The following is a 46,347-nucleotide window of genomic DNA, read 5'->3' as shown; positions in this document are numbered from 1 at the left end:
TTGCCTTTGAGCTGGCGCACGGCCTTGGCCGTCTGGTCGCGGGTGAGCTTCTCCTTCACCACGCGATTGGCGAGTGCCACCTGCTTCTTCGGGTCTTCCAGCTTCTGGATTTCGTAGGCGGTGCGGGCCGGAAGCGCCTCTTCGGCCACCATCTGCCGCACTTCCTCCGGCTGCTCCAGCAGGCTTAGGGCCTGGGTGACGGTCGAGGCAGAGATTTTGAGCGACTGGGCCAGTTCCTTCGCGTTCCAGCTGTTGAGCCGCATCAGCTCCTGAAAGGCGCTGGCCCGCTCCAGCGGCTTTAAGTCCTCGCGCAGGCAGTTTTCGATGAGCTGCGTGCGGCGGATGTCGCTTTCGGTGAGGTCGCCATCGAGCACCATGCAGTCGATGGTTTCCAGCTCGGCAAGCTGGCAGGCCCGGTAGCGGCGCTCGCCGCTGATGATGACGTACTGCTCAAGGCCCTCGTCCCAGCGGACGTTGATGGGCTGGAGCTGCCGCTCTTTGATGCTCTCGGCGAGATGTTGAAGCGCTTCCGGGTCAAATTCCTTCCGCGGCTGCTTCGGGTCCGGCGTGATGCGGTCGAGCCGGATGGCGGCCACATTGCTGAGCGCCCGGCGGCCTTCGAGCTTTCGCGGCGGCTTCTGCTGTTTGAGGAAGGACAGATCCCCCGAGCCGGCTTTGCGTGAGCCGAGCGACTCCAGCCGGTTGACCTGGCCCTGCTCGCGTGCGGTGGTCTTAACCTCATCCATGAGCGGTAACCCTTTCGGCGGGCGTTTCAGCCTCCCGGCTGGTGCGGGCGATGATTTCTTCCGCGAGTGCCTTCATGGCAAGCGCGGCTGCGGATTTCGGGCGGAAGAAGGAAACCGGCTTACGGTGCACGAGCGAAGCGGTGAAGGTGGCGGAATCCGGCACCATCTGCTCGAAGACGGCATTCGGGAAGGCTTCGCGCAGGTCCCCGGCATAGTCACGGTGGGTGGCCCGCCGCTTGTCGTACATCGTAATCAGGTAGCCGAGGATCTTCAGGTCGCCGTTATAGGTGACGGCTTCCTTCACGACGTGATTCACGTCAACGAGGCCCTGCACCCCGAAATCTTCCGTCTGCACCGGAACGATGGCGTAGTCGGCGGCAAGGAGCGCCGTCCAGCTGCAGAAATAGAGGTTGGGCGGCGAGTCGATGAGGATGAAGTCATAGCCGTCGGTGCCGGCAACGAAATGCCGGAGCGCTTCGAAGTCGTACGGGGCGGTGTGCGGCGGGTTGACGTTGTACGGGTCGTATTCCTGCGAGGTCGGCACGATGTCGATGTTTTTAAATTCGGTCTGGACGATGAGCGTCTCCGGCCCGGCCGGTATCGCGTCGTCGTAGAGCGCGGCAAGCGTCGCTTCCTTGGGCAGCGATTCGACCGCCTCGGTGCCGAAGAATCCGCGGCTAAGCGAGCCCTGCGGGTCGTTGTCGATGAGCAGGACGCGGTATTTCAGCTTCGCGAGGGCCCCGGCAAGGTGAAAACATGAGGATGTTTTTCCAACGCCCCCCTTCTTGTTCAGCATGGCGATTGTGGTAGCTGGCATAGCGATTGGCCGGGTCAATTTGTCTTAAATTTGTTGTTTACCATACACTTAGGGCGAAACTCCTGAAGTAAGGCTCGAACCATTCTTACCCCGCTTTCAGCTTTGCGTCCAGACCGAATATCACGGCAGCCGGCCCTGTTCTTTCAGGAGCTTAAGCGCATATTGCCGGTGGCGGTTGGTGCGGGCCAGCCGGGCGAGGGCGTGATTGCCGCGTTCGAGCGCGAGGTCCTCTTCCGGCGCTTCCTCGCGTGAGCGTGCGTCGTGGGCTTCGAGCTGCTCAGGAGAAAGCCCTTTCAGATAGGCGGTGACGGCGTCGCTCTCCGCCAGTTCACGCTCCCGGGTTTCCTGCCGGCGGCGCAGCTCCTCCTCGGCCTTGCGGGCCTGAAGCTTCTGCTTCTCCTCGATGCGGCGTCGCTCTTCCGGCGGCTGGTAGCCAGCCGGGGTGGCATAATTCCGCCGGATGGACTCCACGAGGTAGCCGCCCGGGCTTTTGGCGACGCGCTTGTCTTTGCGTTCGGTCAGCCAGCGGAGGATGTCGAGCTTGGCCTCGATGTGCTCCGCCGGATGCTGGCCTGCCAGTTCGCGTGCGGTGGCTTCGGTCACACCGCAGGCGATGAGTTCCTGAGCCAGCGGCGGAAGCGGATCGGCGGCCGGCGGCGGTGCAGGGGGGGGCTCGGCGGCGGGAGCGGCGAGCGGTTTGCCGCCCTGGTGGACGAAGCGGATGGTCCACTTGCCGCGGGCCTGCTTCTGGTAGCGCTGCTCGCGGGAAAGAGGCTTCAGGAAACCGATGGCTTCCAGCTCCGCGATGGCACCGGAGAGTTTCTCGCGGAGTTTGGAGGCGTCTTTGTAGTTCCGGCTCAGGCCCACCCGGTCGAAGGCGATTTCATGCAGGTCGAAGGTCCAGTCGGGCCGGAGGTAGAACCGCTTGCCGAGGAAGCGGTAGAGCCGCTTCGAAATCGAGCTGTTGAGCGCGAAATATTCATCGAGGTTCAGCTCGCGGAGGTTGCCTGCAAGGCAGCTCTCGAGGAAGATGCCGTTCCAGACGAAGAAGGAAAGCGGCAGCTCGGTCTGCCCCCTCGCCCGCGCTTTCTTGCGGGCGTCGTTATCGACGATGATAACGGATTCGAGAATGTGAATCTTGGCGCTGGTGTGGATGTTGTGCTGGCGGTCGTACCAGCAGCGATCGTAGAGCAGCTGCACGCCCTGCCAGCGGGTCAGGGATTCATCGAGCCGGCGGTAATAGGTCTTGGTGTCCGGCCAGCGGAGCAGCTTTAAGAGCTCGTAGCGGGTGAAATAGACTTTGATTTGCCGGGAGTTGTCGCCGTCGCGGCGGAAGCCGGTCTGCCGTTTGGTGAGATACATGAGCGCGACGATAACGTCGCTGTCGGCGGCGGTGGGCAGGCCGTAGGCGTCGCTGCCGGTGATGGTGAGCGTGCCGTTCTGGTCTTTGAAGACGAGGGTTTTCATGCCCTCGGGCGCACGGTCGGAAAGCAGCGTGATCGGGAATTCGGCAAGATTCATCTCGTCCCGTCCCATGAGGACGGGTGAGGTTTCCTGCTCTGTGGTCCGGATCGGCTTCATGCATGCAACCATGACTCATTGAAATTAAAAAGCAACTACTAACTGGATGGCCAGCAGCTTAGCAGGGAAATTCGGGTGCCGCCACCTAGTTGTAGTTTTCATAGTTTAGCTAAGTTTTATAGTTTCCGGCGGCCAAGGTGCTGAACCACAAAGGCTTTATGGCGGCAAACCTCCCCCGGATTACGGTAGTTCCACCCTCAGTTTACGGTACTCCCACCCTCAGATTACGGTACTTCACTCCCCCGTTTTACGGTAGTTTCCACCCTCAGATTACGGTAGCGCCGCTCCCGAAACCTCCCCCGTTTTACGGTAGTGGACGCGCAGGCGCTGCTGTTCAGAGATTCCCTTAATGGAACAGACGGTTAGCGCCCTGCTCCCGGCCGGAAGATGACCGGCTGCGGAAGACCCGGCGAAGCCAGCCGGAAGGGGGGTGGCAGAAACCACCCTCAGATTACGGTAGGGGGTGGGCAAAGCGGCGGTCACCCTGAGCTTCAGGCTCCCCTCGCCCGGTTAACATAGTGTTAAACAATTTGTGGCAGCATAGGGAGCGTGGGAGTCTGGCTCCAGTTTGGTGGGCTCAGTTCACCGGTTGACCAGAGTGTCTATGTAAACTTATTAACCAATTATTCCATAATACGAGTTCCGCGACGACGGGTGGAATTCGTCTGGTCAAGGGTCAGGATGAAATGGTCAGCCCGAAAACCGGCAGAAGCTTTACCAGTTTGCGGTACTCTGACCCAGCCAAACCGGCAGAGAGTTTGCCATCACCGCCGTTAGTCTGGGGGAACCGGAGGAACGGGGAAAACTTCTATAGTACGAGTTATGCAACTCCGTCCTCTGTCATCTCCATCCATATACTAAGAATTTTGTGAGCAAGTGCATCCGGCGCATGGGCACCCGGCTACATTCGCGCGTCACCTTCGAGGGTGATTCTACGTCGCAAGCCTTCGATGGCGAGCGAGGTGAAGGAGGTTCCCTGGTCATCGAGTTCGAGGATTTCCAGGTTGTGGACCGGCAGCCGGTTGCCGGTGGGGCGGAAGCCGAGCTTCAGGAGCCGTGCCCTGTTGACCGGGGTGCCGGCGAAGCTGAGGATGCGGATGGGGCATCCGAGGTAGGGCACCGGCGATTCAGGCAGGGAGAGCCTGGCCACCTGCAACAGCAGCGTATGGAGCTGCCGGCCTGTACGCTTGCGAATCTGGGGATAGTCTGCGTCCGAGCGCTCGGCTTCGGCTTCAAGGAGGAATGACCGCGAAGGGACCGCCAGGTCATCGGCCGTGAGTTCATAATCGAGCTGTCTTCCTGCCCGGACCGCCGCATAGGCATCGTCGGTAAGCGGGAGGACGCAGCTGCATCCGACCCGCTGACGGTTCACGACGGCGAAGGCCATGGACCAGTGTGCTTTCCGCCACCAGGCGACCGCCCGTTCGAGATAGGCATCGCGGCTGAGTCCGATGATGGCCTCGGCCGCGGTGATGGCTTCCGCATCCGCCAGGGCAGCGTCGCGGGTGACATGACGTCCGACCGTTGCGAAGATCATGGCGACGGCCGTGGCCACATCTTTCTCATCGCGGCAAAGCGTACCTTCCCGGACCAACTTGCCGACGAAGCGGCTGAAGACTTCGGCAATACCGACGATTCCTTTGTCGAAGATGTCTTCGCTCTCAGGCGGAGGGGCCGGCGCAGGCGTCAGGGGGCCGGCAATCCGCTCGATGATGTCATCGTCGGTCAGCGTTTCGATCCCGCCAAGACGCTTTGCCGTGAAGTAGGCGCTCAGGGTTGATTCATTCCGCATGAGGCCGACCAGAGCGCGGATGTATTTCTCAGGGACGGCTGCCCCTTCCTTCATGCGGGCAACGATTGCTTTGTCGCCGCCGCCCAGATCCTTCAGGGCTTTGGGGAACCGCTTCCCAGGCGGCCAGCCGAGACGTTCGGCAAAGAGCCGGAAGTCTTCAGTCAGTGCCCGGTACTGGGTTGGCGCTGGTGGCACAAGAGCCTCGGGTACGGAGCCGGCGGGCGCTGCCGGAGCCGGGAAAAACTGGCAAGAATGGGGAATGAAGGCAGAGAAAGGACTCGACTATAGGAATAGGAGCCCGGTAGCATCAACCGCACTTCCGGTCATTGGCCGCGAAACATCCGGTGATTGGGAGAGCACTCCCTCCGATCTATTCTTGGAGACGACGATGAATTGGGCACGGGTGTTCCATTGCGTGATTGCATCAATTTTCATGGTTTCTTTCGCCGGCTGTTCGAATGGAGGGTCGCCTCCGGAAGAAGCGCCGCCCCCCGATGCCATCACAATCGATGCACAGGAGTCCGCAGGCAGTGGCGAGATGTAAAAGATGCTAAGATTGTATCAGATGCTGATATTTTTTCCACTAGGCCAGCAAATGTCTCACCCGAGATATCAGCGATGCAAATATTTCGCCAATTCGTTCCTAACTTTGCCCTGATGGTTGTGATCATTATCACTGGGTTCTTCTGCATCGCTCACTCAGCGAATGCCGCTCTCCCCGTGGCGACTGCAGTCCAAACTAAAGACAGTATTGATAAAAACAGTATTGAATACAAATCGTGTTTTATGCTCTATTTCTTGGACCATATGTACAGAACTTGGCCTTCATCCGAAGCAGATGCGGTGGTACTCGAGGATTGGCTCAGGGGAAATTATAACTTGCTAGGTGGGATCATTGGTCACACCAGACCAATCGATAAATACGACAGAGAAATTATAACTTTATATAGCGAATGCGAAAGCCTCATTAACGAGTATTATGCATTTTTAGATATGGCAGGGATTATACATATTACCGGGCATAAACCAAACGATGGTACTTCAATTGCTATTGACGCAATTGGACGCGGCATGGAAGCAACTGCATTTATCAAAATGGCAGGAACTGTTGGTGTCGGCACCGCTGCGGTCTTTGGTATGACTGCAGTGGCAGCAGCGCCGGTCACTGCACTGGCACTTACGGGAGGAGTCATTGTAGGCGTTGCCTCTGGCTTGGCGGAATCAAACGCAAATCGTGTAGCCCTGGAGAAAATGGATGAAGAAAAACGCAGAACACTTCAAAACATGGCAAGGCGATTAAACAACAAATTTACTTCAAATTATATTCGAACTCAAGAGTCGACGAAAGTGCTGGCAGAGCAATTTGGCTGGGAGAAGATCACTGGTTATCAGGAACGCTTACATTTCTCCCCTAACTCGGAAATGCGGTGGGAGAACCCATTCGCATTGATGGCAGATGCTGGAGATCTGTCCAGAAGCGATGAAGATGAATCTGCATACCAGCGCATGCATCGAGCCTTACAGTGCGAACGTGCGGCCTCGCTTGTTCCGAGCGCAGAGGTATTCGACTCAGTTCGTGCAGGCTTCCTCGCCGTCGCAGCGTCCTATGCCTCCTCAGCGGCTAGCATTAGATTTCGCGAGGTGGGAACTCTTCAGAGAGATGGCATTCGCGATGATGCAATTAGGATTAATCGAGCGGCTCTTCAGGCACTCGTCGATTTGGATGATAACCCTTCTACTAACAAGCACTTGCCTGATGTAAGATTTGGACTCGCGTCTTGTTACTTGGCAGTCGATGACCACGCATCGGCACTTCGCTACGCCAACCAGGCACTCGAAGAAATGCGTAATGACAAATATTTCGCGTATTTTTACTCGTGTGTTATGTCCAGACGGGGAAACTTGGATAGCTCATTAAAATGGCTTCAGCACGCTTACAACCATGGGTTTGCCACCACATCTTGGGTGTTCGATGACCCAAGAATGCATGCAACCAGATATTGGAGGGTGATGGAATATTATCATATTGTTTATCCGAAGCATTCAATTGATGTTTCTCGCGCGATTCTTGGTGACGATACTGCAACCATCAAAAACAATAGCATGTACGATATACATGACATTGACATTATGTTTGAGTATAAATGTAACAGGAACGAGGGACAGGAAGATCCGTGCTTCAGCAAGTTGCTGTGGACTGATGGCATTCTCGCAGGCAGTCAAGTTGACTTCAAGGTCGGGCTCCCGTGTCCAGAGGTTGGAACGAGCAGCACTAGGCTCACCAAGTGCCGGGAGACGGACTACGATCACGATTTTGCTGCAGCATACTCTGAGGCACATCTTAATGATAATGAATGTTACAAAATAGGAAATTTTGAATTTAAATATCATTTATACAAAGTAGATGAACTTCATTTCGGAGAGCAAAGCAAAGATCTGAAGCGTCTCAGGGATGTAGCCGCCCACATTAGTGGCAAGTCCCATGCAGCCAATACCACCTACATAAGAAGCGAGCTTGCACAAGGGCAGACGGCCCTGATGCAAACACACGAAATAACCACAAATCGATACACTACCATGGCTGTCCATCGTGGATTGGATGGCGATTGGTATGTTTCGAGCGACATGATCGCTTGGAATCCGATGGATCGTCGCGAAGAATTCTACACAGGGGGTCCCAATCTCGCGGGCATCCTGACTTACGCTCAGGCGGTATTGCCAGGACACTGGGCAGATAATATTGATTCCGAGCGTCAAGCCATCCGTGAAGATAGTACTTTTTGTTACCGATTCCTAGCTTTCGAAAGTTATAGACCAATCGTTACTTCAATTCGTAGCGGGAGTCTTGCTGAAAGGCTTGGAATTGAACCCGGTGATTATATTAAAGAATACAATAAAAATAATTTGTACTGTTTGCATTATACTTGCGATTGTGTTGCCGACGCTGTGGAAAGTGGAAAAACCTCAAATACCGTCTCCCTTGTCATTGAACGCCAAGGGAAGATCAAGGAATTTACGATACCTGGAGGTTCATCCCTTGGAATCAGTTTTGAACGCATTTGGAATCCAGATGCTGTGCAACAGATCCAGCATCAACCTGCCGAGGGTCGTTCTCCAAGGCCGCTTAACCCTTTGCTGATCGATCCGCAGCTGCTTGACAATTTGAGGAGAACTGGTTAAGATTCAATTATGAATAATACTAAACATAACATGAGGGCTGAAGCTCTTGGATCCGCCGGTATGATGTTCGGGGCCGTAGTGGGAGGTATGGGCGCAGTTCTTACCCTTGGTATGCTCGGAATCGGCATTACTTCTTACCTCGCCTTGGCCATTGGCTTCGCTGGTTTTGCTGCGGGTGGTATTATTGGTAGTATTGCTGCTAGAAAACTTTTTGGTGGCAAAACTGATAATCATCCTGGATTCAGTAGCAATGACTCAAGTCGAGTCGAGCTTTCACCAGAAGAATCCTGCGGTGTTTCTCATCAGATTACAGATAGTATAGTTCCAAATGTGACTCCTCTCCCTAAAAGGGGAGCGGATCGACCATTGTGAACTTCAGCAATTTTGAATTTCGTTTAACATTTAAATATGTATTAATTTGATACAAGATGTCTCGCCCGAGCACTCGCTTCACCTGCACCTGATTCCACGGCATATCTCGCCGTGTCGTATACCCCTCACCGTTAAGCCACCCGGCGATCTGCCGCAGCGACAGCCCTTCCGCCCGTAGTTCCGCCAGCTTCGGAGCGAGGTTAAAATAGGCCTCCGCCGCCATTTGTCTGGACATTTCCCCTGCCCGCTTGGATGCCTCTGGATTGGCTCCGCCGGCTCCCGGCCTGGCTCGTCACGGGACAAGGCTACTTTCCCGCACATACGCATAAAGCGTCGGCTTGCTGATGCCGAGCATGGCACAGATTTCCTTAACCGCGTGTTTCTTTTCCTCGTAGAGCCTAACCGCCAGTTCCCGCTGCTTCGCGTCCTTCTTCTTCGGCCTGCCGCCCTGCCTGCCGCGTGCCCTTGCCGCTTCCAGCCCGGCCTTGGTCCGCTCCCGGATCAGGTTCCGCTCGAATTCCGCAAGCGCCCCGAAGATGTGGAAGATGAGTTTTCCCCCGGGAGTCGTGGTGTCAATCGCTTCGGTCACGCTCCTGAAACCGATCCCTTGTTCCTCCAGCTCGCTCATCAGCTCGATGAGGTGCTTGAGCGACCGGCCAAGCCGGTCGAGCCGCCAGACCACAAGCACATCCCCTTTGCGGAGCTGCTCCCTCACCTGCTCCAGGCCGGCGCGGTCGCGGCGGGTACCGCTCATCCTGTCGACGATGATCTTCTCGCACCCTGCCGCCTTCAGCGCATCCTGCTGGAGGTCGAGGTTCTGCTCCAGGGTCGAAACCCGTGCGTAGCCAATGTTCATAAACCAAATCCCATGTAATCGCGGCAAATCGATAAGAAACTCGTCGCAAGCTGCCGTAACTTTACCTTGATTTCCTGACTGACTTACTTTACACCAAAAGGCAAGGAAAATCGATCGGGCAGGGTGCCTCCGGCTTGCGGTAAAGAAAACCCTCGTTTTCTTTACCGAAAGGAGAAGGGGGTGCCGTGCTGCCGGGCAGGGGAGGGAACCCGACCATGAACGTCTTTGCCGCCACCCTCGAAGCGTGCGATCCGGCACGCGGCCGCTACCGTGCTTACCGGCTCGAAGCGGGCACCGACTTGTTCGGCACCTGGCTGGTTGACGTGACCTATGGCCGCATCGGGGCGAGGGGGCGCACCATCCGCTATCTGGCCCGGGATGAAGCGGAAGCGCGGAGGCTGGTGCGGCAGAGCCTCAGGCGGCGGGGTACCGCCCGGAAGCGTATCGGCGTCGGATACGAGTTGCGGGAGCTGGTGGACCCGGAGGGTTGGGTGGTAAAGCAATGTGACCTAGCTTCCTGGAATCTGCAGAAGACGCTTATGGCGGCATCCTCGATTGCACGGTATTATGGCTGAATAGAATCGCTATGAGTGCACGGGATTTAAAGTATGTCTGAAATTGGACTTCCGGAATTTTATGATAACTATGTGAAGTCTCTGACGGACGGAACTGCTGCGCTTTTCGCCGGAGCAGGGCTCTCGCGGCCGGCCGGTTTCGTCGATTGGAAAGGGTTGATGAGGGAGATTGCGAGCGATCTCCACCTCGACATCGATATTGAGTATGACCTTATAGCTATTGCTCAATATCACCTGAACAAACGCCGGACACGTGCGACTTTGAATCGCAAACTGGTTGAGGAATACACTGAGGATGTGCGGCAGACGGAGAACCACAAGCTGATCGCGAACCTTCCTATCCGCACGGTCTGGACGACGAATTACGATAAGCTTATCGAAAATGCCTACGAAGCCGCCAGAAAGCGAGTCGAGGTTAAAACCGACCCAAAAAACCTCGTTCCATTGAAGCGGCGCGTTGATGCGATGATCTACAAAATGCACGGAGATGTATCGTCGCCTGACAACGCCGTGCTCACAAAAGAGGATTACGAACTGTACAATGTGACCCGGCAAGCTTTCACACAAGTTCTTGAAAGTGATTTAATTTCGAAGACATTCCTGTTTCTTGGATTCAGTTTCACTGACCCTAATATTGATTACATTCTTAGTAGAATTCGTGTTTTGGTCGGTACCGGCAGGGACCACTACTGCATCATGCGTCGTGAGCCCAAAAGGAAAGGGCTCAGAGGAAAGCAACTCGCGGAATACGAATACGCTCAAAGAAAGCAGCAGCTTCGAATCGACGACCTGGGCCGGTACAATATCAGAACGATACTCGTGGATGAGTATGCAGAGGTTACCGGCATTCTCAAGGAGCTGAACCGGCGGGTGCATCTGAACGATATTTTCGTCTCAGGTAGCGCTTTCGACTATGCGCCACGCGGTCAGGAGGAAATCGAAAAGCTCTCTCGTCGAATAGGCGAAGAAATAATAAATAACGGTTATAATCTTATATCAGGGTTTGGATTGGGGATTGGCAGCTTCGTCATTGTCGGTTCCATGGAGGCCGTTTATCGGGACGACACGACTCACGCTGATGACCGGTTGGTGCTAAGGCCATTCCCACAAGGAAATGCTCCGGCCGGTATGACAGTCCAGGATTTCTGGGAGAAATACCGGCGTGACATGCTCTCGAAGGCTGGCTTTGCCATCTTCCTATGCGGTAACAAGCAGGATGGAGAGGGAAAGCCGGAGCTTGCGGGCGGTGTGATGCAGGAATTTGAAATTGCAAAGCAGTTGGGGGTCTATCCGATTCCCGTTGGTGCGACAGGGCATGCGTCCCGCGAAATCTGGAACATCGTAAACGATAACATCGACGACTATTATCCTGGGTTCAGCATCAAAACGAATTTCAAAGTATTAGGTAATGAAAAAAGTTCAAACGATGATATTATTGAAGCTATCTTCGCCATTATCAAACGGGTGAGGCGTTAACGTCCGGAACTTCATCAGGAGGGCCCTTCATGGCCAGAAAAGTATTCTTCAGCTTTCACTACGACCGTGACATCTGGCGTGCCAGTATCGTCCGGAACCACGGTAAGTCGAAAGCCGACATCGAGAACCGAGGCTATTGGGACAGGTCGCTCTGGGAGGAGGCCAAAAAGAAAGGCGATACGGCTATCAAAAGGATGATCGACGACGGGCTCGTTGGTACTTCCGTCACCGCCGTTCTCATTGGCTATGAGACATGGCAACGGCCCTGGGTAAAGTACGAGATCGAGAAGAGCTACGAACGTGGAAACGGCCTGTTCGGTATCTACGTTCATGAAATTAAGGGTCAGGACGGCCGCACAGATTACCAAGGCCAGAATCCCTTCGATCACATCAAGGTCAAGCAGGGAAGCATTCTTGTTCCTATGTCGCAATTATTTCCGACGTATCGGTGGGTTGCCGACAATGGCTTCCTGGGCTTTGGTGGATGGGTTGAAGCAGCCGCGAAGGCCGCGGGGAAGTAGACTCTGTCAGGGATACATGGTCGGGTCATCCACAGACATGCCTGATGCGGTGGCGGCTGCGTTGAGTTCCTGATCGGCAGAGATTAGCGTAAGCGTCGGCACTCGGGCGTGAACCTCGAGGGCAGCCGCCAGCTGTACGGCGTCGTAGCCGCGCAGGCCATGGGTTCGGGCAAGCTGTGCGGCCTGCACGATCAGGGCGGCGGTGATTTCCATTGGCAGGTATTGCCGGGCGAAGTCGAGCTGGAAATCAGCCAGAGCCATAGCGGCATCCGCAGGGGCGATGCTTCCGCCCCGTTCCCGTCGCGTGATCGCGGCGACCATCTCAGCGAGCGTGATGCGGGCCAGAAACAGCGTATGGCCTGCCGCAGGCTGGCAAAATGACTGCAACCATGCAGTTCCTGTTTCCTGAACGTATCGTTTGACCAGAGCACTGGTGTCCAGAAAGTAGAAAGCCACGTCAGCGGCGCTCGCGGATGACGGTTTCGGAGAGGGGCTCGCCCTGGATGGGGACGGCTCTCCGGCTGGCGTAGGGCGTGAGATCGGTAATGGGGAGCCGGATTTCGCTCAGCAATCCTGCTTCCTTCAGGCGGCGCTGGGCATCGAGGCTGGCCTTCTGGTCTTCCGTGAGCGGTGCTCCGCTCTCAGGCGATGATGCCTTGTCCTGCTCCTCAAGCAGCCGCAAGGCTCGCTCGATCACCTCCTCGGCGGACGAATAGCGGCCGCTCTGCACTTTGGAGCGGATGATGTTTTCCGAGTTTTCAGTAATATGAACATTCATGGCAATGGTCCTCTAACCTGCCTTCAGATTAACACAGCCGGTCTAAATTGCCAATACTGCCGGAGTTACGATGCAGGCTCATGCCGGGAGAATCCCGGAGGGCAGGCATTGTGGCTTACGATCCACGCATGGTTTGACCGCGGGAGAATCCGGCGGTATCATCGCAAATCCTGTCTGCTCAGGGGTTTGGCAGCGAACCCCGGGCCTGCTTTGTACGCTGCCGCGATGAATTCTATGCCCGTTAGCCTGAACCGATACCGCCCATGAGCACGACCGTCGAGCCGATTCGCACCTTCGTCGATTATGCCCGCACCCTGAGGGGCGATGAGAAAGGCGAGGCCCAGGTCTTCTGCGACCGGCTGTTTCAGGCGTTCGGACACGGCGGATACAAGGAAGCCGGAGCCACCCTCGAATTCCGCGTCAAGGCCCGGGGCAAGAGCACGAAATTCGCCGACCTGCTCTGGCGGCCGCGGCTGCTGATGGAGATGAAGAAACGCGGCGAGAAGCTCCAGCAGCACTACACGCAGGCGTTCGAATACTGGCTGGAGCTGGTGCCCCAGCGGCCCCGCTACGTCATCCTCTGCAACTTCGACGAATTCTGGATCTACGATTTCGATTCCCAGCTCAACGACCCGGTAGACCGGATTGCCCTCGAAGAGCTGCCGCACCGCTACACGGCGCTCAACTTCCTGTTTCCCGAGGACCGGAAGCCGCAATTCGGCAACAACCGCGTCGATGTCACGCGGGCGGCCGCTGACAAGGTGGCACGCGTCTTTAACTCGATGGTCGGCCGTGGCGAGGCGCGGGCGCGGGCCCAGCGCTTCGCCCTGCAATGCGTGGTCGCCATGTTCTCGGAGGATGCCGAGCTTCTGCCACGCGGGCTCTTCAGCGAGCTGCTCGCCGACTGCTTCGGCGGCGAGAGCAGCTACGACCTGATCGGGGGCCTGTTCCGGCAGATGAACAACCCTGAGCCGGCCCGGGGCGGCAAGTTCAAAAACGTCCGCTACTTCAACGGCGGCATCTTTCAGGTGGTCGAGCCGGTCGAGCTGGTGAACGACGAAATCACCCTGCTCCAGTCGGCGGCTGAAGAAAACTGGAGCAAAGTGCAGCCGCCCATCTTCGGCACGCTGTTCCAGAGCAGCATGGACAAGCAGGCCCGGCACGCCTTCGGGGCGCATTTCACCTCGGAAGCCGACATCCAGAAGGTTGTGCTGCCGACTATCGTGCGGCCGTGGCGGGAGCGCATCGAGAGCACGAAGACGCTGAAGGACCTGCGGCAGCTACTCGAAGAGCTGCGGGATTTCCGGGTGCTCGATCCGGCCTGCGGCAGCGGAAATTTCCTCTACGTCGCCTACCGGGAGCTGATTCGGCTGGAACTGAGCCTGATGGCGAAGATTCATGCCGAGTTCGGCCGCCGGGCTCAGCAGGCGGTGGGCACCCGCACGCAGGTGAGTACAAAGCAATTCTTCGGCATCGAGAAAGACGCCTTCGGCGTCGAGCTGGCCAAGGTGACGCTTATGCTCGCCAAGGAGCTGGCCATCGACGAAAGCCGTTCGTGGATCGACTCTGAACAGCTCGACCTGCCGATCGAATTCGATGCGGCCCTGCCGCTCGACAACCTCGACGCAAACATCATCTGCGAGGACGCACTGTTCTGCAAATGGCCGAAAGCCCAGGCCATCGTCGGGAATCCGCCCTATCAGTCGAAAAACAAAATGCAGCAGGAGTACGGCCACGAATATGTAGAAAAGGTGCGCGATCGTTATCCTGAGGTGCCGGGCCGGGCAGATTACTGCGTCTATTGGTTTCGCCGGGCGCATGACGAGCTGCCGAAGGGCGGGCACGCCGGCCTGGTCGGCACCAATACCATCCGGCAAAACTATTCGCGAGAGGGGGGGCTCGATTACATCGTCGGCCATGGCGGAACGATTACTGAGGCTGTCTCAAGTCAGGTATGGTCGGGCGATGCTGTCGTTCATGTGTCCATAGCAAATTGGGTGAAGGGCGATGCTGAGGGGAAAAAGAAGCTCTTTACGCAGATTGGCGATAACAGAGACAGCCCGTGGGAAGTGGTCGAGGTTGACCGGATTGGACCGGCTCTTTCCGCGTCGCATGATGTAACGCAGGCTGAAAGGCTGCAAGCCAACATTGACTCCGGAGCATGTTATCAGGGGCAGACGCACGGAAACGAAGGGTTCCTGCTGACGGAGGAAGCAGCGAAGGAGCTAACGAAAGACCCTGCCTCGAAGAATGTCATCCATCCTTACCTGACTGGCGATGATCTTCTGACGCATGGGGCACCCTCCCGCTATGCCATCGATCTTAACCATTGCGATGACCTGATTGGCGCAATGAAGCATGGCAAAGCGTTTGAGCACGTCAGAACATACGTCATGCCGACTATGAAAGAGAATGCCGAGAAAGAGCGGGAGGCGACAGGCAAAGATAAAGGGCCGCGACAAAACCATTATCAGCGTTGGTGGAAATACTGGAGAGGCCGCCCCGAGATGATTGATCGCCTGGCGACTCTTCCGCGTTACATAGGGTGCGCCAGGGTGACCAAGCGTCCGATATTTTCATTCATCGACGCGAGGATACACCCGAACGATGCCTTGCAGGTGTTTTCTCTGGCGGACGATTATTCATTCGGAATTCTTCAGTCGAACATCCATTGGGCGTGGTTTGTTGCCCGGTGTTCTACGCTGAAGGGCGATTTCCGATACACTTCGGATACCGTATTTGATACATTCCCATGGCCCCAATCCCCCTCGCTCACGCAGGTAAAGCAGGTGGCCGCTGCTTCCGTCGCACTGCGCCAGCTTCGGAGCCGCCTTATGGAAGAGAACGGCTGGAGCCTCCGGGAGCTGTATCGGACCCTCGACGTGCCCGGTCGTAACCCGCTGACAGCAGCACAAGACAAACTTGATGGCGCTGTCCGTGCTGCCTACGGCATGAAAGCCAAGGACGATCCGCTTGCCTTCCTGCTCAGCCTGAATGCTGAGCTGGCCGATTGCGAGGAGAGCATGCGGCCGGTGGTCGGGCCGGGGCTTCCGCCTTCGGTCAAGGATGCGGCGGCGTTCATCACCGAAGACTGCGTGAATGTGAGCTGATAATGTTCAAAATCATGGCAGATACTGATGTCTGGCTGAACATGGCGAAGGAGCCTCAGCAACAGCTATTGCTGAGCGTTCTGGAGGAGCTTGTGAAACGGCAAGAAGTCGGAATCCTTCTGCCTGCCGTTGTCATCGATGAATTTCAGAGAAACCGCCAGCGGATCATCGATGACAGCCGGAAAAGCCTCTCCAGCGTGTTCAAGCGGGTGAAAGACGCTGTGGACAAGTACGGCGATGCAAGCTCAAAGAGAGAGGTGCTGGAGCAACTCAACGACATTGACCACCGGCTTCCGACGCTAGGGGATGCCGTCGCCGAATCGATGACGAGAATTGAAAAACTATTCAAAACTGCGGCCATTTTAGAAGTAAGCGAGCCGGTGAAGTCTCGTGTTATTGACCGAGCGTTGCAGGTCAAAGCTCCATTCCACGGCAAAAAGAACAGCACCGGCGATGCCGTTATCATCGAAATCTATGGTGAATGCGTTCAAGGGCAGGAGTCGGCTGGGCATCGATTTGCCTTTGTGACCAACAATCACAACGATTTTAGTAATACATCAGTCAACAACAATGAAGCTCACCCTGACATCGCGGAATTCTTTTCCAAGAGAAATTCAAATTACTTTATTAACATTGGCGACGCATTGCGTATGGTGCGGCCTGATCTAGTTTCTGAGCTAATGGCGGAACTGGGCGAGTGGGAGCAGCCGCAACGATCGCTTTCTGAGCTAATCGAAGCCGAGGGCGAGCTATGCGATAAAGTCTGGTATAATCGTCATATGGTTCGTCGAGAAAAAATAGAATCAGGTGAAATTGAACTTGTTGAAAGAGAAACATTCCCTTCAATCGCTGGTAAAGAGCGGCCGATTCAACGTGATATTTGGGAAGGGGCATTGGAGTCAGCTCGAAAATTGGAAGCGAAATACGGATTGGAAAACCTCGGTCCTTGGGATAATTTTGAATGGGGAATGATAAATGGAAAGCTCTCCGCAATTCGCTGGATTTTGGGTGATGAATGGGATGAGCTTTACACTTAAACAGTGGCGGAAGTTGTGACAGAATTAATCTCTGCCCATGAAATCGCCAGCTTCGCCTACTGCCCGGAGCAATGGCGTCTGCAAGAGGGCCTGAGGCTTCCGCCGGCGAACCGGCGGGAGATGCAGGCCGGAACCCGGTACCATAAGCGGAAGGCCGCCGTCGAGGCGGTCGCCGGCTCGTCGATCGGCCTGGGCTGGGTGCTGGCTGGCTGTGCCCTGCTGCTGGCGGCCCTGGTGCTGCTCTGGACATTGTGGCGATGAGCTTTCCCCTCTGGCTCGGGCTTCTGCTTGCCCTCTGCCTGCTCGGTATTGGGCTTCTGCTGGTGCGGGCCGGCAGAGGGCTGCGGCAGAAAGCCGGGCTTGAGGCAGGCCGCACGGTTTCGCTCGACCAGGTGACGCTCACTTCGAAGCGGCTCGGGCTCACCGGCCGGCCCGACCGGATTGTCCGGCAGGGCGATAGCGTCATCCCCGAGGAATGGAAATCCGCCCGAACGCTTCGGCCCTGGCACAGGGCTCAGATGGGCGTGTATTTCCTGCTCATCGAGGACCGGCTCGGCCGCCGGCCGTCGCACGGCTTCATCGTCCTTGGCGACGGCACGCGATGCCGCATCGAGAACACGGAGGCACTTCGGGCTCAGGTACTTGGCATGGCCGAGCAGATCAGGGCCATACGGCAGGATCTGGCTACGCCAGCCAGGGTATTTCCGAAGCCTGCGCAGTGCCGGCCCTGCGGGATGCTGCCGCATTGCGGCCAGGCAGCTCGAACGTCGAAACTTAGTCGATGAAATCCGAAATATTAAAAGTTGCCAATAAATAGTAGTGCATGTAGCTTAGGCGGGATGTAAGTCGGGAGAACGCGATGCTGAAAAAACTGATTCCCCTCTGTTTGCTTGCCCTGGCGGCCTGTACTAATAACCCCATCCCTGCTCATATGATGGAACCGAGGGAGCAATCCTTCAAACAGGTTGACGGAAATTATTATCTCAAAGGAAAACTTGCGATAGGAGACGTGATCCGAAGCCTCGAATGGCAGGAAGACGACCCGTTTTTCAACAATCTCCCATTTGCCTTGCAGCGTGGGTTCAACGCAGCGGGCCTACTAAACCAGAATGCCAGCGATGCTGAGTATCATCTCCTGAGTGACATCAAAGATTTTCAGATGCCAAGCTGTATGTTCGGAAGCTGCGAAACAGGCTGTGCCGTGGAATATACGCTGGTCGAAGCGAAGTCCGGCGATCCGGTCTATCGTGAGCTTGTGGTTGTACCGCATACGTCGGAATATCCCCTCTTTGGTGCGAACTCGACGATGGTGATATATGAGGCAGCCGGTGGTGCTTTCGGTGAAAACATTGCCCATATCGCACAGTCGCTGGCCCGAAAAACAGAAGCAGATATTAGGTAAGGATTTATTATGCGTTACGTTGTAGTACTTTTGGTTGCCATTTCACTGGCCGGATGTGCCAAGCAGCAGGGTCAAAATCAGTACCGATATAACGAGGTTGGCCAGTCGGTGCTGGTCGATTTCGGCACCATCGTCGATGTTCGGGAAATCGATATCACCGGTCGCAACACCGGGGCAGGAGCTACCGCAGGTGCGCTAGCCGGAGGTGGGGCCGGTGCCTACGTTGGTGACGGCAGCGGGCAGATTTGGGCAGCTGCCGGTGGAGCGCTTGCAGGGGCAATCATTGGTGCAGCGGCAGAACAAGCGGCGGCCGACTCGAAGGGAATTGAGTACACAGTAGTGACTGAGCAGGGCAAAGCGATGACGGTAGCCCAGAATCTAAACTCCGAAGACAAGGTACTGGAGAAAGGCCAGCGCGTCATGGTGCAGACTACTGGCTCCTATCAGCGTGTGCTTCCGGCGGATCACCTACCTGAAGAAATCAAGCGGCCAAAGGGCATTAAGGTAGTTGACTAAGCTCTTGACGCCTCAGGCGGTGCTGAATCAGTATCCTCCCGTCGTTTGGTCGTTTATTCCCGAAGCACGAGGAGCGGCAGCGGCATCGCCTTCAGGCTGAGCCCCGGCCGGAAATGCTCTTCCATGCCCATGCAAAGCTTTACCCGGGCGAGCTTCGCGTCGATGCGGGCCTGCTCATCCTGCTCTTCGCTGCGGTAGTGCCGGCGGTATTCGGCGAGTTCCTCCGGCGGAAGCTGCGAGTCGCTGAAATCAAGCTCCTGCATCGCCTGCCTGCCAGTCGGCCGCCCTGGCCGGGTCGAGCCATTCGCCGACGCCGATGGTCCAGCTGCAGACGAGCGGCAGCTCCTCGCCGATGGGCAGGCGATACAGCGAGATGTTCCGGCATGCGTCGGGGCTGGTCGGGTGAAAGGCCGCGCCGGGCTCGGCGTGGATGTCATCGTCCGTGAGCCGGCTGCCGCATTCGCAGTGATTCATCAGATAGGCGGTGCCGCTTCCCTCCTCGCGGTCCGGATACCAGTTTGGGAAGCGGGCCCGCAGCAGCGCGAGCAGCTGCTCCGGCACTTCCGCGGCATGGGTGAGCACGATGAAGCGGTCGAAGAAATCGCCGTCGCTGGCGTCGTAGAGGCCGGAAGCGGCGAGCGTGCAGACGCCGGTGGCGGAGCCGCAGTTCGGGCAGGTTTCCGGGACGCGGAGCACGTAAAGCGGCGGCTGCGCCCGGGAAGGCCCGGTTTCTTCGTCTTCGTTGTCGTTGGCTGCGTCGAACATGCCTAAAGCGATACTCCGGTATTCAGGGCCGGTCAATCGCCGGAGCGGCGTTTACCCTTCCGGGTATGCCCAGTCCTTAAACCGTTACTGTACCAGTCATTCAACTAAGACGTGCATCTGCTGCCCTCGCCGCGAAAGCGGTTTCACCGTGAAAACCCCGCGGTTTTCCTAGAGGTTTACCGCTAGGGCATCAGACTGCTACGGTCATGGTGAAAGCACTTTCACACAACTACTGCTTGATTTGGTGGTTTTCGCCGTTAGGATGCCCCTGGATTTGGTAAAGGCGGGGGCATCGCCCATGTTGCGAATGAAGCCGGTCGGAACGGGTAAAGAGGCGGCACGCCGGGCGGAGCTGTACTACGCCCGGAGCGACGGCGGCTACTACCATGGCGAGCATGGCCTGCACGCCGAATGGGCCGGCCGCGGTGCCGCGATGCTCGGGCTTGAAGGCCCGCCGGAATTCGACCAGTTCCGCAACATGCTGCACGGGCTCGACCCGTTCACGGGCGAGCAGCTTACCGCCCGTCTGCGCGACAACCGTATCCCGGCCTGGGATGTGACCGCGAGCGTGCCCAAAGGCGTGACGCACGCCATCGAGGGCGGCGATGTGCGCGTGCACGAAGCCTTATGGGAATCCTTCCGCGAGGCGCTCGCCATGCTGGAGGGATACGCAACAACCCGGGTGCGCGTGGATGGAAAGCACGAGGACCGCATTACCGGCAATCTGGTGGCCTACGCCGTCGAGCATGCCGAAACCCGCCCCACTGTCGATGAATCGCTGCCGGAAGACCATCCATGGCGGGTGATGCCGGATGAAGACCGGCATATCCACGGCGTCGTGCTCAACCTGACCTTCGACGATGCCGAAGGCCGCTGGAAGGCGGTGAAATTCCGGCCGCTGATGGATTTGCGGAAATTCTTCGACCGGAGCTTCGATGCGATTCTTGCGAAGAAGCTGAGCGGCCTCGGCTACGAGATTGAGACGAAGTGGCAAAACAGCGAACAGGGCGGCAGCCGCTATTACTCGTGGGACATCCGGCCGGCTCCGTCGTTCGAACCGGACTGGCAGTCGGCGCTTGAGAAATCGTCCCGCCGCACGCGGGATATCGACGCGACGGAAGCGGCCATCGTCGCTGAGAACAGGGAGCTGGATGCGACCGCTCCGGACTCCTTAAGCACCGTGGCCCGCGACCGGCTCGCCGCAACCTCGCGACAGACCAAGCGTGATGATTTGACGCTCGAAGAGTGCCGCGAATACTGGCGGAGCCGGCAAACCGGGGCTGAGCGTCGGGCCATCGCCGAGACCATCAAACGGGCGATGCGTGGCGAGAACGGCCGCCCGGAAAACACGCCTGAGCGGGCGGTGGCGTTTGCGATGCGGCACCATTTCGAGCAGGAATCGACCCTGCCGCCGGAGACGCTGATGACGACGGCGCTGGAGCGGAGCTTAGGCGCGGCGTCGCCGGAAGACATCGAACGGGAGCTGAAGCGGCAGGGCGTCATCCTCGTGGAGCGCGATGGCGAGCGGGTGGCGACCACGCCAGAGCTGCTCGCCGAAGAGCGGGGAATGGCAGATTGGGCCATGGCCGGCAGGGGAGCGGTGGCCCCGATTGGCGTATCCGGGGGGCTTGAGCGCGAGTACCTGAACCGCGGCCAGTGGGAAGCGGTGACCGGCCTGCTTACAAGCGAAAACCGCGTCAACCTGATCGAGGGGCCGGCCGGTGCCGGGAAATCGTCGCTGCTGAAGAAATTTGCGGAAGGGGCAGCGCTTCAGGGCCAGGCCGTCACCTGGCTCGGCACCACGGCTACCTCGGTGAAGGTGCTGAATCAGGAAGGCTTCGAAGCCGACACGCTCGCCCGCTTCCTGCTCGACGAAAAGATGCAGGCGGCAGCACAGAACGGCCGCGTCGTCGTCGATGAAAGCTCGATGCTCTCGCACGCCGATGCCGTGAAGCTGATGGAGGTGGTGAAGCGGCAGAACCTGAAGCTCATCGTTGTTGGCGATCCGCGCCAACACGGCTCCATCGGCCGCGGTGCCTTCATGCGGCTGCTGAAGGACTACGGGCATATCCGGCCCTTCCGGCTGACGGAGATTCTCCGTCAGGAAAGCCCGGAATACCGGGAAGCGGCCGGGCTGCTCTACGAGGGCAAGGCGGCGGAGGGCTTTGATGCGCTCGACCGGCTCGGCTGGGTGCATGAGATGGCAAACGGCGAAGAGCGGGTGCAGCGCATGGCAGAGGAATACGTGGCCGCTGCAGAAGAATTCGAACACCTGCCGCCGCAGGCCCGCGTGCTCGCCGTTGCGCCGACCCACGCGGAAGCAAACCTGATGACCGCCGAAATCCGCAGCCGGCTTCGGGAAAAGGGCCGGCTCGGCTCCGAAGAGCGGGAAGTTCTTCGGCTGATGCCGGTGATGACCTCGCTGGCCGAACGCTCGGAAAGCAGCACCTACCGGCCCGGCGATGTGATTCAGTTCCACCAGAACGCGAAAGGCTTCCGTAAAGGCGAGCGGCTCGTTGTTACCGATCCGAACTCGGTGCCGGTGTCACAGGCGGAGCGGTTCAGCCTCTACCGGCCGGAGACGCTTTCCTTAAGCACCGGCGATGTCGTGCGGTTTACGGGCACGGTAAAGAGCCTGGACGGCAAACACCGGCTCAAAAACGGCGATACGCAGGTGGTAAGCGGGTTCGACCGCAAAGGCAACATCGTCCTTGAAAACGGCTGGAAAGTGAGCCGGGATGCCGGCCATCTGCGGCACGGCTACGTCGAAACCTCGATGGGCTCGCAAGGGCGCACCGTGAAGCGGGTGATTCTCGGCATGTCGTCCATGTCGCTGCCGGCGACCAGCATGGAGCAGATGTATGTGAGCGCGACCAGGGCGAAGCAGCAGCTTTCGCTCTTTACCGACGATAAGGAGGCGGTGCGCGAGCGTATCCAGAAATCGAGCCTGAAGCGGCTCGCCCTCGATTTGATGCCGGCGGCGAAGCCCGATCCGGCAAGGGAGGAGCAGGAGCGGCGGCAGCGGCATCTGGCCCGCAGGCGGAAGCTCCGCCTGTTCGACACCATGCGTGCGGCATGGAGCCGGGCGTTTTCCCGCAACGGCACGGAAGCTTCGCCGGCAGACCGTTCGCCTGTGGGCGGCTACCGGCCGGAAGGATTCACGCACGCCGAACGTCTGAGATCACAGCAACAGGAGCACGGCCATGGCCGATGAGCGGATGGCAGAGAAATTCAGCATCCTCGACATGATCGACCGCAAAGCTGGTGCGGCACGCTCTGAGCCCGAAAGGCCGGAGCCGGTAGCGCCGGAGGCGGCACCGGCGGTTAACGACGACCATCCGCCGCTGCCGGTGGCGGGCGATCCCTACCGGGCGTATTCGCGGCTTTCCAGCCGCCCGGTGGCCTGCCTGTTCTTCCTGCCGAAGAACATGCTGCCGGTCGGCTTCCTCTATCACGGCCTGGAGCGGGTCTGGATGGCCGAGGGCGAGCGGCCGGGCTCAGGCCCGAAGCTCATCGTGCGGTTCAGCGGCAGCGAAGTGACGGAAGCCGTCATCGAGGGCCGGAACCTTATTCCGCTCTGCGCGGCCCTCGGCCGGATGGCGATTTACTGGGTATGGGAGCAACCGGCGAATCAGCCGGCGGAAGACGATGCGGCCACGGTCATCCGGAGCATCACCTTCCGGAAGGCAGACGGCTGAGATTCCGGAGAGCCTTTATTCCCGGGCAACTGGCCGCGCCTTCTCCAGCTTCGGTACGATCCGCCTCAAATGTTCCGCGATACGCTCTTCAAGTTGTTCGGCGAAGTCGCGGTCGGTGTCGAGCCATCCCTGCACGCGGAAACCAGCGATGGGAATGGTCAGCAAGCCTTCGCGTTCCACGTTCAGCATGATTTCGTAGGTAAATTGCTGGGTCATGGTTGTGTTTCCTCCATGGTGTTCAGGTTGATGGATGCGGGCGCTGCTCCGCCGTTCGCCGCCGGGGCATCGCCGAAGAGATGCTCGGCATGGCAGGCGAGCACCTCCCGGTTGATTCCGATGGTCGCGTCGTGATGGTGCTTCGCCCATTGCAGGACCTGGCACGCCTGAGCGTCGCTCAAATCCGGGCGGATTTCCTGCACATCCTCGATAGCCCAGCTGACCGCGATTTCCCGCGGCGATGGCGGCACCGCTTCGCCGGTGCCGTCGGCCATGGCGAAGAGTGCCCGTACATCGCTGAGAATCGCCTGCGTGTCAGGATCGCCTTCCGGCCCGCAGCCGAGCTGCCAGATTTCGAGTTCGCTGGCGGCACGCTCCAGCAACGCGAACGCTTCGGCGGCAAGGTGCATGCGGCGGATATGTGGGTCGCATTCATAGAGGTTTGGGAACGGCTGGCCGGTGATGCACTGGTACACCTCTTCCGCCGCTTCGCGGCTGGAGTAATCGCCGAGGGCTTCCACGCGCTCGCCCTGGACATGGCCGTAGAGCGTCCAGAATTCCGCCTCATCGTCGTCGCAGGTGACGGTGATGCTGCCATACGGGTCGGGTGTGCCAGCATCATCGAGGCGCTGGCAGCCGGAGATTTCGTAGTTGTCGAATGGTTTCATGGGAATTACTCCTTGGATGAAGGTTGAAGTTGGGCTTCGGCTTCGCTTAGGGCGGTTTCCAGCCCGTAGAAGCCGAAGCAGCTCTCCACCAGTTCGGCCTGCTCGCTTCCGCAGCAGGTGCAGCTGGTGAGAATCTCGATGTCGTAGCCATAGACCTGGCCGTTGGCCCAGTCGGTGTAGGCCTCGAGGAAACGGCGGGCATCCGCTTCACGCGGCTGGTAGCCGGAGGGAAGCTCAGGCGGCGGCCGCTCCCAGAGCAGGATGCCGGCCACCCGGGTGCTGTCCCAGCGGCAGCTCGGTCCCTCGCCCGTCAGCGACCAGCGGCAGAGCCCGTGCTCGTAGTAGCTGAGCCAGAAGGCCGTGCCGGTATCGAGCTTCCGGCTCAGGCCGATATGGGCCGGTAGCGGGTTACCCGCTTCATCGAGTCCCTTGCAATAGCGCTCAGGCGCTTCGTAGGAGCGGTGCCGGTGGCTGAACGAGACGAGCCGCCAGCCCTCCCATTCGCTCGGGCATTCGGCATCGCTGTCAGGGAAAACGCTGATGCGGTATGTGCGGCCGCCGGCTTCGACGGTTCTGGTTTCGATGGCTTCCATGCTCGTTGCTCCTTATGCTGCGTCATCGTCGGATTCTGCCACTGCAACGTCGTCATTCCAGACGGTCAGCGTTTCGATGGGCTCCATCCAGTCGTTCGGATACACGTCGATGATGAGCCCTTCCGGGTTGCGGATGATGGCGATACCATACCCGCCCTCGACATGGACGCAGGCTCGATCAGGGTCTTTCTCCGGTTCGTGCGTGAACGCGAAGCAGGTAGAGTGGTCGGGAAGTTTCGGCCTGATGCCGGCCGCCGTTGCATCGGCGATAGCGGCGCGGGCCTGTTCGGCGGCGTCACCCAGGTTTTCGAGGGCATGATGGTCGCCTTCGCTTATCCGGCGCATCAGGAACTCCGCTCGTTCCAGCACAGACAGCAGCTTCGGAGCGGCCTTGCAGATGCGCTCCTGCTCGATTTCGCCGCAGGCGAGTTGGGTGACATGCGCCGCATATGCCCAGGCTTCCTCGCAGGTGTCGAACGCAGCAAGCGCCCCGCCGGGCGCGTCGGTTTCCACGCCTTGCCCGGTTTCCTCGTTGTACTCTTCAATGTCGATCCAGACTTTGTACGTAATGGTTTGTTGCGTTGTCATAATCTGATTCCTTTCAGGTTATGGGCGGGCTTCCGGCCCGCCCGTAAGTTGGTCAGCTCAGTAATCGTCGGGCATGAGGATGGTGGTCGCCGAACGGTCGGCTTCGGTGATGATCCAGAATGTGCCCGCTTTGCCCGGATAGGCGGAAAGCACCCGGTCGCCGTGCTTCATGGCGCTGTCGTTCTGGCGGGCATCGCTGGTGCTCACCTCGCCCCAGTCGCAGCTGGCATGGCGGGCAAGCGCCGCGTTCACCTCTTCCGGCGTGAGCTGCTCCAGAGCACTGGTCGTGATGAGGAGCCGGCCGAGCGGGAAGGTAAGCCGCTTTGGCCTGACAGCTTCGAAGGCATCGTTCAGGATGCCGTCGGCAATGGCCTGTTCGGTGGTGTATTCAAAGATAAGGTTCGAAGTCATAAGCATTTTCCTTGTCGTTTCACTGGTTGCACATGAGGGAGAGGATGCGGCGGGCGATCTGCCCGCCGCGACCCGCTCATTTCGCGGTCGGGCCTGCCTGCCTGCGGGCCTTCGCGTCGGATTTCATCTGGCTGGCGATGTAGGAGTGGGCCTGGTCGAGCAGCTTGGCCATGGTCAGCAAATCGTCGAAGCGGAGCTTGTCGGATTGCTGCCAGGTTTCGTCGCCGTTTTTGTAGCTGCGGCTGGGGACGACGCTGTACCAGGGGCCGTTTTCGCCGTGGTTTCTCCAGATGGTGACTTGCAGGACGCCGATGCGGATTTTGTGTGCGGGTTGAGACATGATGGATTCCTTTCCGATTTCGTTACCGGCCCCGCTCCGGGGCCTTACGGCACGAATCAGGAAGCGGGTCCAGGCGTGGCGAGAGCGCACCGGGCAAGCGAAAAACCGGAGGGTTCGCGCAGGCGGAAGCCGGTTTTTCGCTTACACGGCATGCCGCCCGCTTCAGCGTGCCGGGTTCAAAGGCCACATTGCGGGGCTTGATGATGTGAACGGAAAGGAAGTGGTCGTGTCGGCCGCACCGCTTTCGCACCTGCGGGCCTGACTTCAGCGGCCGGTGGAGAGGGAGAAAGCGCAGGACCGGAGCGTCTTCCTTCGCAAGCCGTAGCGGGGCGACGGAAGCATGGATCGCTTGCGCAGGGTTTGGAGCGGTGCTATGGCTTTAGCTCATGATTGACCGGCCACAACCCTGGGATTTGCCCCGCCTCGATGAGTACGTGGAAGCCGTGCTCCAGCGCATGGCCGACAACCGCGACGTGATGAGCGATCAGCATGGCGAGCCGTACTACACCGTCTATGCCGCAGGCGTGGAGCGGGACGGGAAGCTGCGACTCGACCTTGAAGCCGATTGCTCCGCCATCGGCATGCCGACCAACACGCCGATTACGGTGAAGATGGACCCGAAAGAAGGGCCGGTTGCCTGGCTGCTCGAAGATACGCTGATTGCCACGACCGGGCGGGAGATGACGCCGGAGGAAGCCGGCGATAAGCTCGGCATGGACCAGCTCCTTGCCGCCTTCGGCAAATGGATGGGCCGCGGCTCCGGCCGGGAACGGTGATTCGGCACCGGTGGTCAGCCGGGGAATGGTCGGATCGTTCTGGAAAGCATGATTATGCCAGCGTCTGATAATATTCTCTATGTCTCATTGGGCTTTTCGGGGCTTTAGCCGGCTCGCCAGGCATCCGGTAACGCCGCATCGAGCCCGGCCAGCATCTCCGGATTGGAGCCCCAGACCACCAGCGCCGACGGAAACGGCGCGGCCTGGTCGATACCGCCGAAGCGGAGCCGCCCCCGCAGGAAATACACGACCGCCTTCCCGGCAACGTGCTCGTGCCAGTATCTGGTGTCCGGCCGGGCCGGCAGGAGCGCTACCACCGTCTTCGCCCGGCCGCTCCTGACTTCCTCGTGGGCTTTGGCTATCCATGCCGAAAGCGTGCGCCCATAGGGCGGATTCAGGAAGACAATGCCGCGCCACGGCAGATTCAGCCCGTCATCCTCGACGGTGAAATGCGCTGCCGCTTTCACGGCGGTGCGAGTGCGGCGGGGTGCGCAGGGGTCGAGGTCGAAGCGGCCGAACACGCGGTAGAGAGCTTCGAGCAGCTCGGACGGAGTTTCCCAGCCGTGATGGACGGAAGCGTTGCCGGCGTGGTTGTAAAAGGCGGCCTTGCCGTTTGCCGGTGCGAGGTAAGCCCCTGCCCCGAGCACGCTGAACGCTTCCTGCAGCGTAGCAAGCCTGCCGGTGCTCTCTCGCTCCAGCGCCCGGACGGTGGGCCGGCTGACGTTCAGCGTGCGGGCAAGCGATGCCTGCGAGTAGCCTCGGCGGCGGCGGAGCGTAGCAATCCGCTCGCCGAGCGTTGCGCCACCCGGCAGGTTGCGGCCGGCTACCGTCAGCTCCAGGGCGGCCAGCACCGCCAGGAAAGAAGCGAGCGTACCGCCTCCCTGCTCCAGGTCGCGTACCGTGCGCTCTGCGACCGATGCCGCCTTCGCCACGGCGGCCTGCGTGAGCCGGAGCGCTTTCCGGTGCTGCCTCAGCTCCGCACCGAGGCCGAAACCGGCAGATTCTTTGCCCATTCCGGTGGCTCCTGCCTGCGGAAACCGGCAGAAAGTTTGCCAGCGATGACGTTAGTATGGGGTATCTGCGGCCTTTTGGAAAGCAACAGGCGGCGAATCCGTGGCAAGGCCCTGCACCCGGTCAGTTGGGTCTGGGCCCAGTTGAACGACTGACTCCGCTGGCGCGGCAGGGGCTCTGCCCCCTGCACCCCCGGGATATTTGAACAGGGATGATGACTAAAAAATTAATAACAAATGCAATTTTATTAGGAAATAGTTACATTGTATCCACGCGCCAGAAAATATTGCATGCGTAACCGCTATAATTATTGTTTAGGCTTGTATCCCAGTATGCACCGTTTCGATAACCACAACTGCTTCCGTCTTCGTTGGTCGTCTGTGCGGTACGATTGATGTTGGCGCTAGCTACCCCGCCACCGGCCTGTGGTAGTAGCTTTAATTTTTGCTGCTGCAGGAGCAGGGGAAAGTCATTGTTTCCAGAATAATAGGGGAAAGTTCCGCCAATTTTGGTAAACATGGATATGACCTGGTCGGGCTTCAGCGCGGATATTCCATAAAATGCAGCTTGGCCATTCACATGACTAAATCCGGTCCGAAAGAGCGTTTGATTATTCCAGGTGAACGCGACTATGCCTCCCCTGCCATTTGCAAGTAATGGGGCATGTGTCCCCGGGGTACATGGAGCTGCCGTGCAATTCTGAATGGATTCCTTTATGAGACCAGAAGTGGAAAGGTGTACCCAGAACTTACTGGCTTCAGCAGAATATTGAACATGGTATGAGCCACCGTCTATGATGTCGCGAAACGTAGCATAGTCGGTTTCGTAGTCCCAGACAGCATCAATGCCTTTATTTCCATTACCATTCGGCCCAAGTCCAAGCTGCGTTGCGATTGGGCAATCTCCGGGTAGGCAGTTATATTTCGTGCGGAAGGTGCTGACTGCAACCTCATAACGTTCCAGCTGGCTCATGATGCTGCGGGTTTCAGCCGCCTCGATCAAATCGCGACCCAGGAGCACCCCGCCCGCGACCAGCCCGATGATAACGAGCACGATGCTCAGCTCGATCAGCGTGAATCCTGCACGGGGGAAAGAAGGGCGGTGGTGTATGTCCATCCTTCCAGTCTATCGCATCAAAGGTAAAAGGATGATTAAAACAACCGCAACTGCTGGCCGGCTCCCTGGCTCCGGGTAACGCGCTGCCGGAAGCTGGTCGAGGCCGGTACGGTCGGTTTCCGGACCATGCTGGTCTGTGGTAACGGCAGTTCCTGCACGACCATTGGCGTGATTTCCGTCGGCGGCACCGCCGGGGCCCCGATGGATTGCTGCTCGATGTTTTCTGCGGGTTCGGCAGCGGGCTCCGCCGCAGGAGCGGCTACGGTGCCGATTCGTCGGCGGATACGGCGTGTCACTGGCTCTTCGGCCCTGCTCGTGCGGTGGGCGGAGCTGCGTTCGGCGGTACCCTCGACACGGTTTGCTGCCTTCAGGGCGTTGATGCGCTCAGCCAGCTCGCTCGCCGGAGGCAATTCCGGCCCTCCTGCTTCCGGCGTGGTAGCAGAGAGCGCCGATTTGAGCTGGTCCCGCAAGCCTTCCAGCTCTTTCAGATAGGCTTCATGCTCGAAGGCGGAGCCGAGCCGGGACTGGTAATCGCGAAGCTGGGTTTCCGCGAGGGCGAGGTCGCGTTCGTTTGCATCCATCTGCTGCCTGTAGCTGCCGAGCAGCCGGGAGATGGCACCGAGCACGGCCCTCGGGCCGTGATGGTCGCGGGAAAGCTGCTGGTGCCGTGTGGCCTGGCCCTGAAGATAGACTTCCGGCGCACCGGATGGATGCTGCACGATGCCGAATTCCAGCCCGCGCCAGTGGCCGAGCGGCGTGCGGCTCACCTGCCGCACCTTCTCCGGCAGGGCTTCGAGGCGGAACCCAAGTCGTTCGGACGCTTCCGAACGGTCGCATAGCCGCCCGTCGATCCGGTATTCCCCTTCAGCCCGGGCTTCAGCGGTGGCAAGGTCAGCGGTAAGCCCGGCGATGCGGCGCTTCGTGCGTTCGATGGTTTCCGGCAGTTCGCGTAAGGCCCGGCGGGCAAGGTACTGCTCGTCGGCGTGGTTTTTCTTCAGGATGGAAAGCCGTTGCAGCTCGGCATCGGCTTCGGCGAGCGTGAGCACCGCCGGATTGCCGGAGGCAATCGCCTTCACCTCGGCGTAGGACAGCTCCTGGCCGCCGATGTCGTCGGCCGAGCGGGCGGTGATGTCGCCCGTCATCACCTGCCCGATAAATTTCGCCTTGGTTTCCAGTGCCTGCCACATATAAGCGTCGAAGGAACCTTCGGTCACGTAGCGGTAGATGGCGACTTCCGGATTCGTATTGCCCTGGCGGAGGATGCGCCCTTCCCGCTGCTCGACTTCGGCCGGTTTCCACGGCGCATCGACGTGATGGAGTGCGGCCAGCCGCTTCTGCACGTTGGTGCCGGTGCCCATTTTCTGCGTGCTGCCGAGCAGCACCCGGACGGTGCCGCTGCGTACCTTGTCGAACAGGGCCTGCTTCTTCGCATCCGAATCGGCGTCGCCGATGGAAGCGATTTCTGAACGCGGAATGCCGCGGGCTTCGAGCTTTGCCCTTATGTCGTCATAGACGGAGTAGCCCCATGCGGTCGGGTTCACGCCCATGTCGCAGAAGATGAGCTGCGTGCCGCGTGTCGGCTGCGTTCGCTGCCAGATGGAAGCCACGTTATCGGCAAGGGCGTTCACCTTCGAATCCGGATGGTCGGCCGCTTCCGGGGATACCAGCCTTGCGTCGAGCGCGAGCTTGCGGCCGTCGGTGGTAATCGCAAGGGCATTATCTTCCCTCGGATCGACCTTTTCTTTCCGGATACGCTCGTAGCGTTCGACCAGCCTGGTCTGGATTTCTGCCTGCTCCATCGACATCGGGCAGGCGACGATATGCGGCTTGCCCCCTTCGAGCGCCGGTGTCGGCAGGTTCAGCATCCCTGCCGTCTGCACGTCGGCGAAGGCCCGGAACATGGATTGAAGCTCCGGCAGATTGACGAAGCGGGCAAATCGGCTGCGGGCCCGAAGGCTCGCACCATCGGGCGAGATTTCCATGGAATCGACCACCTGGCCGAAATTCGCGGCCCAGCCGTCGAAATGCCCGATGCCGCGGGATTCGAGCCCCTCCGGGTCGAGGAACCGCTGCATCGTATAGAGTTCCACCATCGTGTTGGAAACCGGCGTGCCGGTGGCAAACGTAACGCCATGCCCGGGATGCCGCTCGCCAAGGTAGCGGGCTTTCATGAACAGGTCGAAGGCACGCTCAGAGCCGCCGGTCTGGATTCCGGCCACACGGTCCATCTTGGTCGGCGTTTCGAGATTCTTGAAGTAATGGGCTTCATCAACGAATACGTGATCGACGCCGAGTTCGTCGAAGACGAGCCCGTCGTCTTTCTTTTCCTCGGCCAGCAGGGATTTCAGCTTCTCCTCGCGGCGGGCTTTCTGCTTCTCGATGGTTTTGATGATGTTCCGCTGGGCACGGTCAGAGCCCATGCGGGCCCGGTCGCAGAGCAGCTCATCGTATTCGGCGATTTGCTCGCGCAGGAACCGCTCCTGGTATTCCTTCGACATGCCGATCCGCTCGAAGCTCGAATGCGTGACCACGATGCCGTCCCAGTTGCCGGAGGCGATTTTGGCGGTGAGTAGCTTCCGGCGGTCTTTGGCAAAATCCTCCTTGCCGGCAATCAGCAGGTGAGCATTCGGGTAGAGCTGCTGGAACTCGCGGCCGAACTGCTCCAGCATGTGGTTCGGCACCACGTACATCGGCTTATGGATGAGGCCCGCCTGCTTCATCTTCATGCCGGTTGCGGCCATCGTGAACGTCTTCCCTGCCCCGACGGCATGGGCCAGCAGCGTGTTGCCGCTCGACATGCCTCTCCAGACGGCATCTTCCTGGTGCGGGCGGAGATGGATGGTCTGGTTCAGGCCGGGGAAATCGAGGTGCGAGCCATCGAACTGGCGGGGCCTGAGATTGTTGTACGTATCGTTATAGATACGGACCAGCCGTTCGGTGCGCTCAGGCTCGGAGAAGACCCAGGATTTGAAGCGCTCTTTGATTTTCGCCTGCTTCTCGCGGGCGGCGAGCGTGTCTTCCTGATTCACGACCCGCTCTTCCTTATCGCCGCTGCGCACGGTGTCGTAGATGACCGGCGTTTTGAGGTTGAGCGCCTGCTCCAGCAGGGTGACGCCGTTCGCCCTGGGCGTGCCGTAATCGGAAGTGGCGGCGACCGATGCAGTGGCGGCGTAATCGGCATCGACGCTCCAGATCGCGTCTTTCTTCAAATGCCCGATGCGGATGGCCGGGGGCGAAACGCCGAACAGCTCAGCGGCGAATGCCTGGATGTCGGATTCGGGAATCCATGGCGAGCCGGGATTGGCGTCGATGTCGCCGGGGAGCAAATCCTCCGGCTGTACTTCCTTTAGTGCCTCAAGGTTCCGGGCGAATTCCGGGCCGGCCGCTTCGGCGGCCTTCAGCTTCGCCCGCACGTTGCCGGAAAGGTACTCATCGGCGGTTTCCCATGCACCGCTTGCCGGATCGCGGTAGATGAGATCGCCCAGCTCCTGAATCACCGCCTCTTCCGGCTTGCCATAGAGCGAAGCGATGAACGGCAGGCTGACCGTGCCCTTCTGGTTGAGCGAAACGAGCAGCCCCTCCTCGGCGCTGGCAACCCGCGTGATGGGCGGCGTGCGGCCGACAACATCGCGGCTCATGATGGCCGCTTTCGCAGCCCGGCCGGTCAGCTCGTCATAATCTTCGAGCGCCATCACCAGCATGGCGTCCGGGTCTTCCCGGAATTTCACCACGTTCGGCATGCGGCGGATGACGGTGCCGTCTTTCGTTTCAGAGAAGGTGGTTTTGTTGATGGGACCGTAAGCCCGCACGAAGCGGTCGTAGGCGAGGTTGAGCGCCTGCCGTGCTTCCTCGCGGTTCGCTTCCGGCCAGCCTTCGTTCTGGCTCTGAAGGACGCGGCGGGCCTTGTCGCGGAGGCCGATGAGAGCGGCAAGCCGCCTGCCCGTCATCGTGCCGTCGGAGCGAAGCTCCGTGCCGCCGTACGTGACCGGCCGGCCCTCGCCGCTTTCCACCTGGCAGATGCGGCGGTTATCGTCGATGTAGAAGCTTCCTTCGGTAATGTGCCGCTCCGGTGGCGGCGGAACGAAGGCCGGAGGCTTCGTTTTGACCGTCAATTCGGCAGGGGCTTCGGCCCGGTGCGGGGCCTGCTCCGGCAGCCGGCGGATGGCTTCGTGCAGCTGTTCCTCAAAGTGCCCGTTTGCGGTGACGCTGTAGCCGTCACCGCCATAGAGCCGGTCTTTCCGGCTCCAGGTGCCGAGCACCATCTCCGGATGGTTCAGAAAGTAAGCGTTGACGGGCACGCTCGCGCCCTCGATGGCAAGCGGCCGGGATTCGAGCCAGCCTGCATCCGCGTGCCGGGCCGGCTCGCCGGGGGCACGCTTGCGAAGGAACACGATGTCGGTCACGACTTTCGTGCCTTCGTTTTTGAACGCATCCGACGGCAGCCGGATGGCACCGAGGAAATCCGCCTTCTCCGCGAGTGCCTCGCGGGCGGCAGCGTTTTGCTTGTCGAGCGTGTAATGGCTGGTCACCAGCGCGAGCACGCCGCCGGGCTTCAGGCCATCGAGCGATTTGGCGAAGAAGAAATCGTGCAGGGCGAGCTTCTGGCCACCATAGTCGAGGCGCACATCGGCGAAGGGCACGTTGCCGATGACGGCGTCGATGCTGCCTTCCGGCAGCTTCGTATCGCGGAAGTTTTCGATCCTGATTTCTGCCGAGGGATGGATTGCACGGGCGATGCGGCCGGAGAGCGAATCCAGCTCGACGCCGATGCAGCGCATCGAGGCGGCCGCCTGCGTGAGAAAGTTGCCGGTGCCGCAGCCGGGCTCCAGGATGGTGGCCGATTCCGGCACGCCGAAGCGGCGGATCGCCTCGTGCATCGCCCCGATAACCGCAGGCGAGGTGTAGAAGGCGTTGAAGGTGGTGCGGCGGGCACTTGCGTATTCTTCCGGCGAAAGCAGCGATTCCAGCTCCTCGCCGATGGCCTGCCAGCCGTCCTTGTAGCGGCCGGTAACCGGGTCGGGAAAGATGGAAAGCGCGACCGGGCCGAAGCCGCCGAAGCGGGCTAAAATGCCCTTCTCTTCCGGTGTGGCGGGCCGGTGCTCGTGCTCGATGCGTTTCAGGGTATGGATGGCCGCGAGGATGTCGCGGGCCTTCGATTTCTCGCCGCTGGCGAGTGGGATGACTGTGGCGGTGCCGTTCATGGCGTCTGCTCCTTCTCCTTGCGTTAGCGGCCCCTCCGGGGCCTGACGGCAGGGAAAGGAAGCGGCTTCAGGGCGGGGCGAAGCGTACCGGTCAGCCGAAGAGCCGAAGGCTTCCGCCCCGGCGGAAAGCGGCTCTGGCAGGTTGACGGGCCCGCCGGCCGCTTCAGCCGTGCCGTTCGTCAGGCCGGAGGGCGGCAGCGGAACAGAAGAGGAAGGAGCGTCGCCTGGGGCAGCATCGAAGGGAAAAAGCGACTGGCGGCGGGAAGTGCTGAGGCGTTGAGTGTGGCTGAGCGGTGGTGATGCGGCAGGAGGCGGGCGGGTGGTCAGGCCGTTTCGTTCGCGTTCGGTGAGCACTCTGAGGCTATGGAAGCCCGGAGGTCCTCGATCGCCAGCTCCAGCGCTTCGCTGGTAATCTGCTCTGTCGCGCTCTGCGGCCTCGCCTGAAGCAGCTGCTCCATCCGGGCCTCGTGGAAGCCTTTCAGCTCCAGCGCCCGGCGTTCCATCGTCGTTAGCAGCGTCCGGCTGGCTTTGAGGCGCTCGTGAAGCGCCGGATTCTCCTGCAACAGCTCCAGTGCGATCGTCTTGTAGTGCATGGATGCTTTCTCCTGATTGCCGGGTAGCGGCGTCCCCTGCCCCGGCTGCATCGTCAGGGGCCGGGAACCCCGGCAGAAAGGGGGTGGGTGCTTTCCTCGATGCCATACAGGAGCCGATCCGCTGGTCGCCGTTGCCATGCTCCTACACGATGGCGCGAGGATTGGGAAGGATTTTCTATTGCACCGCATCAAGGAAAGCCTGTCCGACAGGGGAAGCGGTTCCGGCCAGGCCCGGTGCCTGAAGCACGTTTCCCGACCGGGCGGCGGAACGCTGCGGATTCCGCTAGAATGGGTCGGATCTGCCCTTTTCCCCGAACGATGCGGAGCACCTGGCCATGAGCATGACGCGGATTGCTTCCCACGGGCTGCTCAGTGCCGGCAGGCTCGCCGTCTGGACGGCGATGATGCTGGTGGCGCTGCTCATGCTCGCCGTTTCGGCCATGGCCGTGATGCAGGAAGACACGCTCTCAGCGGTCATGGCACTGGCGATAGCTGCCGGCTGCTGGTTCGGCTTCCGGGCGTGGATGCAGAGCGTCGTTCGGGCAAAGCTCGCGGCTGAAGCGGGCCCGGCTGACCTAAGCCGGGTGACTGACTGAGCCGCCGTCGGGGCTCTGCCCCGAACCCCGGGATACTTGAACAGGGATGATGCAGGGCGGGCGGAGCTGGCGGGCCATCATTGTTCGGGAGAGAAACCGTGCCGTTATCCCTGTTTGGCTACGATGCGCCGCTGTGGCAGGATATCGGCGTGCTGGCCGGGATCGAGCGGCCAAGGCACGCAACGGTGCCGATTGAGAGGATGCCGTATCAGCCTGATGGAAGGCATGATGCGCATGTGGTTCTGGCAACCGAGGAAATCCTGAGCCGTGCCTTCTACCGGAAGGCCATGCACGAGACCATCGGGCGGTGGTGCGGATTCGGGCCGGGAAGCCATTGGGACAGTCAATCGCCGTTTTTTCATGCGCTGATGCAGAGCTTCTTTTCATCCGATGGTGATATGCCGGGATGGCTTACCGTCTTTCCCCAAAGGGTGACGGCCAGATTCCGTCAGAGTCATGGCCGGTCGCTTACCCAGAAAGCCGAGCGGCCGGTGATTCAGCAGGCCGGGGAGCAGCTCGAAAGGCACCAGCTTAAGCTCGGGAGCGTGAATATCCGGCCGGAATCGCTGGCCATGGCGACCCGCCCCGACATCGGCCTTTCAGAAACCCGGCTTGTTACCCAGAAGATACGCAGGGGGCTGCCGTACCAGCCCGGAGAAACCCCGCGCTTCACTCTGGAGGTCTGGACTTATCTGTTCACGCCCGGGCTCGATGACGACGATGCTTCGGCCGGGAAGATTCCCGCGATGCAGGGAGCCGGGCTGTTCTACGAGGGAATCGGCATTCTGAACGCTCCTCACATTACGCTCGGCAAGCTGCTGGCCCACCAGACGAAGGCGGAATTCCTTTCGTTCAACCTGCATCCCGAAGGCGGGATGGTGCTCGATCTGCGGTCGATGTTCTATGAGCTTCCCTATTTTCTGATCAGCGATTCCAATAATCATTCACTGCTCCGATCCATCGTCACGCCCGGCCATTGGGAAGTGTTCTGAGCCATGCCTAAAGCAAAGACCAGGGAATCGGTCGCAGATACGCCTTTGGAGCCGGTGCGTCAGTCCTGGCCGGTGGCTGCTGTCTGGCACGTCGGCGCTGAAGGCGTGGAGCCGGTACAGGAAGAGGCGGTGCTGCCACGGCTGCTCGAAGAGCTTGGCATGTATCTGTGGAATGAGCACGCAAAGGCAGCCGGCCGGGAAGGGTATCTGGCCCTTGTTGCCGGCGGCAACGCGGCATGGGCCGATGAGCAGCATCTGGCCCGGCTCCTCCCCCTCGTCGAAGCCGCAGCAGGCCGGCTGGTCGCCGATGCCATGGGCAGGATGGGCGACCGGTTGCCATGGAGCGGCCGCATCGTATCCGGGACGGACCGGGAGCCGTTCGTTGCATGGGCCTTCACCGACACAAACCTTGCGCGGCTGGAGAAAAACGTTCATAGTCGCTTACAAAAATTAAACATCGATTCGGGAATGGCAGAGACGGAGCAACATCAGGAGCAAGCGGCGTCGGAGTCTGGCAGATCCCGCGAACAGCTCCTCGATGCGTTGATTCAGACCGTTCCTGTGACCGCTCCTTACGATGAGCAAACGAGTGCCCTCGAAACGCTGAAGAATGAGTCAAACCATCACATTAACGAACGAATTGAAAAACTGCTAAAAGCTGAGGCAAAACAGCGATTTAATAACACTGATTCTTATTCCGGCAAACTTGAATTTACACGGTGGCTCAACGGTGAGCTGCAACGCTTCGGCCTCGCCATCACCTCCGCCGAGGTAGGCGGTCCTACATCGCTGACGGCCGAATCGGGCGGCAAGCGGAACGAAGGACGCTTCCGTCTGAAAGGCAAGATCAAGGATGAAGAAGGCAGGCAACAAAACTACACTACCCAGGATGTTGGTGAGCTTTTGGACCGGATAGCATTCGAAGAGGCTCATCGCCGGGAAGCCCTCTCAGAATGGCGCACGCGGGTCAGCATTCGAGGGAGCGGAGCCTCGCGGACGTAGGCTGATTCCGACTTCCAGAAGAAGAGAGTTGACGCAACAGGCCCTCAGAGGAAATAATGCCACCAGACTAGAGGAAATATTTCCTCTGATCTCTCCTCACTTCCGATTGTGTCGAGCTGCCACGGCTCAACCCTAGGAGAATCCGAGTCATGCCCGGTTACGTGCTCCTCGCCGCCCTGGTCCTGACCGTCCTGTTCCCGCCGCTCGGCATTCCGATGGTTCTGATGCTGCTCGGCCTGAAGATTGGCGGCGGCAGTTAGCCACCGCGACCTGAACAATGTGCCGAGCGTATCTGGCCGCCGATAACGGCGGCGGCATCTACCACGCTTGAGAGCCGCCAGGCTCGCGCGTGGCGACTGACAACATCGAATCGCTGAAGCGGCCGCCGGGCAGGGTTCAGGCCCTGCCCTGCCGGCTGTGCGTTCTCCGTCCGCGCTCTTTGACAATCCGGTCCCCTTACCGGCGGCAGAAGCCGCCAGGGAGTATCCATGCCCGAGCAGTTGCTTGAGCTGGCGGTCGATCAGCTCATGCCCGACCCGACGCAGCCGAGGAAGAATTTCCATCAGGAGGAGCTGGAGCGTCTGGCTGCGTCCATCAAAGCCCGGGGGGTGCTCCAGCCCCTGCGCGTCGTATTCGACCACGAGCGGCAATGCTGGCTCATCGTCACCGGTGAGAGTCGGTGGCGGGCGGCAAGGCTCGCTCACCTCGACACACTCCCCTGCCTTGCCATCGACGGCAGGCCGGAGGAAGCCGATTTGCTCGCCGACCGGATTGTGGAGAACCACTGCCGCTCGGACTTAAGCGAAATCGACCTTGCCCATGCCCTGCACAAGCTCAGGGCGCTCCGCAAATGCACCGGCCAGGCCCTTGCGGCGGAGCTGGGCATTTCGGCGGCGGCGATTACCCGCACCGAGGCGCTGCTCTCGCTGCCCGAAGACATTCAGCAACTGGTGGCGACCGGGCAGTTGCCCGGCTCCACCGCGTATGAGATTTCCCGCCTGCCGGATGCGGAAGCGCAGCGGGAGCTGGCCCAGGCCGCCGCATCGCGGCGGCTGAACCGGGCCGACATCGCCGGGCGGGTGCAGGCCCGCATCGGCAAAAAGCAGGTGAAGCCCAGAGCCTCGCGGCTAGCCTGCCGCTTCGAAGGCGGCATCGGCATCACCGTCTCCGGCGGCGAGGCCCTCGACTGGGAATCGCTGCTTGCCGCGCTCGACCGGCTGCGCCGGACCGCGAAGCGGCTGCGCGAAAACGGCGAGGACATTACCGCGCTCAGCCGTGCGCTGAACCCTTCCGCTTCCTGAATCCCCGTGCGGCCGGTGGCGGCCGCCCGGTTCCTTCCACCTTCCGACAGGAGTGCTGCCCATGGTGTTCGGATTCACGCTCTTCCAGATCGTTCTCGGCGGGCTCGCCGCGATTGGTGCGGCGTCGCTCGGTGTCTGGCTTGTCGAGCAGTTCCGGCTCGAACCGCCGCCGAAGCCGAAGGAGTGGACGCTCCAGTTCAAGGCTCCCGACGGTTACCCGATGCGGAGCTACACCCTCGACGACAAGGAAGTGTACCGGCTGATGAATCAGCTTCACCACGATTATTACCACAAGTGAATAACCGGTTCCCTGGCCGGGCAGCAGCCCGGCCGGGGGTTTTCGCTTCCGCCGCGGCCGCGTGGCCGCACTTTCCTTACTACCCTTCGGAGACGCAACGCATGGAAACGCTCGGAACGCTGCTGCACATCGTCGCGTGGTACGGCACCGTCCTGCTCGTGCTGGTTGCGATGCTGACCGGCATTGGCATGACGGTCAGCCAGTCGGTGCGTGCTGCACTCAAATGGCTGAAACACCTGTCGAAGGAACGGCTCTGGAAGGGCGTGCTCTGCCTGCCCGTCTTCGTGATCCTCGCCCTGGCCGTGATTGCCGGGCAGAACGGCGGCGAGTTCCCCCGCTGGCTCAACCCTCCGGCGGTGTCGTCGCTCTGGGCCGGTGATACCCCGGATAGTGCCGCGCCTCCGGCATCGGAGGGTGTGCGGCCATGACACGCCTGAGCAGCCTCATTCCCCTGCCCCCGTGGCTGCGGCCGAAGCGGCCGGTGCGCGACTGGCGCGTGGCCATTATCGATCCTGACGGCATGCCGGGCGGCGAGGTGCACCTGCTTTCCATCGGGGAAGTGGCCGAACTCGTCACCTGGCTGAGGCAGCGTAGCGGCAACCCGCATGCTGCTCGCGCCTTCGGCCATCAGGCACAGGCGTTCTATTCCCGAAAGGAGACGGACCGGTGTTCGACATGCTCAAAATCCTGATTCAGGCCGGGTGCGTGTTCGCCGTGGTCTGCGTCGTCGCCCTCAGCCTGCCGCAAAGCCGGCTTCGGGAATTCCTCCGGCCGATTGTGCTGGCCGGCATCGCCGTCGCATCAGGGATTTATGTTTTGTCTCCCGTTGATGCGGTTCCGGAACTCGTGACCGGCCCGTTCGGGCTCATCGACGATGCCGGCGCTCTGGTCGGCGGCATCGCCGCGGGCCGCGCCGCGATGCGCGGCTTCAGGCCCTCCGCCAACTGAAGCCTTCCTGCCCGGTGACGGCATGAAGCCGTCGCCGGGCTGTTCGCCTTCGAAGCACCACCAACGGAAAGGACCGCGCATGAACGCAAACCCGGCGAAATTCCTGTTTCTCACCCTGCTGGTGGCCCTGGCCTTTGCCGCATCGCCCGCAGCCGGGCTGCTGCTCGGCGTCGCGCTGCTGGCCGCACGGGCGTTCCTCGGCGGCCGTGAATCACCGACCACGCATGGCTCCGCCCGGCTCGGCACCCTGAAGGATGCGAAGGAAGGCGGGCTATGCTCAAAGCACCCTGAGAGCATCGTGCTCGGCCGGGCCACATGGCTTGGCGAGGGTGCATCGGCGGAGCAACTGGTGAAATTGCAGGACTTTACGCACCTGCTCACTGTGGCCGGCACCGGCAGGGGTAAGAGCGTCTCGACCGTCATTCCGAACGCTTTCCTCTGGCCGAAAAGCCTCATCGTCACGGATAAAGATTTTGAGGTGTTCAACACGGTATCCGGTTACCGGAAGCGTAGCTACGGGCAGGAGCAATACGCCATCGACCCGATGGGCATGCTCGGTGGCGAACATGCCGGGTTCAACCCCCTGGCAGAAATCGACGGCGATGCCAGGACGCTGTTCGAGGACGCATGGGCCCTTGCCAATCTGATTGTGTTTCGAAAGGGCACGGAACCGGAGCCCTACTGGAACGATGCGGCCGAAGCGGTGATTGCCGGATTCATCGCCTTCGTCTGCGCCTGCGAGCAGGACCCGGCGCGGCGCAACCTTCTGACGGTCAGGGATTTACTGGCCTCGCCTGCGAATTTCCGCACGGCCGTCGGCGTGATGAAGCAGGTGACCTCGCACCATGGCGTGATCGCCCGGGCCGCCTGGCGTATGGAATTCCTGAAAGACAAGGAACTCGCAAGCGTCCTCTCATCGGTCAACCGGCATATGAATTTCCTCGGCTCGCCCGGAGTGGAGCAAGCGCTCTCGGTGAGCAGCTTCCGGGCCCGGGATTTACGCAGCGAGAAGGGTGCATCCGTTTATCTTCCTATCGTGCCCGGCCGCACCGAGATCATGGGTCAGTTCAACCGGGTGGTGATCGGCAGCCTGATTCGCGCAGCCGCAGCCGCGCTGCCTGCGGAAAATAACAAAGTTCTGGCAATCCTTGATGAAACGGCGCAGCTCGGCAGGGTGCCCGCCCTGCAGGAAGCGACCGTGCTCTTCCGCGGCCGGGGCATCCGGCTGTGGATGATCTTTCAGTCGCTGAACCAGATTCACGAAGCCTACGGCGAGAGCGCCCAGACGCTCATCGACAATTTCGACACACAGCAATATTTTGGTTTGGATGCCGCGACCGAAACGGCGCAGAAACTCTCCGAGCGAATCGGCGATGCGACGGTGGCCGATGCCTCGGACAACGAAGGCGCGTCGTACTCGCGACCGATACCGTCGGTCGGCAGCGAGTCCGGCGGTAGCGGCAGCTTCAGCCGCAATTTCGGCGTCAACCGCAACTGGATCGCACGCCGCGTACTCTTCGCCTCCGAAATTGCCCTCCTGCCGCCGAAAGTGTCGCTGGTGTTTCACCGGCACCTGCCCGTGCTGCCGGTCGAGCTGGTGCGCTGGTACGAGGACAAAGAATTCGCAGCCTGCCGGGCCGGGGCCGCAACGGAGGAGAAACCTGCCCGCAAGCGTGCCGGTCGCCGGGTTTCGCTGAAGGGCATGCCGGCCGCTGCCGGGCACTTCCTGCTCGGGCTTGGCATCGTCGCAGTAACGGGCTTCGCCGCGTTCGTGCATGCGAGCGGCGGATGGCAGCCCCTGCTCCGCCGGATGGTTCCGGAAATGCCCGCGCCTGCGGGCCCGCCGGTAGTGACGGAAGCGGCGGGCATTGCAAAGCCGGGCGGGGAACCGACCGCGGTGGCGGAAGCGGAAGCCGGAATTGAACACCTGCGGCAGCGAATCCGCGAAGCGGAGCTTGCAGAAGAGAACCGTGAGAAGCTTGCCGGTTTAAAGCGCCTTGAAACCATGCTGCAGGCCAATCTCGCCTTTCTGGAGGGGAAGGCTACCCCGGAGCAGAAGAAGGCGCTCCAGGAGCATGTGAGGGCGCTTCGGAGCCAGGGCGTTCCGGTGACGCCACCGGAGGGCCTGTTTTCCGGCGAGCTGCCGACGGCCATGCAGCCGGCGGTCATGCAAACAGAATCCGCACCTTCAGCGGGGCTTAAGCCCGGCCCGGTGCCCGTCCGGCAACCAACGCCGGTGCCGGATTGCCCGGACCCGGAAGCCTGCCCGCATTCGGCCGATCCGGTGCGCCTGCATGTCTGCTTTGACCCGGCATATTGCCCGGACATTCTGAGATGCCCGCACCGGGGCGGCATTTACTACCGCCGCCGGTAAGGGCCGGCTGCATCCGCTTTCTTCCCTTCAGGAGTATCCCGTATGGCTCAGAACCAGGCCGCACAGCCCGACCGCGGCGAAGACCGGGATTCGGTGCCGCTGCTCGATTTCCTCGCCGAAGCGATTACCGGCGTGATGTCCGACCGCTCAGTAGCCGCCATGGGCCGCGAGGCGGTGAAGGATGTGCGCGACACCGTCCATCAGGTGTTCTTCGGCCAGCATGAGCGGGGCGGCGAAATCGGCGCTCCGATGAATCCGCTCGCCTCGGAAATCGCCAACGATAACGTGCTCCACGCCATGACGGAGCGCGAGAGCGGGCAAACCCTGCCCTCGCCTTCGCAAATCGCAGCCAGCAACGGCCAGGCGATGCAGGCTGAGGCTGCGGAGATGCCGTCGCCATCGCACATCGCTGGTAATGGCTGGGGCCCGGCGCAGGGCAAGGGCGAGTTTCAGCAGGCCGGCTGGGTGGATTACATCCTGGGCCGGGGCAAGAACGAAACGCCTTACGACCGGGACCAGCAGCACATCAAACCCGAGGATGAGAAGGAGCAGCGCAAGGGGCAGGAGCAGGAACAGAAGCAACCGGAGCGCGATAACGACCGCAACAACAGCGGGAGGGGCGGTGGCGGCCGCTGCTGAGCATCAGCCCTTCCTGAACCAGTGCCAGCGGGTGAACGCTTCGAGCCCGTCGAGACTCTCGCGGAAATGGCGGTGCTTCGGGCAGGTGATGAGCGCGGGGTCTTCCCGCATCTCATCCCGCATGACCTCGCGTTCCCGCCGGATGATTTGCATAAGCTCGGCGGGCGTCATCCAGTCGGGTTTTGCTTCCCAGTCGTCGTTATCCGGCGCGGGTTGCTCCGGCAGCTCGTCGCCGGTCAGTATCCGCAGGTGAGTATTCTTCGAAGGGGCCATAACATGCAGCGAATTATGAACATTTACAGGATTACTGTACACGAAAACAGGCGGCGCGCCAAGGGCGGCGTGGCCGGAAGCTTCAGAGCAACCCGCACCCTCTGACGGAGCCCGTAATGCACGACCATCGATACAACGCGGCGATGCAGGCGGCACGGCAAATCCTCGACCGGCTCTCCGGCCCGCCGGAGCCGGATTACCGGCACCGGCTGCCGGAAGTCGCCTGCTACGTGCTCGGGGCCATCAACCGGGTGGAAAGCGGCCAGGCGGAGCAGCCCCCCTGCCCTCGCACCCGGCGGAAGCGCCGGGCCCGGCGCGGCTGACGGTCTTTACTCTTCGATGCTTCAACCGGGAGGTTCCTGCCATGCTGAGGGATGAGGACCTGAAAGCGCTGCTGGAAGAAATCCGCGACGTGCGGGAAGCGCTGTTCGTCGAGAGCGAGGAGCAGGTGGCCGGCTGGAATTACGAACGGGCTGAAACCGGCCTGCCCTTCGCTGAGCTTCCGCGTTCCGACCGTTACGTCATGCTCGAGGATTACGTTGACTGGAGCCGCTATCTGGAGCTGGGCCTGACACGCGGCGAGCGCGACCAGCTCATGATGGATGCGGCGCGGGTGGAAACCGACTTTGCCGAAAGCATCATTGGCTACGAATTCGGCGAGCTGAGCGGGGAAGAGGCACGGGCACTGTATCAGCGGCTGATGGAAGCGGCAGCTTCGCAGCCGTCGCTCACGGAAGGGAATTTAGGGGCAGTGCTCGATGCCATGCGCGAAGCCGGGCTCGATGCGCCGGCGGAGCCGGAAGCGGCCCGCGTGCCCTCACCCTCTGCGATTGCCAATGGGCGAAATGCGCCTGAGCCGGTGCCGGAGAAGAGCTACGGGGTGGAGCGGGATTCAGGCCATGAGCGCGGCCGGTGACGCCGCAGGGAGCCGGCATGTTCGTCTGGCAGGTGCTCAGGGCCGGCGACGGCCGCATTGAAACCGTCGATGCCTGGCCGACGCTCGCGGAAATCATCTGGGAGATGGCCTGCTCCTCGTGGGAAGAGCCGGGCAATCAGTGGCTCTCCTTCGTCGTCGAGGAAGCGTCCGGCGAGGTGGTCGCCACGGCGATGTTCGGGCCGGAGGAAGCGTTGCTGGTCACCATCAGCGACGGCAGGCGCTTTCGCTTCCCTGTGCCGGAGTTCTACCGCGACGCTCGCGCCTCAGAACTGGCGGCGGAGCTGCGGCACGAGGTGAAGCAGGGCTGGTGAGCGGCCTCCCCTGCCCTGCCGCCAGCGGCCCTGCTCTGAGCCTGGCGCGTTCGGATTGTAGCGGCACCGGAGCCGGCAAAGTCACCGCTGCCCGTTCAGTTTGCTGCCGCGTCGTCCGATTCAATTCCCTGGCAGGAGGAGTCACCGCGATCGGCAGACTCACCCTTGCCATGGCGGTCGATGAGCGTGACGCCGCGGAGCGCCTCCCGGATGGCTTCGGCCGCGAACGCCGAAACGGTCATGCCGCGGAGTGCCGCAACGCCGCAAAGGCGGGCATGATCCCTCACGCCGAGAGGGACCGAGACTTTCACGGTTCTGAGGTGTTCCGCATCAGGCCGAACGCTCTTTCGCGCCGCCATGGCTACTGCTCCTCTGCTCCAGCCGGTCGCTTCAGCGGCCCCGCCGGCACGCTCCGGCGGGGCCGCTTTTCTGCGCTACCGCTTAGCATCGGCATCCGGCGTCTGCTCACTTCCGCAAATGCGGGAGGGTGAGCGGCAGGCCCGGCCGGAGGCCGGGCATTCCTCTCCCCTTTTGCTTCTGTGCTCCCGTTCCCTTCATCCTTCGCCCGGCGGTCTTCGGCCCCGAAGGGGCTATAATCTGAGCCGGCGGAGGATGAAGGGAACGGGAGCACGCCACGCCGTCACGGCAGCCCTGGCGCATCGGACAGCCGGCGGGTGCTCCTGTTTAGCTGATTCCTGAGCCCCCCAAACGATGATCGCGGGCGAAGCCCGCATCCGCCAGATTGCACCAGCGGGCGGGAGGGGGCGCGAAAGCGCCGTCGCGCAAAGCGCGACCGAAGCGAAGCGGAGCCCGGGAGCACGCGGCCCGGCGAAGCCGGGGGTGCCTGCAGCATGATCGTCTGTCAGAACCTCAAAGTGCCGGAGCTGACGCTCCGGCGGCAGGGGCCTCATTGCCGGCCCCTGCACCCCGCTAGGATATTGCTTCAGGGATGATGAACGTGTATGGATGGAAGCGCGGTACAGGCTGGGAAGCCGATGACCGACCAGGGGTGATGATTCACCTTGGGCCGGGGGCTTTGCTCCCGGCCTTTTGCGTTTCAGAGGGTGAGTTCACCACGGGCACCGTGGCGTATGTAGAGCACCGTGACCGTGCTTCCTTCTACGGTGAAGAGGATACGGCGCTGGGAACGGTGCCTGCCGTAGGCGAGGACACGGATTTCTTCGGGGAAATGGTCGTTTTCCCGGGCAAGCGGGCAGCGGAGGGGATGGTATCTGAGGGTGTCGATGGTCTGTAACAGCCTGTCGAGCCATGCGGCGGCGATGGCAGGCGACGATTCTTCGCTGATTCTCTGCGCCGCCTCCTGCAATTCTGCTTTAGCGGTGGCGGTGATTTCGATGTCGAAAGGATTCATCAACCGGCCGGAAGATCCAGCCTGCTTCGGATTTCAGCAAACGCTGTATCCAGCTCCTGCGTCCTGCCGGCCCGCTTATCCTCCAGCCCCTGCCGGACGCACTCCAGTTCACGGGCCTGCTCGGCCTCTTCCCTGCATTTGAGCAGGGCAAGGGCATCGTCGATAACGTCATCTTCCGACGCATACCGCCCGCTCTGGAGCTGGGCGCGGATGAACGGCTCCCAGCGTTCTCTCATATTGGTGTCCATAACAGCATATCCTCTGCACTACCGGCAATCCTAGCACAACCCGCAGGGGTTGCCAAGCGGCGCAGGTACGCACAGATGGACGCTGCCAGTGCAGCAGACCGTACCGTCGTCGTGTTCAGGGATGAAATTCAGGAAGCTTCGCGACTGGCACCGGCCTGCTCCAGCGCCGCTTCGAGCGCTTTCACATCGTCGAAATCAGCTTTGGGCGGAATGGTCATCGCGATCTCGGTGCCTTTCGGGAACCGGTAAACGCGCACCGTCGGAGCCTCGGGCGGCGGCTCAGGGATGGGTGCCGGCTTCGGTGTACGCTTCGCGGTCGCC

General features: G+C 60.6%; 52 protein-coding genes. 27 read left to right on the top strand and 25 right to left on the bottom strand.

The window, feature by feature from the left end:
• The 4 genes from GA615_RS25760 to GA615_RS25745 all read right to left on the bottom strand — a co-directional run.
• Nucleotides 1–746, bottom strand: a 746-nt coding sequence (locus GA615_RS25760; RefSeq protein ID WP_152054223.1) for a ParB/RepB/Spo0J family partition protein, incomplete at its 3' end; no start/stop codon positions are given.
• Nucleotides 739–1,542, bottom strand: a complete 804-nt coding sequence (locus tag GA615_RS25755; RefSeq protein ID WP_161602567.1) for a ParA family protein — start codon at nt 1,540–1,542, stop codon at nt 739–741. The genes GA615_RS25760 and GA615_RS25755, both read right to left, overlap by 8 nt.
• Nucleotides 1,543–1,683: 141 nt before the next feature.
• A complete protein-coding gene (locus GA615_RS25750; RefSeq protein WP_161602566.1) occupies nt 1,684–3,084 on the bottom strand; it encodes a replication initiator protein A in 1,401 nt (466 codons plus the stop codon).
• A 961-nt stretch (nt 3,085–4,045) separates the two neighbouring features.
• On the bottom strand, nt 4,046–5,131 hold the full coding sequence (locus tag GA615_RS25745) for a hypothetical protein (RefSeq protein WP_152054220.1): 1,086 nt from the start codon (nt 5,129–5,131) through the stop codon (nt 4,046–4,048).
• A gap of 423 nt (nt 5,132–5,554) precedes the next feature.
• Between GA615_RS25745 and GA615_RS25740 the strand changes: the two genes are divergently transcribed.
• Nucleotides 5,555–8,116, top strand: coding sequence for a hypothetical protein (locus tag GA615_RS25740; RefSeq protein ID WP_152054219.1), 2,562 nt, complete (start codon nt 5,555–5,557; stop codon nt 8,114–8,116).
• A gap of 9 nt (nt 8,117–8,125) precedes the next feature.
• Nucleotides 8,126–8,488 (top strand): hypothetical protein, encoded by a 363-nt coding sequence (locus GA615_RS25735; protein WP_152054218.1) that lies wholly within the window; start codon nt 8,126–8,128, stop codon nt 8,486–8,488.
• Here the strand turns inward: GA615_RS25735 and GA615_RS28790 are convergent.
• Together GA615_RS28790 and GA615_RS25725 are read right to left on the bottom strand one after the other, a co-directional pair.
• Complete coding sequence (locus GA615_RS28790; RefSeq protein WP_201750322.1) at nt 8,460–8,711, bottom strand: recombinase family protein; 252 nt, start codon at nt 8,709–8,711, stop codon at nt 8,460–8,462. The two genes, GA615_RS25735 and GA615_RS28790, sit on opposite strands and share 29 nt — an antisense overlap.
• Nucleotides 8,712–8,780: 69 nt before the next feature.
• Entirely contained in the window at nt 8,781–9,344 is a 564-nt protein-coding gene (locus GA615_RS25725) for a recombinase family protein (protein ID WP_152054216.1), read from the bottom strand.
• 215 nt (nt 9,345–9,559) lie between these two features.
• Here GA615_RS25725 and GA615_RS25720 point away from each other — a divergent pair, with 215 nt between their 5' ends.
• Genes GA615_RS25720 through GA615_RS25710 form a run of 3 tightly spaced genes read left to right on the top strand, consistent with a single transcriptional unit; the run spans nt 9,560 to nt 11,916 of the window.
• A complete protein-coding gene (locus tag GA615_RS25720) occupies nt 9,560–9,919 on the top strand; it encodes a WGR domain-containing protein (RefSeq protein WP_152054215.1) in 360 nt (119 codons plus the stop codon).
• A gap of 33 nt (nt 9,920–9,952) precedes the next feature.
• Nucleotides 9,953–11,395 (top strand): SIR2 family protein, encoded by a 1,443-nt coding sequence (locus GA615_RS25715; protein WP_152054214.1) that lies wholly within the window; start codon nt 9,953–9,955, stop codon nt 11,393–11,395.
• Nucleotides 11,396–11,424: 29 nt separating this feature from the next.
• On the top strand, nt 11,425–11,916 hold the full coding sequence (locus GA615_RS25710) for a TIR domain-containing protein (protein ID WP_152054213.1): 492 nt from the start codon (nt 11,425–11,427) through the stop codon (nt 11,914–11,916).
• A gap of 6 nt (nt 11,917–11,922) precedes the next feature.
• Here the strand turns inward: GA615_RS25710 and GA615_RS25705 are convergent, their stop codons facing one another.
• Both GA615_RS25705 and GA615_RS25700 read right to left on the bottom strand, forming a co-directional pair.
• Nucleotides 11,923–12,372 carry a type II toxin-antitoxin system VapC family toxin gene (locus GA615_RS25705; protein WP_152054212.1) on the bottom strand — a complete coding sequence of 150 codons (450 nt, stop codon included), beginning with the start codon at nt 12,370–12,372 and terminating at the stop codon, nt 11,923–11,925.
• Between the two features lies 1 nt (nt 12,373).
• Nucleotides 12,374–12,694, bottom strand: coding sequence for a type II toxin-antitoxin system ParD family antitoxin (locus GA615_RS25700; RefSeq protein WP_152054211.1), 321 nt, complete (start codon nt 12,692–12,694; stop codon nt 12,374–12,376).
• 263 nt (nt 12,695–12,957) lie between these two features.
• On the opposite strand from GA615_RS25700, the gene GA615_RS25695 reads away from it, so the two are divergent.
• The 6 genes from GA615_RS25695 (at nt 12,958) to GA615_RS25670 (ending at nt 18,759) form a co-directional block, all read left to right on the top strand.
• Complete coding sequence (locus tag GA615_RS25695) at nt 12,958–15,804, top strand: class I SAM-dependent DNA methyltransferase (RefSeq protein WP_152054210.1); 2,847 nt, start codon at nt 12,958–12,960, stop codon at nt 15,802–15,804.
• Between the two features lie 2 nt (nt 15,805–15,806).
• A complete protein-coding gene (locus GA615_RS25690) occupies nt 15,807–16,841 on the top strand; it encodes a PIN domain-containing protein (protein ID WP_152054209.1) in 1,035 nt (344 codons plus the stop codon).
• A 120-nt stretch (nt 16,842–16,961) separates the two neighbouring features.
• Nucleotides 16,962–17,102 carry a hypothetical protein gene (locus tag GA615_RS28335; protein ID WP_235905679.1) on the top strand — a complete coding sequence of 47 codons (141 nt, stop codon included), beginning with the start codon at nt 16,962–16,964 and terminating at the stop codon, nt 17,100–17,102.
• Nucleotides 17,099–17,626 (top strand): CRISPR-associated protein Cas4, encoded by a 528-nt coding sequence (locus GA615_RS25680; RefSeq protein ID WP_152054207.1) that lies wholly within the window; start codon nt 17,099–17,101, stop codon nt 17,624–17,626. Before GA615_RS28335 ends, GA615_RS25680 begins: the two co-directional genes overlap by 4 nt.
• 74 nt (nt 17,627–17,700) lie before the next feature.
• On the top strand, nt 17,701–18,243 hold the full coding sequence (locus tag GA615_RS25675; protein WP_152054206.1) for a hypothetical protein: 543 nt from the start codon (nt 17,701–17,703) through the stop codon (nt 18,241–18,243).
• A gap of 9 nt (nt 18,244–18,252) precedes the next feature.
• Entirely contained in the window at nt 18,253–18,759 is a 507-nt protein-coding gene (locus tag GA615_RS25670; protein WP_201750321.1) for a hypothetical protein, read from the top strand.
• 53 nt (nt 18,760–18,812) lie between these two features.
• Here the strand turns inward: GA615_RS25670 and GA615_RS25665 are convergent, their stop codons facing one another.
• Both GA615_RS25665 and GA615_RS25660 read right to left on the bottom strand, forming a co-directional pair.
• On the bottom strand, nt 18,813–19,022 hold the full coding sequence (locus GA615_RS25665) for a hypothetical protein (RefSeq protein WP_152054205.1): 210 nt from the start codon (nt 19,020–19,022) through the stop codon (nt 18,813–18,815).
• Entirely contained in the window at nt 19,009–19,524 is a 516-nt protein-coding gene (locus GA615_RS25660) for a hypothetical protein (RefSeq protein WP_152054204.1), read from the bottom strand. Before GA615_RS25660 ends, GA615_RS25665 begins: the two co-directional genes overlap by 14 nt.
• Before the next feature lie 298 nt (nt 19,525–19,822).
• Here GA615_RS25660 and mobF point away from each other — a divergent pair, with 298 nt between their 5' ends.
• Both mobF and GA615_RS25650 read left to right on the top strand, forming a co-directional pair.
• Entirely contained in the window at nt 19,823–22,738 is a 2,916-nt protein-coding gene (gene mobF / locus GA615_RS25655; protein ID WP_152054203.1) for a MobF family relaxase, read from the top strand.
• Nucleotides 22,728–23,222: a hypothetical protein gene (locus tag GA615_RS25650; RefSeq protein WP_152054202.1), complete on the top strand. Its 495-nt coding sequence runs from the start codon at nt 22,728–22,730 to the stop codon at nt 23,220–23,222. The genes mobF and GA615_RS25650 overlap by 11 nt, the downstream gene beginning before the upstream one ends.
• A gap of 15 nt (nt 23,223–23,237) precedes the next feature.
• Here the strand turns inward: GA615_RS25650 and GA615_RS25645 are convergent, their stop codons facing one another.
• The 6 genes from GA615_RS25645 to GA615_RS25620 form a co-directional block, all read right to left on the bottom strand.
• Entirely contained in the window at nt 23,238–23,438 is a 201-nt protein-coding gene (locus GA615_RS25645) for a hypothetical protein (protein ID WP_152054201.1), read from the bottom strand.
• Nucleotides 23,435–24,106: a hypothetical protein gene (locus GA615_RS27930; protein ID WP_201750320.1), complete on the bottom strand. Its 672-nt coding sequence runs from the start codon at nt 24,104–24,106 to the stop codon at nt 23,435–23,437. Before GA615_RS27930 ends, GA615_RS25645 begins: the two co-directional genes overlap by 4 nt.
• Nucleotides 24,107–24,111: 5 nt before the next feature.
• Entirely contained in the window at nt 24,112–24,699 is a 588-nt protein-coding gene (locus GA615_RS25635) for a hypothetical protein (RefSeq protein WP_152054200.1), read from the bottom strand.
• A gap of 12 nt (nt 24,700–24,711) precedes the next feature.
• A complete protein-coding gene (locus GA615_RS25630) occupies nt 24,712–25,287 on the bottom strand; it encodes a hypothetical protein (RefSeq protein ID WP_152054199.1) in 576 nt (191 codons plus the stop codon).
• 57 nt (nt 25,288–25,344) lie between these two features.
• Nucleotides 25,345–25,698, bottom strand: a complete 354-nt coding sequence (locus GA615_RS25625) for a hypothetical protein (protein WP_235905678.1) — start codon at nt 25,696–25,698, stop codon at nt 25,345–25,347.
• Between the two features lie 76 nt (nt 25,699–25,774).
• On the bottom strand, nt 25,775–26,038 hold the full coding sequence (locus GA615_RS25620) for a hypothetical protein (RefSeq protein WP_152054198.1): 264 nt from the start codon (nt 26,036–26,038) through the stop codon (nt 25,775–25,777).
• 386 nt (nt 26,039–26,424) lie between these two features.
• On the opposite strand from GA615_RS25620, the gene GA615_RS25615 reads away from it, so the two are divergent.
• Entirely contained in the window at nt 26,425–26,814 is a 390-nt protein-coding gene (locus GA615_RS25615) for a hypothetical protein (protein ID WP_152054197.1), read from the top strand.
• A gap of 104 nt (nt 26,815–26,918) precedes the next feature.
• Here the strand turns inward: GA615_RS25615 and GA615_RS25610 are convergent, their stop codons facing one another.
• From GA615_RS25610 to GA615_RS27925, 4 genes are all read right to left on the bottom strand, one after another.
• Complete coding sequence (locus GA615_RS25610) at nt 26,919–27,827, bottom strand: DNA N-6-adenine-methyltransferase (RefSeq protein ID WP_152054196.1); 909 nt, start codon at nt 27,825–27,827, stop codon at nt 26,919–26,921.
• Nucleotides 27,828–28,083: 256 nt separating this feature from the next.
• Complete coding sequence (locus GA615_RS25605) at nt 28,084–28,941, bottom strand: type II secretion system protein (protein WP_152054195.1); 858 nt, start codon at nt 28,939–28,941, stop codon at nt 28,084–28,086.
• Between the two features lie 35 nt (nt 28,942–28,976).
• Nucleotides 28,977–34,142 carry a DEAD/DEAH box helicase family protein gene (locus GA615_RS25600; protein ID WP_201750319.1) on the bottom strand — a complete coding sequence of 1,722 codons (5,166 nt, stop codon included), beginning with the start codon at nt 34,140–34,142 and terminating at the stop codon, nt 28,977–28,979.
• A gap of 323 nt (nt 34,143–34,465) precedes the next feature.
• Nucleotides 34,466–34,735: a hypothetical protein gene (locus GA615_RS27925; RefSeq protein WP_201750318.1), complete on the bottom strand. Its 270-nt coding sequence runs from the start codon at nt 34,733–34,735 to the stop codon at nt 34,466–34,468.
• Between the two features lie 335 nt (nt 34,736–35,070).
• Between GA615_RS27925 and GA615_RS25595 the strand changes: the two genes are divergently transcribed.
• From GA615_RS25595 to GA615_RS25550, 10 genes are all read left to right on the top strand, one after another.
• A complete protein-coding gene (locus GA615_RS25595) occupies nt 35,071–35,331 on the top strand; it encodes a hypothetical protein (protein ID WP_152054193.1) in 261 nt (86 codons plus the stop codon).
• Nucleotides 35,332–35,429: 98 nt separating this feature from the next.
• Entirely contained in the window at nt 35,430–36,323 is an 894-nt protein-coding gene (locus GA615_RS25590; protein ID WP_152054192.1) for a hypothetical protein, read from the top strand.
• Between the two features lie 3 nt (nt 36,324–36,326).
• Nucleotides 36,327–37,325 carry a hypothetical protein gene (locus tag GA615_RS25585; RefSeq protein WP_152054191.1) on the top strand — a complete coding sequence of 333 codons (999 nt, stop codon included), beginning with the start codon at nt 36,327–36,329 and terminating at the stop codon, nt 37,323–37,325.
• A gap of 488 nt (nt 37,326–37,813) precedes the next feature.
• The gene (locus GA615_RS25580; protein ID WP_152054190.1) at nt 37,814–38,626 is read left to right on the top strand and encodes a ParB/RepB/Spo0J family partition protein; all 813 of its coding nucleotides are present in this window, start codon (nt 37,814–37,816) and stop codon (nt 38,624–38,626) included.
• 61 nt (nt 38,627–38,687) lie between these two features.
• Entirely contained in the window at nt 38,688–38,924 is a 237-nt protein-coding gene (locus tag GA615_RS25575) for a hypothetical protein (RefSeq protein WP_152054189.1), read from the top strand.
• Between the two features lie 101 nt (nt 38,925–39,025).
• Complete coding sequence (locus GA615_RS25570; protein ID WP_152054188.1) at nt 39,026–39,352, top strand: hypothetical protein; 327 nt, start codon at nt 39,026–39,028, stop codon at nt 39,350–39,352.
• Nucleotides 39,349–39,615, top strand: coding sequence for a hypothetical protein (locus tag GA615_RS25565; RefSeq protein WP_152054187.1), 267 nt, complete (start codon nt 39,349–39,351; stop codon nt 39,613–39,615). The genes GA615_RS25570 and GA615_RS25565 overlap by 4 nt, the downstream gene beginning before the upstream one ends.
• Complete coding sequence (locus tag GA615_RS25560) at nt 39,600–39,872, top strand: DUF1232 domain-containing protein (RefSeq protein ID WP_152054224.1); 273 nt, start codon at nt 39,600–39,602, stop codon at nt 39,870–39,872. The genes GA615_RS25565 and GA615_RS25560 overlap by 16 nt, the downstream gene beginning before the upstream one ends.
• A gap of 79 nt (nt 39,873–39,951) precedes the next feature.
• Nucleotides 39,952–42,246, top strand: a complete 2,295-nt coding sequence (locus tag GA615_RS25555; protein WP_161602565.1) for a type IV secretory system conjugative DNA transfer family protein — start codon at nt 39,952–39,954, stop codon at nt 42,244–42,246.
• Between the two features lie 42 nt (nt 42,247–42,288).
• Nucleotides 42,289–42,885, top strand: coding sequence for a hypothetical protein (locus GA615_RS25550; RefSeq protein ID WP_152054185.1), 597 nt, complete (start codon nt 42,289–42,291; stop codon nt 42,883–42,885).
• 3 nt (nt 42,886–42,888) lie between these two features.
• Here the strand turns inward: GA615_RS25550 and GA615_RS25545 are convergent, their stop codons facing one another.
• Entirely contained in the window at nt 42,889–43,158 is a 270-nt protein-coding gene (locus GA615_RS25545) for a hypothetical protein (protein ID WP_152054184.1), read from the bottom strand.
• 116 nt (nt 43,159–43,274) lie between these two features.
• Here GA615_RS25545 and GA615_RS25540 point away from each other — a divergent pair, with 116 nt between their 5' ends.
• The 3 genes from GA615_RS25540 to GA615_RS25530 are packed head-to-tail and all read left to right on the top strand — an operon-like array spanning nt 43,275 to nt 44,406.
• The gene (locus tag GA615_RS25540) at nt 43,275–43,481 is read left to right on the top strand and encodes a hypothetical protein (RefSeq protein WP_152054183.1); all 207 of its coding nucleotides are present in this window, start codon (nt 43,275–43,277) and stop codon (nt 43,479–43,481) included.
• 41 nt (nt 43,482–43,522) lie between these two features.
• Entirely contained in the window at nt 43,523–44,074 is a 552-nt protein-coding gene (locus GA615_RS25535) for a hypothetical protein (protein WP_152054182.1), read from the top strand.
• Nucleotides 44,071–44,406, top strand: coding sequence for a hypothetical protein (locus GA615_RS25530; RefSeq protein ID WP_152054181.1), 336 nt, complete (start codon nt 44,071–44,073; stop codon nt 44,404–44,406). The genes GA615_RS25535 and GA615_RS25530 overlap by 4 nt, the downstream gene beginning before the upstream one ends.
• Nucleotides 44,407–44,501: 95 nt before the next feature.
• Here GA615_RS25530 and GA615_RS25525 read toward each other — a convergent pair whose 3' ends face one another.
• The 4 genes from GA615_RS25525 to GA615_RS28330 form a co-directional block, all read right to left on the bottom strand.
• Entirely contained in the window at nt 44,502–44,765 is a 264-nt protein-coding gene (locus GA615_RS25525) for a hypothetical protein (protein ID WP_152054180.1), read from the bottom strand.
• Nucleotides 44,766–45,463: 698 nt separating this feature from the next.
• The gene (locus GA615_RS25520; RefSeq protein WP_152054179.1) at nt 45,464–45,778 is read right to left on the bottom strand and encodes a type II toxin-antitoxin system RelE/ParE family toxin; all 315 of its coding nucleotides are present in this window, start codon (nt 45,776–45,778) and stop codon (nt 45,464–45,466) included.
• Nucleotides 45,778–46,026 (bottom strand): ribbon-helix-helix domain-containing protein, encoded by a 249-nt coding sequence (locus GA615_RS25515; RefSeq protein WP_152054178.1) that lies wholly within the window; start codon nt 46,024–46,026, stop codon nt 45,778–45,780. The genes GA615_RS25520 and GA615_RS25515 overlap by 1 nt, the downstream gene beginning before the upstream one ends.
• A 128-nt stretch (nt 46,027–46,154) precedes the next feature.
• Nucleotides 46,155–46,347: hypothetical protein (locus GA615_RS28330; protein WP_235905677.1), on the bottom strand; the 193-nt coding region annotated here is incomplete at its 5' end.

The organism is Tautonia marina (assembly GCF_009177065.1).
Taxonomy (GTDB): domain Bacteria; phylum Planctomycetota; class Planctomycetia; order Isosphaerales; family Isosphaeraceae; genus Tautonia; species Tautonia marina.
Note: the sequence above shows the minus strand (reverse complement) of the source record. Positions and strands in the feature narration are given on the sequence as shown.

Bases quoted from the DNA above. Each gene is read 5' to 3' on its own strand.
- GA615_RS25620 (WP_152054198.1), bottom strand. From the start codon at position 26,038: ATGTCTCAACCCGCACACAAAATCCGCATCGGCGTCCTGCAAGTCACC.
- GA615_RS25580 (WP_152054190.1), top strand. From the start codon at position 37,814: ATGCCCGAGCAGTTGCTTGAGCTGGCGGTCGATCAGCTCATGCCCGAC.
- GA615_RS25555 (WP_161602565.1), top strand. From the start codon at position 39,952: ATGAACGCAAACCCGGCGAAATTCCTGTTTCTCACCCTGCTGGTGGCC.
- GA615_RS25695 (WP_152054210.1), top strand. From the start codon at position 12,958: ATGAGCACGACCGTCGAGCCGATTCGCACCTTCGTCGATTATGCCCGC.
- GA615_RS25750 (WP_161602566.1), bottom strand. From the start codon at position 3,084: ATGAATCTTGCCGAATTCCCGATCACGCTGCTTTCCGACCGTGCGCCC.
- GA615_RS25645 (WP_152054201.1), bottom strand. From the start codon at position 23,438: ATGACCCAGCAATTTACCTACGAAATCATGCTGAACGTGGAACGCGAA.
- GA615_RS25710 (WP_152054213.1), top strand. From the start codon at position 11,425: ATGGCCAGAAAAGTATTCTTCAGCTTTCACTACGACCGTGACATCTGG.
- GA615_RS25535 (WP_152054182.1), top strand. From the start codon at position 43,523: ATGCTGAGGGATGAGGACCTGAAAGCGCTGCTGGAAGAAATCCGCGAC.
- GA615_RS25755 (WP_161602567.1), bottom strand. From the start codon at position 1,542: ATGCTGAACAAGAAGGGGGGCGTTGGAAAAACATCCTCATGTTTTCAC.
- GA615_RS25570 (WP_152054188.1), top strand. From the start codon at position 39,026: ATGGAAACGCTCGGAACGCTGCTGCACATCGTCGCGTGGTACGGCACC.
- GA615_RS25595 (WP_152054193.1), top strand. From the start codon at position 35,071: ATGAGCATGACGCGGATTGCTTCCCACGGGCTGCTCAGTGCCGGCAGG.
- GA615_RS25575 (WP_152054189.1), top strand. From the start codon at position 38,688: ATGGTGTTCGGATTCACGCTCTTCCAGATCGTTCTCGGCGGGCTCGCC.
- GA615_RS27925 (WP_201750318.1), bottom strand. From the start codon at position 34,735: ATGCACTACAAGACGATCGCACTGGAGCTGTTGCAGGAGAATCCGGCG.
- GA615_RS25680 (WP_152054207.1), top strand. From the start codon at position 17,099: ATGAGCTTTCCCCTCTGGCTCGGGCTTCTGCTTGCCCTCTGCCTGCTC.
- GA615_RS25610 (WP_152054196.1), bottom strand. From the start codon at position 27,827: ATGGGCAAAGAATCTGCCGGTTTCGGCCTCGGTGCGGAGCTGAGGCAG.
- GA615_RS25720 (WP_152054215.1), top strand. From the start codon at position 9,560: ATGAACGTCTTTGCCGCCACCCTCGAAGCGTGCGATCCGGCACGCGGC.
- GA615_RS25560 (WP_152054224.1), top strand. From the start codon at position 39,600: ATGCTCAAAATCCTGATTCAGGCCGGGTGCGTGTTCGCCGTGGTCTGC.
- GA615_RS25550 (WP_152054185.1), top strand. From the start codon at position 42,289: ATGGCTCAGAACCAGGCCGCACAGCCCGACCGCGGCGAAGACCGGGAT.
- GA615_RS25600 (WP_201750319.1), bottom strand. From the start codon at position 34,142: ATGAACGGCACCGCCACAGTCATCCCACTCGCCAGCGGCGAGAAATCG.
- GA615_RS25605 (WP_152054195.1), bottom strand. From the start codon at position 28,941: ATGGACATACACCACCGCCCTTCTTTCCCCCGTGCAGGATTCACGCTG.
- GA615_RS25735 (WP_152054218.1), top strand. From the start codon at position 8,126: ATGAATAATACTAAACATAACATGAGGGCTGAAGCTCTTGGATCCGCC.
- GA615_RS25585 (WP_152054191.1), top strand. From the start codon at position 36,327: ATGCCTAAAGCAAAGACCAGGGAATCGGTCGCAGATACGCCTTTGGAG.
- GA615_RS25525 (WP_152054180.1), bottom strand. From the start codon at position 44,765: ATGGCGGCGCGAAAGAGCGTTCGGCCTGATGCGGAACACCTCAGAACC.
- GA615_RS25520 (WP_152054179.1), bottom strand. From the start codon at position 45,778: ATGAATCCTTTCGACATCGAAATCACCGCCACCGCTAAAGCAGAATTG.
- GA615_RS28335 (WP_235905679.1), top strand. From the start codon at position 16,962: ATGCAGGCCGGAACCCGGTACCATAAGCGGAAGGCCGCCGTCGAGGCG.
- GA615_RS25545 (WP_152054184.1), bottom strand. From the start codon at position 43,158: ATGGCCCCTTCGAAGAATACTCACCTGCGGATACTGACCGGCGACGAG.
- GA615_RS25690 (WP_152054209.1), top strand. From the start codon at position 15,807: ATGTTCAAAATCATGGCAGATACTGATGTCTGGCTGAACATGGCGAAG.
- GA615_RS25670 (WP_201750321.1), top strand. From the start codon at position 18,253: ATGCGTTACGTTGTAGTACTTTTGGTTGCCATTTCACTGGCCGGATGT.
- GA615_RS25665 (WP_152054205.1), bottom strand. From the start codon at position 19,022: ATGCAGGAGCTTGATTTCAGCGACTCGCAGCTTCCGCCGGAGGAACTC.
- GA615_RS25715 (WP_152054214.1), top strand. From the start codon at position 9,953: ATGTCTGAAATTGGACTTCCGGAATTTTATGATAACTATGTGAAGTCT.
- GA615_RS25625 (WP_235905678.1), bottom strand. From the start codon at position 25,698: ATGACTTCGAACCTTATCTTTGAATACACCACCGAACAGGCCATTGCC.
- GA615_RS25740 (WP_152054219.1), top strand. From the start codon at position 5,555: ATGCAAATATTTCGCCAATTCGTTCCTAACTTTGCCCTGATGGTTGTG.
- GA615_RS25650 (WP_152054202.1), top strand. From the start codon at position 22,728: ATGGCCGATGAGCGGATGGCAGAGAAATTCAGCATCCTCGACATGATC.
- GA615_RS25675 (WP_152054206.1), top strand. From the start codon at position 17,701: ATGCTGAAAAAACTGATTCCCCTCTGTTTGCTTGCCCTGGCGGCCTGT.
- mobF (WP_152054203.1), top strand. From the start codon at position 19,823: ATGTTGCGAATGAAGCCGGTCGGAACGGGTAAAGAGGCGGCACGCCGG.
- GA615_RS25700 (WP_152054211.1), bottom strand. From the start codon at position 12,694: ATGAATGTTCATATTACTGAAAACTCGGAAAACATCATCCGCTCCAAA.
- GA615_RS28790 (WP_201750322.1), bottom strand. From the start codon at position 8,711: ATGGCGGCGGAGGCCTATTTTAACCTCGCTCCGAAGCTGGCGGAACTA.
- GA615_RS25725 (WP_152054216.1), bottom strand. From the start codon at position 9,344: ATGAACATTGGCTACGCACGGGTTTCGACCCTGGAGCAGAACCTCGAC.
- GA615_RS25540 (WP_152054183.1), top strand. From the start codon at position 43,275: ATGCACGACCATCGATACAACGCGGCGATGCAGGCGGCACGGCAAATC.
- GA615_RS25630 (WP_152054199.1), bottom strand. From the start codon at position 25,287: ATGACAACGCAACAAACCATTACGTACAAAGTCTGGATCGACATTGAA.
- GA615_RS25565 (WP_152054187.1), top strand. From the start codon at position 39,349: ATGACACGCCTGAGCAGCCTCATTCCCCTGCCCCCGTGGCTGCGGCCG.
- GA615_RS27930 (WP_201750320.1), bottom strand. From the start codon at position 24,106: ATGAAACCATTCGACAACTACGAAATCTCCGGCTGCCAGCGCCTCGAT.
- GA615_RS25660 (WP_152054204.1), bottom strand. From the start codon at position 19,524: ATGTTCGACGCAGCCAACGACAACGAAGACGAAGAAACCGGGCCTTCC.
- GA615_RS25615 (WP_152054197.1), top strand. From the start codon at position 26,425: ATGATTGACCGGCCACAACCCTGGGATTTGCCCCGCCTCGATGAGTAC.
- GA615_RS25635 (WP_152054200.1), bottom strand. From the start codon at position 24,699: ATGGAAGCCATCGAAACCAGAACCGTCGAAGCCGGCGGCCGCACATAC.
- GA615_RS25515 (WP_152054178.1), bottom strand. From the start codon at position 46,026: ATGGACACCAATATGAGAGAACGCTGGGAGCCGTTCATCCGCGCCCAG.